Origin of the sequence: Desulfallas sp. Bu1-1 (assembly GCF_015594625.1) — a bacterium.
Classification (GTDB): domain Bacteria; phylum Bacillota; class Desulfotomaculia; order Desulfotomaculales; family Desulfallaceae; genus JADNRQ01.
Map to the genome: position 1 here is coordinate 115,344 of NZ_JADNRQ010000005.1, position 57,671 is coordinate 173,014.

55 protein-coding genes and 1 pseudogene (2 of these 56 cut by a window edge) are annotated in these 57,671 nt (G+C 46.1%); 42 read left to right on the forward strand and 14 right to left on the reverse strand.

Features of this window, described 5'->3' with window-relative positions:
* Nucleotides 1–25, forward strand: partial view of a long-chain fatty acid--CoA ligase gene (locus IT084_RS07165; protein WP_195712174.1) — the end only. Its footprint begins 1,664 nt before the window's first position; the window shows 25 of its 1,689 coding nt (coding positions 1,665–1,689); its start codon lies off the left edge, out of view; its stop codon occupies nucleotides 23–25.
* Nucleotides 26–188: 163 nt separating this feature from the next.
* Here IT084_RS07165 and IT084_RS07170 read toward each other — a convergent pair whose 3' ends face one another.
* Nucleotides 189–1,631: an amidase gene (locus IT084_RS07170; RefSeq protein ID WP_195712175.1), complete on the reverse strand. Its 1,443-nt coding sequence runs from the start codon at nucleotides 1,629–1,631 to the stop codon at nucleotides 189–191.
* 486 nt (nucleotides 1,632–2,117) lie between these two features.
* Between IT084_RS07170 and IT084_RS07175 the strand changes: the two genes are divergently transcribed.
* The 5 genes from IT084_RS07175 (at nucleotide 2,118) to IT084_RS07195 (ending at nucleotide 5,849) form a co-directional block, all read left to right on the forward strand.
* Nucleotides 2,118–2,654 carry an HD domain-containing protein gene (locus tag IT084_RS07175; protein ID WP_395879548.1) on the forward strand — a complete coding sequence of 179 codons (537 nt, stop codon included), beginning with the start codon at nucleotides 2,118–2,120 and terminating at the stop codon, nucleotides 2,652–2,654.
* A gap of 59 nt (nucleotides 2,655–2,713) precedes the next feature.
* Complete coding sequence (gene folP / locus IT084_RS07180) at nucleotides 2,714–3,898, forward strand: dihydropteroate synthase (RefSeq protein WP_313885441.1); 1,185 nt, start codon at nucleotides 2,714–2,716, stop codon at nucleotides 3,896–3,898.
* Between the two features lie 14 nt (nucleotides 3,899–3,912).
* Nucleotides 3,913–4,296, forward strand: a complete 384-nt coding sequence (gene folB / locus IT084_RS07185) for a dihydroneopterin aldolase (RefSeq protein WP_395879550.1) — start codon at nucleotides 3,913–3,915, stop codon at nucleotides 4,294–4,296.
* Entirely contained in the window at nucleotides 4,293–4,784 is a 492-nt protein-coding gene (gene folK, locus IT084_RS07190; protein WP_313885442.1) for a 2-amino-4-hydroxy-6-hydroxymethyldihydropteridine diphosphokinase, read from the forward strand. Before folB ends, folK begins: the two co-directional genes overlap by 4 nt.
* 345 nt (nucleotides 4,785–5,129) lie before the next feature.
* Nucleotides 5,130–5,849, forward strand: coding sequence for an SIMPL domain-containing protein (locus IT084_RS07195; RefSeq protein WP_195712177.1), 720 nt, complete (start codon nucleotides 5,130–5,132; stop codon nucleotides 5,847–5,849).
* A 141-nt stretch (nucleotides 5,850–5,990) separates the two neighbouring features.
* Here the strand turns inward: IT084_RS07195 and IT084_RS18550 are convergent, their stop codons facing one another.
* The gene (locus IT084_RS18550; RefSeq protein WP_279327836.1) at nucleotides 5,991–6,113 is read right to left on the reverse strand and encodes a hypothetical protein; all 123 of its coding nucleotides are present in this window, start codon (nucleotides 6,111–6,113) and stop codon (nucleotides 5,991–5,993) included.
* Between the two features lie 206 nt (nucleotides 6,114–6,319).
* Between IT084_RS18550 and panB (IT084_RS07200) the strand changes: the two genes are divergently transcribed.
* The 12 genes from panB (IT084_RS07200) (at nucleotide 6,320) to IT084_RS07255 (ending at nucleotide 20,686) form a co-directional block, all read left to right on the forward strand.
* Nucleotides 6,320–7,156 (forward strand): 3-methyl-2-oxobutanoate hydroxymethyltransferase, encoded by an 837-nt coding sequence (panB, locus tag IT084_RS07200; RefSeq protein WP_195712178.1) that lies wholly within the window; start codon nucleotides 6,320–6,322, stop codon nucleotides 7,154–7,156.
* 187 nt (nucleotides 7,157–7,343) lie between these two features.
* A complete protein-coding gene (locus IT084_RS07205) occupies nucleotides 7,344–8,348 on the forward strand; it encodes a TRAP transporter substrate-binding protein (protein WP_195712179.1) in 1,005 nt (334 codons plus the stop codon).
* A gap of 77 nt (nucleotides 8,349–8,425) precedes the next feature.
* Nucleotides 8,426–8,908 (forward strand): TRAP transporter small permease, encoded by a 483-nt coding sequence (locus IT084_RS07210; RefSeq protein ID WP_195712180.1) that lies wholly within the window; start codon nucleotides 8,426–8,428, stop codon nucleotides 8,906–8,908.
* 16 nt (nucleotides 8,909–8,924) lie between these two features.
* On the forward strand, nucleotides 8,925–10,205 hold the full coding sequence (locus IT084_RS07215; protein WP_195712181.1) for a TRAP transporter large permease: 1,281 nt from the start codon (nucleotides 8,925–8,927) through the stop codon (nucleotides 10,203–10,205).
* A gap of 15 nt (nucleotides 10,206–10,220) precedes the next feature.
* A complete protein-coding gene (locus tag IT084_RS07220; RefSeq protein ID WP_195712182.1) occupies nucleotides 10,221–11,834 on the forward strand; it encodes a histidine kinase in 1,614 nt (537 codons plus the stop codon).
* 14 nt (nucleotides 11,835–11,848) lie between these two features.
* A complete protein-coding gene (locus tag IT084_RS07225) occupies nucleotides 11,849–13,447 on the forward strand; it encodes a response regulator (protein ID WP_195712183.1) in 1,599 nt (532 codons plus the stop codon).
* Between the two features lie 100 nt (nucleotides 13,448–13,547).
* The gene (gene ilvD, locus IT084_RS07230; protein ID WP_195712184.1) at nucleotides 13,548–15,206 is read left to right on the forward strand and encodes a dihydroxy-acid dehydratase; all 1,659 of its coding nucleotides are present in this window, start codon (nucleotides 13,548–13,550) and stop codon (nucleotides 15,204–15,206) included.
* Between the two features lie 39 nt (nucleotides 15,207–15,245).
* Entirely contained in the window at nucleotides 15,246–16,094 is an 849-nt protein-coding gene (panB, locus tag IT084_RS07235) for a 3-methyl-2-oxobutanoate hydroxymethyltransferase (RefSeq protein ID WP_195712185.1), read from the forward strand.
* A gap of 130 nt (nucleotides 16,095–16,224) precedes the next feature.
* Nucleotides 16,225–17,595 carry an FAD-binding oxidoreductase gene (locus IT084_RS07240; RefSeq protein WP_195712186.1) on the forward strand — a complete coding sequence of 457 codons (1,371 nt, stop codon included), beginning with the start codon at nucleotides 16,225–16,227 and terminating at the stop codon, nucleotides 17,593–17,595.
* Nucleotides 17,596–17,609: 14 nt separating this feature from the next.
* Nucleotides 17,610–18,854, forward strand: coding sequence for a (Fe-S)-binding protein (locus IT084_RS07245; protein ID WP_195712187.1), 1,245 nt, complete (start codon nucleotides 17,610–17,612; stop codon nucleotides 18,852–18,854).
* A 44-nt stretch (nucleotides 18,855–18,898) separates the two neighbouring features.
* On the forward strand, nucleotides 18,899–19,570 hold the full coding sequence (locus tag IT084_RS07250) for a cyclase family protein (protein ID WP_195712188.1): 672 nt from the start codon (nucleotides 18,899–18,901) through the stop codon (nucleotides 19,568–19,570).
* 297 nt (nucleotides 19,571–19,867) lie between these two features.
* The gene (locus IT084_RS07255) at nucleotides 19,868–20,686 is read left to right on the forward strand and encodes a DUF1524 domain-containing protein (protein ID WP_195712189.1); all 819 of its coding nucleotides are present in this window, start codon (nucleotides 19,868–19,870) and stop codon (nucleotides 20,684–20,686) included.
* Here IT084_RS07255 and IT084_RS07260 read toward each other — a convergent pair.
* Nucleotides 20,683–20,922 carry a hypothetical protein gene (locus IT084_RS07260; RefSeq protein ID WP_195712257.1) on the reverse strand — a complete coding sequence of 80 codons (240 nt, stop codon included), beginning with the start codon at nucleotides 20,920–20,922 and terminating at the stop codon, nucleotides 20,683–20,685. The two genes, IT084_RS07255 and IT084_RS07260, sit on opposite strands and share 4 nt — an antisense overlap.
* A 146-nt stretch (nucleotides 20,923–21,068) precedes the next feature.
* A pseudogene (xerA, locus tag IT084_RS07265) lies at nucleotides 21,069–21,845 on the reverse strand (site-specific tyrosine recombinase/integron integrase); the annotation flags it as partial.
* Between the two features lie 178 nt (nucleotides 21,846–22,023).
* Here xerA and IT084_RS07270 point away from each other — a divergent pair.
* The 10 genes from IT084_RS07270 to IT084_RS18985 all read left to right on the forward strand — a co-directional run bounded on the left by IT084_RS07270 (nucleotide 22,024) and on the right by IT084_RS18985 (nucleotide 36,473).
* On the forward strand, nucleotides 22,024–22,626 hold the full coding sequence (locus IT084_RS07270) for a DUF1819 family protein (protein WP_195712190.1): 603 nt from the start codon (nucleotides 22,024–22,026) through the stop codon (nucleotides 22,624–22,626).
* Between the two features lie 3 nt (nucleotides 22,627–22,629).
* Nucleotides 22,630–23,208 (forward strand): DUF1788 domain-containing protein, encoded by a 579-nt coding sequence (locus IT084_RS07275; protein ID WP_195712191.1) that lies wholly within the window; start codon nucleotides 22,630–22,632, stop codon nucleotides 23,206–23,208.
* Nucleotides 23,209–23,238: 30 nt separating this feature from the next.
* Entirely contained in the window at nucleotides 23,239–26,796 is a 3,558-nt protein-coding gene (gene brxC, locus IT084_RS07280; protein ID WP_195712192.1) for a BREX system P-loop protein BrxC, read from the forward strand.
* Nucleotides 26,797–26,814: 18 nt separating this feature from the next.
* Nucleotides 26,815–30,372, forward strand: coding sequence for a BREX-1 system adenine-specific DNA-methyltransferase PglX (gene pglX / locus IT084_RS07285; protein ID WP_195712193.1), 3,558 nt, complete (start codon nucleotides 26,815–26,817; stop codon nucleotides 30,370–30,372).
* 16 nt (nucleotides 30,373–30,388) lie between these two features.
* The gene (locus tag IT084_RS07290; RefSeq protein WP_195712194.1) at nucleotides 30,389–30,736 is read left to right on the forward strand and encodes a nucleotidyltransferase domain-containing protein; all 348 of its coding nucleotides are present in this window, start codon (nucleotides 30,389–30,391) and stop codon (nucleotides 30,734–30,736) included.
* Between the two features lie 61 nt (nucleotides 30,737–30,797).
* Nucleotides 30,798–33,359: a BREX-1 system phosphatase PglZ type A gene (pglZ, locus tag IT084_RS07295; RefSeq protein WP_195712195.1), complete on the forward strand. Its 2,562-nt coding sequence runs from the start codon at nucleotides 30,798–30,800 to the stop codon at nucleotides 33,357–33,359.
* A 41-nt stretch (nucleotides 33,360–33,400) separates the two neighbouring features.
* Entirely contained in the window at nucleotides 33,401–35,461 is a 2,061-nt protein-coding gene (brxL, locus tag IT084_RS07300; RefSeq protein WP_195712196.1) for a protease Lon-related BREX system protein BrxL, read from the forward strand.
* A 6-nt stretch (nucleotides 35,462–35,467) separates the two neighbouring features.
* Nucleotides 35,468–35,902, forward strand: a complete 435-nt coding sequence (locus IT084_RS07305) for a hypothetical protein (RefSeq protein ID WP_195712197.1) — start codon at nucleotides 35,468–35,470, stop codon at nucleotides 35,900–35,902.
* Between the two features lie 7 nt (nucleotides 35,903–35,909).
* Nucleotides 35,910–36,068, forward strand: a complete 159-nt coding sequence (locus IT084_RS07310; protein ID WP_195712198.1) for a hypothetical protein — start codon at nucleotides 35,910–35,912, stop codon at nucleotides 36,066–36,068.
* 168 nt (nucleotides 36,069–36,236) lie between these two features.
* Nucleotides 36,237–36,473: an ATP-binding protein gene (locus tag IT084_RS18985; protein ID WP_195712259.1), complete on the forward strand. Its 237-nt coding sequence runs from the start codon at nucleotides 36,237–36,239 to the stop codon at nucleotides 36,471–36,473.
* A gap of 43 nt (nucleotides 36,474–36,516) precedes the next feature.
* Here IT084_RS18985 and IT084_RS07320 read toward each other — a convergent pair whose 3' ends face one another.
* The 9 genes from IT084_RS07320 to IT084_RS07360 form a co-directional block, all read right to left on the reverse strand.
* Nucleotides 36,517–36,981, reverse strand: a complete 465-nt coding sequence (locus IT084_RS07320) for a Mov34/MPN/PAD-1 family protein (protein WP_195712199.1) — start codon at nucleotides 36,979–36,981, stop codon at nucleotides 36,517–36,519.
* Nucleotides 36,971–38,740, reverse strand: coding sequence for a ThiF family adenylyltransferase (locus tag IT084_RS07325; protein ID WP_195712200.1), 1,770 nt, complete (start codon nucleotides 38,738–38,740; stop codon nucleotides 36,971–36,973). Before IT084_RS07325 ends, IT084_RS07320 begins: the two co-directional genes overlap by 11 nt.
* Before the next feature lies 1 nt (nucleotide 38,741).
* A complete protein-coding gene (locus tag IT084_RS07330; RefSeq protein ID WP_195712201.1) occupies nucleotides 38,742–39,719 on the reverse strand; it encodes a CBASS cGAMP synthase in 978 nt (325 codons plus the stop codon).
* 15 nt (nucleotides 39,720–39,734) lie between these two features.
* Nucleotides 39,735–40,703 carry a CBASS cGAMP-activated phospholipase gene (locus IT084_RS07335; protein WP_195712202.1) on the reverse strand — a complete coding sequence of 323 codons (969 nt, stop codon included), beginning with the start codon at nucleotides 40,701–40,703 and terminating at the stop codon, nucleotides 39,735–39,737.
* Between the two features lie 592 nt (nucleotides 40,704–41,295).
* Nucleotides 41,296–42,315 carry a spore photoproduct lyase gene (splB, locus tag IT084_RS07340; RefSeq protein ID WP_243276823.1) on the reverse strand — a complete coding sequence of 340 codons (1,020 nt, stop codon included), beginning with the start codon at nucleotides 42,313–42,315 and terminating at the stop codon, nucleotides 41,296–41,298.
* A gap of 115 nt (nucleotides 42,316–42,430) precedes the next feature.
* A complete protein-coding gene (locus tag IT084_RS07345) occupies nucleotides 42,431–42,574 on the reverse strand; it encodes a hypothetical protein (protein ID WP_313885443.1) in 144 nt (47 codons plus the stop codon).
* Between the two features lie 173 nt (nucleotides 42,575–42,747).
* Nucleotides 42,748–43,257 (reverse strand): hypothetical protein, encoded by a 510-nt coding sequence (locus tag IT084_RS07350; protein WP_195712204.1) that lies wholly within the window; start codon nucleotides 43,255–43,257, stop codon nucleotides 42,748–42,750.
* Nucleotides 43,254–43,634: a nucleotidyltransferase family protein gene (locus tag IT084_RS07355; RefSeq protein ID WP_195712205.1), complete on the reverse strand. Its 381-nt coding sequence runs from the start codon at nucleotides 43,632–43,634 to the stop codon at nucleotides 43,254–43,256. Before IT084_RS07355 ends, IT084_RS07350 begins: the two co-directional genes overlap by 4 nt.
* 156 nt (nucleotides 43,635–43,790) lie before the next feature.
* Nucleotides 43,791–43,946, reverse strand: a complete 156-nt coding sequence (locus IT084_RS07360) for a hypothetical protein (protein ID WP_195712206.1) — start codon at nucleotides 43,944–43,946, stop codon at nucleotides 43,791–43,793.
* Nucleotides 43,947–44,106: 160 nt separating this feature from the next.
* Here IT084_RS07360 and IT084_RS07365 point away from each other — a divergent pair, with 160 nt between their 5' ends.
* Nucleotides 44,107–44,400 (forward strand): hypothetical protein, encoded by a 294-nt coding sequence (locus IT084_RS07365; protein ID WP_195712207.1) that lies wholly within the window; start codon nucleotides 44,107–44,109, stop codon nucleotides 44,398–44,400.
* A 42-nt stretch (nucleotides 44,401–44,442) separates the two neighbouring features.
* Nucleotides 44,443–44,961, forward strand: a complete 519-nt coding sequence (locus tag IT084_RS07370; protein WP_195712208.1) for a hypothetical protein — start codon at nucleotides 44,443–44,445, stop codon at nucleotides 44,959–44,961.
* Here IT084_RS07370 and IT084_RS07375 read toward each other — a convergent pair.
* Entirely contained in the window at nucleotides 44,958–46,160 is a 1,203-nt protein-coding gene (locus tag IT084_RS07375) for an amidohydrolase family protein (RefSeq protein ID WP_195712209.1), read from the reverse strand. The two genes, IT084_RS07370 and IT084_RS07375, sit on opposite strands and share 4 nt — an antisense overlap.
* A 420-nt stretch (nucleotides 46,161–46,580) precedes the next feature.
* Between IT084_RS07375 and IT084_RS07380 the strand changes: the two genes are divergently transcribed.
* From IT084_RS07380 to dusB, 12 genes are all read left to right on the forward strand, one after another.
* The gene (locus tag IT084_RS07380; RefSeq protein ID WP_313885444.1) at nucleotides 46,581–47,546 is read left to right on the forward strand and encodes a DUF2520 domain-containing protein; all 966 of its coding nucleotides are present in this window, start codon (nucleotides 46,581–46,583) and stop codon (nucleotides 47,544–47,546) included.
* Nucleotides 47,539–48,375: a 3-methyl-2-oxobutanoate hydroxymethyltransferase gene (gene panB / locus IT084_RS07385; RefSeq protein WP_195712210.1), complete on the forward strand. Its 837-nt coding sequence runs from the start codon at nucleotides 47,539–47,541 to the stop codon at nucleotides 48,373–48,375. The genes IT084_RS07380 and panB (IT084_RS07385) overlap by 8 nt, the downstream gene beginning before the upstream one ends.
* A gap of 12 nt (nucleotides 48,376–48,387) precedes the next feature.
* A complete protein-coding gene (gene panC / locus IT084_RS07390; protein WP_195712211.1) occupies nucleotides 48,388–49,233 on the forward strand; it encodes a pantoate--beta-alanine ligase in 846 nt (281 codons plus the stop codon).
* A gap of 4 nt (nucleotides 49,234–49,237) precedes the next feature.
* Complete coding sequence (gene panD / locus IT084_RS07395) at nucleotides 49,238–49,618, forward strand: aspartate 1-decarboxylase (RefSeq protein WP_195712212.1); 381 nt, start codon at nucleotides 49,238–49,240, stop codon at nucleotides 49,616–49,618.
* 213 nt (nucleotides 49,619–49,831) lie between these two features.
* A complete protein-coding gene (gene nadA, locus IT084_RS07400; protein WP_195712213.1) occupies nucleotides 49,832–50,752 on the forward strand; it encodes a quinolinate synthase NadA in 921 nt (306 codons plus the stop codon).
* Between the two features lie 14 nt (nucleotides 50,753–50,766).
* Entirely contained in the window at nucleotides 50,767–52,350 is a 1,584-nt protein-coding gene (gene nadB / locus IT084_RS07405) for an L-aspartate oxidase (RefSeq protein ID WP_195712214.1), read from the forward strand.
* Nucleotides 52,351–52,477: 127 nt separating this feature from the next.
* Nucleotides 52,478–53,347, forward strand: a complete 870-nt coding sequence (nadC, locus tag IT084_RS07410; protein WP_195712215.1) for a carboxylating nicotinate-nucleotide diphosphorylase — start codon at nucleotides 52,478–52,480, stop codon at nucleotides 53,345–53,347.
* Between the two features lie 74 nt (nucleotides 53,348–53,421).
* On the forward strand, nucleotides 53,422–54,396 hold the full coding sequence (locus IT084_RS07415; protein ID WP_195712216.1) for a biotin--[acetyl-CoA-carboxylase] ligase: 975 nt from the start codon (nucleotides 53,422–53,424) through the stop codon (nucleotides 54,394–54,396).
* A 253-nt stretch (nucleotides 54,397–54,649) separates the two neighbouring features.
* Nucleotides 54,650–55,231, forward strand: a complete 582-nt coding sequence (locus IT084_RS07420) for a biotin transporter BioY (protein ID WP_195712217.1) — start codon at nucleotides 54,650–54,652, stop codon at nucleotides 55,229–55,231.
* Nucleotides 55,232–55,244: 13 nt separating this feature from the next.
* Nucleotides 55,245–56,216: a biotin synthase BioB gene (gene bioB, locus IT084_RS07425; RefSeq protein ID WP_243276825.1), complete on the forward strand. Its 972-nt coding sequence runs from the start codon at nucleotides 55,245–55,247 to the stop codon at nucleotides 56,214–56,216.
* 148 nt (nucleotides 56,217–56,364) lie between these two features.
* Nucleotides 56,365–57,129 carry a type III pantothenate kinase gene (locus tag IT084_RS07430; RefSeq protein ID WP_195712218.1) on the forward strand — a complete coding sequence of 255 codons (765 nt, stop codon included), beginning with the start codon at nucleotides 56,365–56,367 and terminating at the stop codon, nucleotides 57,127–57,129.
* A 75-nt stretch (nucleotides 57,130–57,204) separates the two neighbouring features.
* Nucleotides 57,205–57,671, forward strand: the 5' portion of a protein-coding gene (dusB, locus tag IT084_RS07435) for a tRNA dihydrouridine synthase DusB (protein ID WP_195712219.1). Its footprint extends 568 nt past the window's final position; only the first 467 of its 1,035 coding nucleotides appear in the window; it begins with the start codon at nucleotides 57,205–57,207; its stop codon lies off the right edge, out of view.

Genomic DNA, 57,671 nt, shown 5'->3' on the forward strand with positions numbered 1-57,671 from the left:
AGGTTATTACTGGTTGAAAAAGTAACCTGCTGAACTTTGGACATTGATGCAAGAAGGCCGCCTTGACCGGCGGCCTTCTTTACTGGGCAGAGTAAAGGAAAACCATCGTAAAAAGCTTGCTGGTGTTAAATTCTGATAATCTTTCCCGGGCTGTGCACCTCCCGCCGCCGGGATGACCTGCCTACCAATTACTCAAGTGCCGGCTTCTTATCGGCCCAGGGTCTGATGCGCTCAAATGCAGCGGAAACTTTCAATATTGTACTTTCAGCAAAGCGCCTCCCGATTATCTGTAAACCAACAGGTAAGTTGTCTGCGGTGAAACCGCAGGGAATAGATGCCGCCGGGTGCCCGGTCATGTTGAATGGATAGGTTAGCATCCAGCCGCTATATGGATCAACGGGTTTGCCGTTGATTGCAGACGGGCCGGGGATTCCCTGCCGGAAGGCGGTTACGGCCAGGGTGGGTGTAACCATTAAATCATATTTGTCAAATATGCCTTGTATTTTGTTCCATAACGCTGTCCTGTGCAGATCCAGTCTTTTATAATCCACTGCCGTTACCTTTTCCCCGGCCTTGATCATGGCCACTACGCCCGGCGACATGCGTTCTCCCCATTTGGGCAGGAAATCCTTGTAAAAAGATGCGAAATAAACGCACCACATCAAGTTAAAGGCATCCTGGATGGTTTCGATGGGGTTTTCAAAACCGGGGTCCACCACATCAACATGACAGCCCATTTGGGAGAAGACCTTGACCGCGTCTTCCACAACCTTTTTGACGCCTGAATCGATTTCAAAGAAACCCAGGTCTGGACTATATGCAACTTTTAGCCCGTTAATGTCACCGTCGAAATCATTTAAGTAATCGTCACCGGTATCAGGCAACGAAAATGGATCACGGTCATCCGGCCCGGCTACAACGGATAAGAACAGCGCCGCGTCAGCCACCGTCCTGGTAATTACTCCGTAATGCAGAAAAGGAGTATGGTGGGAAAATTTCGAGATCGAATTATCCATGGGAATCCTGCCGTAAGTTGGCTTTAAACCGTAAACTCCGCAGATACTGGCGGGTATGCGCACCGAACCGCCGCCGTCACTGCCCTCGGCCAGGGGCGCCATTCCCGCGGCAACCGCGGCGGCCGATCCCCCGCTTGATCCCCCGGCGACAAGGTTAATGTTCCAAGGGTTACGGGTTGCGCCGAAAAGAAAATTGTCAGTTGTGCCCTTGTGCCCGAATTCGGGTGTATTGGTTTTACCCAGCAATATCGCCCCGGCATTTTTAACCCGCTCCACAAAAACGGAATCTTTAACGGGAATGTTATCCTTCAAGATCACGGAGCCGAAAGTAGTTTTGATCCCGGCAGTGGGCGTAAGGTCTTTAATCGCTACTGGGACGCCATGCAGCGGGCCCAACTCATCGCCCTTCATTAAAGCATCTTCGGCATCTTTGGCCCATTGCCGGGCCATGTCGTGCACTACGGTACAGTAAGCATTGATAACGGGATTAATGCGGTCAATGCGGTTAAGAAAAGCATCCACCAGTTCAACTGGCGACAATTTTTTATTCCGTATCAGCCGGGCAAGTTCAACAGCAGGAGTATAACAAAGCTCGTTTATTGATAAATCCATCATCTATTCCCCCCCCGGGTAATTTTTATTAGTTTTTCAGCTGAACTTTGACTTAAGCATAAAACGTACCACATGTTAATTTGATATTATCTAAAAAACGCCGGTGGGATTATACCGTTTTATTTTAAAATCGGAGGAATAGCAGTTGTTAAAAATATAAACATGGTTGTTAATATAATAGACCACATTTCAAATAATTTAAAATATTTTGAAAGTCAACCTTTCCCAAGTCCGCTGTTGGTAAACTGCTTAGACGTCCGCCCGGCATGGGCGATAACTAGGGGGTGGTTATGCGAATATTTAAATGAAGCCGTACAATATATCCAGAATAATTACTGAGCGCCAAACGGCGATATTTATTCGGTGCTCGTTATGGAAGCTTTTGACCGGGCCTGTAGTGGTTTATACCAGCTTGTCCCCCGGTGAAACCCGTGATATTATCAAGATGTTTATATACTTCGTTTTACGGTACGTTAAAAACCGGAAAGGATGGTATTTTTGCGCCGGGTGGACAGAATTTTAAATGATCCCTGCTACAGGAAATGCCTTGAGCGCAACGCCGCCTGTGAAGCAACCAGGCGTTTTTGCCGTCACGACCTGCAGCACATGCTGGACGTGTCCCGGATAACATATATGCTTGTCCTGGAAGACGGCGGCCTTGGCGAAGGGGCGGCGGCGCAAGGGGTCGCCGGTAATTCGCCGGCGGCCGTCAAGGAAATAATTTACGCCGCAGGGTTATTGCACGACATGGGGCGCTGGCGGGAATACGAGACCGGGGAAGATCACGCAGCTGCAGGGGCCCGGCTGGCCGGGCCGGTGCTGGACCGGGCCGGGTTTGACGCCGTGGAAAGAAAGATCATTACTACAGCCATCCGGGAGCATCGCACCAAAGGCGGGGAGGCGAGCCGGCTGGGGCAATACCTTCGCAGGGCGGACGACCTGTCCCGCCCGTGCAGTTTTTGCCCGGCCCGCGCGGATTGTTACAAGCTTGATCGCATGGAAACCGCCGGTATGCTTCTATACTAAATTTGGGGTTGTAATATATGCATCTAATATAACGACCAACTCGGGGAGGGAATGGAAAAGTGCCCTTTAAACTGCACAACGTAGTGGCAACCGGCCGGACCGGAGTACTGGAGGAATTTCAAAAGATCGGGGTGGACAGTGCCGGTAGCGCAATGATGACGCCCAAGGCGCGGCATTATTTATTTAAAGTATATGACCTGGTGCCCAGGCAGGCCAACATCATCAAGCAGGAAATGCTCAGCAAAGGCGGTGACGCGGCCGTTGCCCGGGGTACCGTTGACGCCTCGGTGAAAAAAACCGATGTGTTGATGATGGGCACCGAGAAGCAGTACCGGGCGGTGATTAAAAAGTTGCGCATGCAACCTTTCGGACTGGCCCGCCTGGCGGACCAGCTGGAAGAAGCCCTGGCCAATCTGCAGGGCCGCAAACCACGCGAGCTTGACTGCCGGGGCAAAAGGCTGGTCCTTGGTGAGCGGACCCTGGTCATGGGCGTTTTGAACGTAACGCCGGATTCATTTTCCGACGGGGGCCGTTATAACGACGTGGAAAGCGCCCTTGCGCACGCCCGGCGCATGGAGGCCGAGGGGGCGGACATTATCGACCTGGGCGGCGAGTCCACCCGCCCCGGCCATATCCCGGTGAGCGTGGAGGAAGAGCTTGACCGGGTAATTCCTGTGTTGCGGGCCCTGGTGCGCGAAATCAAACTGCCCGTCAGCGTGGATACCACCAAGGCACAGGTGGCGCGCCGCGCCCTGGAAGAGGGTGCCCATATCATCAACGACCAGTGGGCGCTCCGGGCCGATCCCGATATGGCCGCCCTGGCGGCCGAATACAATGTGCCGCTGGTACTGATGCACAACCAGCATGGTACCGATTACCGCGATTTAATGGGCGACATGGTGCAATTTTTCCGGGAAAGCATCGACATGGCGATACGGGCTGGAGTTGCCCGGGAAAATATCATTATTGATCCCGGAATCGGATTCGGCAAAACGGTGGAACAAAACCTCGAAGCCCTGCGCCGCCTGCGGGAACTGGATTGCCTGGGCCTGCCCGTGCTGCTGGGCACTTCTCGCAAGTCCCTGATCGGCAAAACTCTGGACCTGCCTCCCGACCAGCGTGTGGAAGGCACCGGTGCCACAGTGGCCCTGGGGATAGCCAATGGTGTGGATATAGTGCGGGTGCATGACGTGAAGGAAATGGTGCGGGTGGCCAGGATGACCGATGCGGTGGTAAGGCGCTAGCACTTTAAGGCGGGGTGGATCAATTGGATAAAATCATCATGAGTTCGATGGCCTTCTACGGGTATCACGGGGTGTTGCCCCAGGAAAGGGAACTGGGGCAGACATTTCTGGTGGATGTGGAACTTTACTTGGACCTGCGGGCCGCCGGGGAAAGCGATGATCCCGCCATGACCGCAAGTTATGCCGAAGCTTACGAGGTGGTGCGCCAAGTGGTTACCGGTGAGCCCTGCAACCTGATTGAGGCGGTGGCCGAGCGCATTGCCGCCCGCCTGCTGGAAGAATTTCCCCTGCGGGAAGTGCTGGTGCGGGTAAAAAAGCCCTCCGCGCCGGTGCCGGGTCAATTCAATTACATGGGCGTGGAAATAACCAGGTCCAGGGAACGGGTGGGGATGCGGTGACGGAACGTAAAACGGTTTGCTGTTATCTCGGCCTGGGTTCCAACATGGGGGACCCCAGGGCTAATTTAGAAAAGGCCATTGAACTTCTGAACGATACGGAGGGGATAGAGGTTACGGCCGTGGCCCCCTTTTACCGTACCGCGCCGGTGGGCTATACCGAACAGGACTATTTCATCAACACCGTGGCTGAAATTAACACGTCGCTTTCCCCCTTGCAACTGCTGGAAAAGATGCAGCAAATTGAAAACAAGCTGGGCAGGGTGCGGGTAATCCGCTGGGGACCGCGCACGGTGGACCTGGACCTTTTACTTTACGGGGACGAAAAAATCGCCGGGCCAGATTTAGAGGTGCCGCACCCCCGGATGCACCAGCGCGCCTTTGTCATGGTGCCCCTGGCCGACTTGAATCCCCAACTGGTAATCCAGGGTGAACAGGCGGCGGATTTGGCCCGGCGGCTGGCGGGGGAGCAGGAAATTATCCGGGTTTAGACAAAAACCCCCGCTTGCGACATGGGGCTTGCGACATGGGGACGATTCTCCGTTGTCGCAATATTTTACCATGTTATAACGTCATCCGGTCTATGTAAAAATGGCCTTTTATTATGCCTAATAGTAGCGCCCCTGGTATTGCTGTTGCTACGGCAGCACATCAAAAAGGGGTGTCTTTCTTTTGTATAATTGGTCATTATTTATGGCATATTTTGGACAGGCAACTATGGAACAAACTACTTTTTTTACCGTCTATATAGTACAGATGAGCAAACGTAAAAAAAGGGGGGGGGCCCAAGTTCAGTATGTACGCAAAGGAAATTTTTATAATAGGAGGCGTATCGATTGAATAGGTTTAAACTTTTATTAATTGTGTTGCTAACTACAGTTGGATTGTTTGTTTTTAGCTCTGGCGGCTTTGCAAGCGAAGATTTAACTAATGTAATTACCGTAAATGGAAACGGAATAGTAAAGGTGTCACCGAATATGGCAGACCTTAGTTTTGCAGTAGTTACTGAGGCTGCGGATGCTGGAACCGCAACAACTCAAAACGCGAATTTAGTTAATAAAGTTATTAATGCTTTAAAAAATAGTGGTATTCCGCAAGCTGATATAACTACCGCAGGCTATAACCTGCACCCTAAATACATTTACGAAGAAAATAAGTCCCCAAAGATTAGTGGTTATGAGGTTCGTAATGAGATATTAGTTACAGTGCGAGACCTCTCAAAAGTAGGAAACACCATTGATATAGCTGTGAAAAACGGTATAAACCAAGTACAAAACATTAGATTTTATGTAGAAGGGAATATGGACCAAAAAATTAAAGCTTTACGTCAAGCAATTGAAGAAGCCCGGTCAAAAGCAGAAGTAATTGCAGCAGCGATTGGTAAGAAAATCGTTGGAGTGAAGTCTGCAACCGGAGATTGGTACAATGATAGCCCGCCACCAATTATACTGGAAAAAAGAATGGCTGCAGGAGCAGGGAGTGCAATGGATACACCAATTAATCCCGGCATGGTGGAAATAAGAGCAAGTGCACAAATTGTATACATTATTCAGTAGTGCATTAAATCCTTTGGGACCCCGTCCGACAGACCTTGTCCTTTGAATACGGGGTCGCTTACCTCTTCCGGGCCGGCAATGACCGCCGGGGTTATGGTCCGCTGCCACCAAAACCCTGGCAAGCCAAGCCGGCGAACCCAACTACTCAATCAGTGAACTGGCAGGGGAGGCTGTTACCGGCCTCCCCTGCTGCTGTTTACCCGGCATTTCTACCGAACCGGTGGGTTGAAAGAAGATCACAATACCATCCAGCAATCTTTCCATCCAGCAATCTTTCCTTGATCCTGAGTCCCTCCAGTTTTTTGCCAGTGCTACGAAATTGTAAAGCCATATTGTGCACAAGAATACCATGGTTCATTGCAAAAAATACACGAGGAGAACATCGATATTGCTAGAAAATTAGCACCATAAAAATTGATTTGTTCAGGTATTAATGGCTCTATCCAAAAATTTAGAAAGGAGATAAAAGAATGTCCAAAGTCAAAATCACAATTCCGCAATTAAAAGAATACAAACAAAACGGTCGAAAGTTCGCAATGATCACTGTGTACGATTACCCAATGGCTTTATTGGTTGACAGGTCACAGGCGGAAATGATTTTAGTAGGCGATTCACTTGGGATGGTTGTTCTTGGTTATGAAGGTACAGTTCCGGTTGAACTGGATGATGTAATATACCATCTTAAGGCAGTCACAAGAGCGGCCAAGAATACCTTGGTGGTTGGTGATATGCCGTTTATGAGTTATAACGTCAGCAAGGAAGAGGCTATTAGAAACGCTGGGCGACTAATGAAGGAAGGGGGTGCAGATTGTGTAAAAATTGAAGGAGGATTGAATGTAGTGGATACGGTTAAGGCCGTGGTTGATGCAGGTATTCCAGTGATTGCGCACATAGGACTTACACCTCAAACGGCTTCTATGTTGGGCGGCTTCAAAGTACAAGGGAAGGACCCGGAAACAGCCAAACGTTTAATTAATGAAGCACAGGCGCTTGAAAGTGCCGGAGCATGCGCTATTGTAATAGAATGTGTCCCCACTGAAATTTCAAGAATAATTACAGAAAAATTAAGTATCCCAACAATTGGCGTTGGAGCCGGGCCTTTCTGCGACGGGCAAAATCTTAACGGATATGATTTAATTGGTTTATTTGATAAGTTTGTTCCCAAGTTTGTTAAGCAGTATGCTAATATTGCTCCAATGATTTTAGATGCTTATAATAGTTTCGCTCGCGAAGTAACTGAAGGCACATTTCCTACCGAAAAACATAGCTTTACCATCGACGAGCAAATAATTAAAGAATTGGATTAAGTTTCAACTATCTCTATATCGACCATAAAATATTATGGCACATTTTAATTCTACAAAACATTGTAACTATATTAATAAAATTAATTAAATGGTTTAAATTATATAAAGGTTAACTATTAATTAAAGAAAAAATAGATATCTTAATAAAAACTTTAATTTAGCGAGTTCTTCCAGGGGGGAACATTAGATGAAAAAATTTCATGTATTGGCTTTGATAATGGCACTAATTTTTTTGGTTGCGGGTTGTGGAGATAAGGATGCATCAAAAGAATCCGCAGACAATGCGTCAAAACGCGTAGTTTTAAGAGTTGGAAATACTACGGCACCTGATAGCCACTATAACAAAGGCTTGGAACAATTTAAGAAAAAGGTAGAAGAGTATAGTAATGGAGAAATTGAGGTTCAAATATTCCCCAGTAGCCAGCTTGGTGATGAAAGGGATTTAGTTGAAGGCGTTGCCATGGGAACAGTGGAAATGGCATTGGTTTCAACAGGTCCTTTGCCAAACTATTCAAAGGACTTTATGGTTTTTGATTTACCCTTTATAATTACAGATCGTGAAAAGGCTTACCAGGTCATGGACGGTGAAATAGGCCAGGAAATACTTGATACGCTAAAGCCAAAGGGAATTAAAGCCCTCGGTTTCTGGGAAAATGGTTTCAGAAATATAACCAATAATGAAAAGCCCATAGTTCATCCGGAAGACGTAAAAGGGATGAAAATTAGAACGATGGAGAACCCAATTCACCAGGCAACATTTAAAACCTTAGGTGCCATTCCGACTCCCATGGCTTGGAGCGAAGTATTTACGGCATTACAGCAGGGTACGATAGACGGGCAGGAGAACCCGTTACCGATTATTGGTACGGCCAAGGTTTATGAAGTACAAAAATATATCTCCTTGACGGGGCATTTTTATTCACCTTGCGTGCTTATGATAAACAATAATTTATTTGAAAGTCTGTCACAAACACAAAAGGATGCCATTCTTAAAGCAGAAAAAGAAGCCAGGGCCTGGCAAAGAAACTACAGCAAAGAATTGGATGAAAAACTCACTAAGGAATTAAAGGAAAAAGGAATAACTATTACGGAAGTTGATAAAACAGAGTGGCAGAACGCCGTAAAGCCGGTTTATGACCAATTTAAGGATCAAATAAACCCCAAATATGTTGAGGCCTTGACGGGTAAGTAAAGGTGAATTGAATAGGGTATGGTTTTCTATCATACCCTATTCAATTTTAAACTGTTCTAAATGCGGTGGGTGATTATATGAAAAAACTAATTTATTATATGGATAACCTGGAAGAAATTATAATTACTATTTTACTTCCTTTAATGTGTATAGTAGTTTTTTTGTCCACTTTTTTTAGATTTGCAAAAATGCCATTAATGCCTTGGGGAGAAGAGTTGGCCAGATATCTTATGATTTGGATTGTATTTTTGGGGCTGGGTACGGGAGCAAAAAAGAATGCACATTTTTTTGTTCAGTTAATAATTAATTTGGTACCTAAAACCTTTCATAAGTATGTAAATATATTTAGGATTATGATTGTGGTTATTTTTTGCTCCATTATACTTTTCTTATCATTAAGTATAGTGAAATCACAAATGGTAATGGGGCAAATTTCCCCGTCCTTGCATATTCCAATGTGGATTGTTTATTTAGCTATACCAGTTGGTTGCGCTTCAATGGCTTTGAGATCCATACAATATTTAATTAAAGAATTAAAAGAAGAAACCAAGTTGACTTGACAGGTGGTGAATGGATTTGGCTTTAACATTGTTTGGTGTATTATTCATAGCGCTTTTTTTGGGTATTCCCATTGCGGTGTCCCTTGGAGTAGCAGTTTTAGCGGCCCTGTTTACTCAAGATACCAACACATCTTATGTGATGATCGCACAAAGGATGTTTACATCTGTAGATAGCTTTCCGCTTATGGCGGTGCCTTTCTTTATTCTTGCCGGCAACCTGATGGAAAAAGGTGGCATATCAAGGAGAATAATCAACTTTGCTACGGTTTTATTAAATAAACTGCCAGCAAGTTTGTCCGTTATAACAACGGCTGCCTCGGGATTTTTTGGAGCGATTTCGGGTTCCAACCCCGCAACAGTGGCCGCAATTGGCGGGCTGATGATACCAGGGATGATAAAAAAGGGTTACCCTAATGATAATGCGGCTGCAGTGGCTGCAGCGTCAGGGACATTGGGAGTTATTATTCCACCCAGCATATCTATGGTTACTTATGGTGTTGTGGCATCAGTATCAATAGGTGCCCTATTCATTGCAGGCATTATCCCCGGCTTGCTTTTAGCAATTGGGATAATGTTAACAGGTATTTTTTTAAATAGTAAATATGAAAATAAGAGTTCCAGTAACGTTAGCGCAAAGCAAGTTTATACCGTCTTCAAAGATGCTATTTGGGCTTTACTTATGCCTGTATTAATTCTTGGTGGTATATATGGAGGTATATTTACACCGACTGAATCTTCAGCGGTTGCATGTTTATATGCATTTATTGTTAGTAAATATATTTACCGGGAATTGAAATTTTCAGATTTAAAAAGCATATTTTCTCAATCGGCTACAAGTACGGCATTAATAATGTTTGTTATAACACTTTCGGCACCTTTTTCCTGGTTAATGACAAGCGCAAATGTACCCACTACCTTGGCAGAATCCATATTAGCCACACTCAATAATAAATATGTAATATTGCTTTTGATTAACTTTATCTTGCTGTTCTTGGGATGTTTTTTGGAAACGCAATCAATAATACTTTTGATGACCCCAATGTTGCTTCCTTTGGCAATTCAATTGGGGATCGATCCTGTTGCACTGGGTTTGATAATTATTGTAAATACTTCCATTGGCATGATTACACCTCCAATGGCGGTCAACTTGTTTGTCGCCAGCACTATTTCTAAAGTAAGCATTGAACAGGTAAGCAAAAAGATTATCCCATACTTTGTTGTGGAATTAATTATCCTTCTTGTATTAACATATTTTTCCGGTATTTTAACTTGGTTGCCTAATTTGCTTAAGCTCTAATTAGTGGTGATAAATATGGCTGAAATTAATATGCAAAAAATAATGGAACAATATAATACCTGTAGACTTCAATTTATTGATGAACAAAGTTTTCCGTGGGGTAAAGCACAATGGATTAATTTAGCGACCGATGGGCAGAAGCCCATTATGAGAGCCTCGATTGTAACAATTTATCCTAAAAAGGAACAACAGCTGCATTACCATTTTGGCTATGAGGAATTGTTGTATGGAATAAGAGGTGAAACATACCAACGCTTAAACGGGAATGATACAAAGTTAACGGTAGGAAACATTATTCATATTCCGGCAGAGGGCAGTCACTGGATGTATAATCCGGGAGACGAAGATGCCTGTTTTTTAAGTATAGTTAATCCTGTACAGAAAAAGGAAATTGCTATAAATGTAAATTCGATTGGGGAACATGTGCTTCAGGAAATAAATATACAAGATGTTTTAAATGTAATAAATTTTGGGGACATTTTGCAAAAATTCGCCCAAGGAATGCAACTGGGTATTATTCTATTTGACAAGGAAGGAAATTTAATTTCTGATCCCCAAAACCTGCCTCATTTTTGCCGGCTGTGTTTAAACAATAACCAGGGTGAATGCTTAAAAAAATTGCAAAATAACTTAGAAATATTTAGGTGTAAGTATGGTGTATGTTCGATCCAACAACCGGTTATTGTAAACCAGATGCTTTTGGGGTACCTGGGCTGTGGTTACCGCAGGCTTGACTATGCTTTGCCAGAGGAAGAGCAGATGTTAAATGAAAATTTTCCTAAAAAATATATTCCTTTGGCCAAGCAAAAGTTTGTAGATTTGGAAATGATCAATAAAAACCGTTTATCAGCAGCAGCAGAGGCACTTTCTCTAATAAGCAACGATTTGGTTGAGGTTGTAGTACAAACTATCATCGAAAAGGAGTTGAACTTATATAAATTAAAGCTGGCGGAAGAGGAACAAAGAAAATCGCAGTTGATAAATTTTTTAAATGAATCCCGGCTAAGATTGCTAGAATCACAAGTTAATCCTCACTTTTTATTTAATACGCTTAATACAATTGCCCAGAGTTCATTAATTGAAGGCGCACAAAAAGCTTCCCGTTTAACGTATGCTTTAGCAAACTTATTACGGTGTAGTTTGGGCAAGGTTAATTCTTTAATTACTATAAAAGAAGAATTGAATTACGTAAATGATTATATATTTATTCAAAAAAATAGATTTCCCGACCAGTTTAATTTTATAACAGATATTGATGAACATGTTGAGGGTTACAAGATTCCTTTTATGACCATCCTGGTTTTTGTTGAAAATGCCATTATTCATGGTTTTAGAGAGATGGATATACCCGGAACTATAGTTGTAAAGGGTTGGAGGGAGTCGCAGTTTTCTATTTGTATTCAAGTGACTGACGATGGAATTGGCATACCGGTTGAGGTAATTAAAGACATCGAGAAGTTTGGAGATTTGGATCCAGGCTCACGGGATATTGACGGGTTGGGTATTTATAATGTTTTTAAGCGTTTAGAATATTTTTTTAAAGGTAATTTTAAGTTAAGGTTTAATCGTCTACCTGCTGGAGGAACGGAGGTTACTTTGTTTCTGCCCATAAAATCCAGCAATTATTGAATGGGGGGATAATCTTGTACAAGCTGATGGCTGCAGATGATGAGGTAATGGAGCTTGAATTTATTAAGTTTTGCCTGTCCAATTCCAAGCTACCTGTTCAATTGGTTGGTACCGCAACTGATGGGGAAAAGGCTATTAGCTTAGTGGAAGATTTGCGCCCCGAAATAATCCTTTTGGATATTAAAATGCCCAAAATCAGTGGTATTGAAGTTGGCAAGTATGTTGCAGAAAAGTACCCGCGGGCTAAAGTAATCATGTTGACGGCGTATGACAAATTTGATTTTGCCCGTGAGGCAATTCGGTTTAATGCCTTTGATTACCTGTTAAAACCCGTGAAACCCGAACATTTTATAGAAGTTGTAGAAAAGGCCATTGAAAAAATAAATCAGGAAAGATTCCATGAGGAAGCTGGTAAGCGGCGTGACTCCTTGCTACGAGCATTAAAACCGGCCATACTTCAAAAAGCTATTACATCCTTAATAACGGTTGGAAAATTTGAACCGGCCATTTTGCTTGATGAAGGATATTTATCGGGTAACCACCGGCATGAACAAAAAGAATGTGTGCTTGTTGGTTGTATGTCATTGTGGGAGAAAGCCAGCGGCAAGTCTTTAACCGATTATGCTCTGCTGGAATCGATAATTAAAGATTTAAATAATAAATTTAAAGATGGTTTGTTTGTTATTGCGGATGGCCTCGGTAAAATTGTATTTTATTCGGAAAGATACAATTTAAGCTACTCTAAGTTGAAAAGTATTGAATCATTGGTTGAGGAAAATGGGTATAACTGTGCATTGTTTTTATGTAAAATAAAACAATTGTCCAATGCACCTGAAGCTTTTCAATATGCAAGTTCGTATTGTGAGTACAATGCGTTTTGGGGAAACGCCGGCATATTTTTTGTTGAAAATTATTTAAAAAAATCTACTTGCAATTTTAACTCTGTTAGGGAAATTGAAGGTAAACTTTTAAAAAATTATTTTTCCTCCAATAGTTATACTTTAAGGAATGATATTGATCAAATATTAACAGCAATATTTGAAGCTGTCAAAGTAATGAAGCCAGACCCCGATCAATGTAAAAGCTACTTTGAAGAATTGGTTACTTTAATTGCGTGGGCATTTATAGAAAAAAAGGTAGAAATCGAAGCGTTGGAAATATTAAAGACTCAGGCGAATAATAAAATCCGCCATGCGAATAATTATCGAGAGGTTTTTGCAGCATTACATGCTTTTAATGAATCAATATTAGATATTTTATTGCAACCGGAAGTTAAAAATGCCAATCAGGTTGTATTTTGGATAAAGAGTTATTTGCAAACAAACTATCAAGAAAATATTACCCTTGAACATCTTGCCGAAAAAGTATACTTGAGTCCCTGTTATATCAGCCGTATATTTAGGCAGATAACGGGATTAAATTTTATGCAATATCTAACTGGAATCAGAATGGAAAGGGCAATAGAACTACTGAAAACAGGGAAATATTGTGTATCTGAAGTAGCCGAAGCGGTAGGCTACAAGGATTCCAGTTATTTTAGCCAGGTGTTTAAAAAGAGATACGGGTTTAATCCTAATGAGTTGATTAAAAAGCCTGCTAAAATGACAATATAACTATGCTTATGAACAAAAATCTTACCAGGGAATTATACGTATCTGCTTAATATTTGAATATAAATCTTCATGTCTATTATTTTTAAAGGAGTGTATAGAAATGAGAAGTCACATTGTGACGAAGGGCTTAGAGAGATCCACCCACAGAGCTTTATATTACTCCATGGGTTTTCGACCTAAGGACTTGGACAAGCCTTTGGTTGCTATTGTAAATTCGCATAATGAAACCATGCCAGGGCACGTTCACTTGGATATAATAGCCAAGGCAGTTCGCGAAGGTATCTTGGCGGCAGGTGGTACACCTGTTGAATTTCCGGTAATTGGTGTCTGCGACGGGCTTGCGCAGGGCCACTCTGGCATGAAATATCCATTGGCTAGCCGGGAATTAATATGTGATTCCATTGAAATAATGATGAATGCGCACGCGTATGATGCCATGGTGCTGATTAGCTCATGTGATAAGATTACTCCGGGTATGTTAATGGCCGCTGCAAGGTTAAACGTACCCTCCATATTTATCACAGCTGGGCCAATGGCCACAGGTTTTTATAAAGGTAAAAAAGTGGGTTATACAGATTTGATGGAAGCTCCTGGTTTGGTGGCCAGAGGTATTATGACCGAAGAGGAACTTGCTGAGTTTGAACAATATGCCCTACCTGGTTGTGGTAACTGCAACATTATGGGAACTGCCAACTCTATGAATTTTTTAACGGAAAGTCTCGGTATGGCTTTACCGGGTACGGCTATTCCCGCAATGGCTGGTAAGCGGCTAGCATTGGCCCGGGAAACCGGGGAAAAAATCATGGAGCTTTATCGAAAAAATATTTGCCCCAGAGACATTCTCGTACAGGAAGCTTTTGAAAATGCTATAACGGTGGATATGGCCATCGGCGGATCTACAAATACCATCTTACACTTAACCGCGATAGCCCACGCAGCCGGGTTGAAACTGGAAATGGATACTTTTGAAAAAGTATGCGCGAGAACACCTCACCTGGTTAAAATAAAACCGGCAGGAGATCATTTCCCGGAAGATTTTTATAGAGCTGGCGGAGTTACTGCTTTGATGAAACAACTTGCGGATAATAACCTTATTCACAAGGATATTATTACAGTTACTGGTGCAACAGTCGGAGAAAATCTTAAAGATGTAAATGTAGCGGATAATGAGGTAATCCGCCCTATGGATAACCCATATTCGTATGCAGGCGGGATTACTATTCTCTACGGAAACTTGGCTCCCGAAGGATCAGTTTGCAAAAGCGCCGCTGTATTACCAGAAATGAGAAGGCATGAGGGGCCGGCAAGGGTTTTTAATCAAGAAGAGGAAGCGGTAAAGGCTATTTATGGTGGAAAGATAAAGCCGGGAGATGTAGTGGTAATTCGATATGAAGGACCCAAAGGTGGACCGGGGATGCGTGAGCAACTTACCCCAACCTCCGCAATCATTGGTATGGGGCTGGGAGATAAAGTGGCGCTGGTTACGGATGGGCGTTTTTCCGGTGCAACCAGGGGTGCGGCTATAGGGCATGTATCTCCGGAGGCGGCGGATGGTGGTCCTATTGCTTTAGTTGAAGAAGGGGATATAATCAGCATTGATATTGATAACGGTAAACTGGAGTTAAAAGTGTCTGATGAGGAATTAAAACGGCGTAAAGAAAAGTGGACCAGATATCAAAAGGAAATACAGCCGGGTTCTTACCTGGAAAGGTACTCAAAATTAGTTGGTTCTGCAATGTCGGGAGCAATTTTTAAATAAAAGGGTTTTTGAAAAATTAAAGTTGGGAGTGATATGTTAATGGCTAAAAAATCTGTATTTGACTTTACCAATATGGTGGAGAATGGGGAAAAAATTGTTTATTTAACGGCTTATGATTATTTAACTGCAAAAATGCAGGAAAAAGCCGGCATTGATATGATCTTGGTAGGCGACTCCCTTGGTATGGTAACTCTTGGTTATGATACTACATTTCCCGTTACACTAGATGATATGGTAAGACACTGCCAAGCAGTGCGCCGGGGGGCACCAAACACGTTTATTGTTGGTGATATGCCGTATATGTCTTATCAGGCTTCTGATGAAGATGCCGTGCGGAGTGCTGGAAGATTGGTTAAGGAAGGTTATGTTGATGCCGTTAAACTTGAAGGCGGCGGCCCTCGCATACTTAGCAGAATTAAAGCCATTAATGAGTCCGGTATTTTGGTAATGGGGCACATTGGTCTGACCCCACAATTTGCCGGTCAAATAGGTGGATATAAGGCACAAGGGCGAAGTGCCAAGGCCGCCATCGAACTGGTCAAGCAAGCAAAACTTATTGAAGAAGCCGGTGCTTTTTCAATTTTAGTAGAAGGGGTTCCATCGGCAGTTGGAAAAGCTATTACGGAGCGTGCCAGTATTCCCGTACTGGGGATCGGGGCAGGTCCATATACTCACGGTCAGTTGCTGATATATGCTGACATGGTGGGTTTATATGATAATTTTACACCTAAATTTGTTAAAAAATATGCTAATATAGGTGAAATACTAGTTAATGCTTTCAAAGAATATGCCAAGGATGTGCGGGAAAACAGATTCCCCGTTGACGGAGAGCATACTTATAAGATGAAGCAAGAGGAAGAAAAAGAACTGCTTTCTTTACTAGATTAATCAAAAAGAAATGTGTACGGGGGGGCATTATTGCCCCCTTTTCTATACCATGTATTTCTATGAGCACATTAACTCTAGCCCTTCCGCGAACCACAAGATTCCCTGAAGCCTTATTAAATGGGGTGAAATAATGATAGATAATTTAGCCAAGGAGATTGCTGCAAGAATTGGAAAGAGTAAAGTTACTACAGCACCGGAGGATCTTGTTTGTTATTCATATGATTGTTCCATGTATTCCGGTAAACCGGATATAGTGGTGAGGGTGGAAAGCAAAACGGACGTTATTCATGTATTAAAAATTGCGAGCCAAAAACAAGTTCCGGTAATTGCCAGGGGAGCGGCAACAAGCAATTGTGGAGCGGTAATTCCCACCAATGGCGGGATTATCCTGGATATGCTTGGTATGAGCAAAATCATTGAAATTGACATGGATAACTTCATCGCTGTATGTGAACCCGGGGTAATTACTGCTCATTTACAAGCTGAAGTAGAAAAAAGGGGTCTTTTTTATCCGCCTGATCCCCAAGGGTTAAGTATGTCAACTATCGGGGGCAATGTTGCCACGGGTGCGGGGGGTCCCCGGGCCATAAAATACGGGACAACAAGGGATTACATCTTAGGACTGGAAACGGTTTTAGCTGACGGTGAAGTATTGAAGACAGGCGGCAAAGTCGTCAAGGATGTAAGCGGATATAATCTTACCCAGTTACTAATAGGCTCTGAAGGCACTCTTGGGGTGTTTACGGAAATTATTCTAAAATTAATTCCACTTCCTGAAACAAAACGAACCTTGCTTTGCATATTTAACACACTTGAGGATGCATCGGTGGCTGTGACTGAAATTCTCCATCACAAGGTAATCCCATCAATGATGGAATTATTGGATAAAACAAGTACGCAGCTTATTCAGATGTACATGGATGCCGGATATCCAACTGATGCGGAAGCAATTCTATTAATCGAAGTTGATGGTAGTAATGAAGATGTTGAAGATCAAGTTGTTATCGTAAAAAAAGTTTGTGAATCTTGTAAAGCCAGAAGTATAAAAATAGCCCGTACAAAGGAAGAGGAAGAAGCAATATGGGCGGGTAGAAAAGCCGGTTTTGCGGCTCTTTCGGCTTATAAACCAGTAGTAATACCGGAAGACGCCACTGTTCCCCGCAACCTGCTGCCGGAAATGATGCGTAAGGTGCAAGATATTGCAAAAAAATATGATGTATTGCTACCTACTTTTGGGCATGCGGGTGACGGAAATGTCCACCCGCACATTTGCATTAATCCCCGGCATGCAGATGAGTTGGACAAAGTTAACAAAATTAAAGAAGAGATTTACCGTGAAGCATTGAACCTGGGAGGCACTATCACCGGTGAACATGGTGTGGGTATTGTAAAAAAAGAATTAGCCAAAAAGCAACATAGTAAGCGGTCGCTAACGATTATGACTGCAATAAAAAAGGCGTTTGATCCCAACAATATCTTAAACCCGGGGAAAGCTTTTTAGGAGAAGGGGCCGGAATGGAAGAAATTCAAAAAAAGCTGAAAGAGTTATATTATCAATCCGATAACTGCATACGTTGTGGGCGTTGTACTACTGTTTGTCCCACCTTTGCTGTAACCGGGAAGGAGTCTATGGTTGCCAGAGGTAGGGTTCGCCTGGCCAGGGAATATGTTGAGGGAAACTTGGAACTCAGCAATAGACTTAAGCTATATTTTGATTTATGTTTAGGCTGTAATGCATGTTTGGATATATGTCCCCCGCGGATAAAAACCGCGGAACTGCTAAATTTGATCAAAACTGAAATTATCCAAAAAAATGGTTCACCTTTTTTAGATTCGATGCTGTTAAACATGATTATAAGCAGACCGGAAAATTTCAGAAGGGCGATGGTTTTACTAGATATAAGCCGAAAATTAGGTATCAACAAGTTGTTTCCTGCTACTTTAAAGGATAAAGAGAAGATACTACCGGTTGTTCCCCAAAAGTCTTTTAAGGAACTTTATCGTCACCAATCCCAAAGGCGTACAGGTAAGAAGCACCGGGTAGGATATTTCACCGGATGCCTTACCAATACGTTCTATCCGGAAATTGCTTTTGATACTATCAAAGTATTGGAATACCATAATTGTGAAGTTATTATTCCCATGGATACAGTTTGTTGTGGTTTACCACACAGGACTATGGGTTATTGGCATGATAGCCAAAGACTTGCGAGGAAAAATATTGAACTTTTCTTAAAATCTCAAGTGGACTATATTGTAACAGATTGTGGTACCTGTGGATACGCTTTAAAAAATTATACTGAGCACTTTACGGAACCCGGGGACATTAAATATGCGCGATTCTTTTCCGAACGGGTTTTTGATATTAACGAATTTTTGGTTAATGTTACGGGTCTGAAGGTAGGCAATAAATTGTTAAACGGGTGCACCGCAACCTATCATGAATCGTGTCATTTAAACAGAGGACAAAAAATTTCCCTCCAGCCCAGGGAGATCCTGAAGGCAATACCCGGGCTAAAATATATAGAATTGCCTGAAGCCAACTGGTGTTGCGGTGCTGCGGGATCATTTTCCTTTAAGCACCAGGACATAGCGCGTAAAATTTTGGAGAAAAAAATAAGTAATATAGGTTTAACAGAGGCGCAGTATGTTACCGCCGGGTGTCCCGCTTGCTTGATACAACTTGATTTTGGACGAAGGATATTTGCATTGGAATTTCAGGTTAAACATCCTGTTCAGCTTTTAGCGGAAAGTATTTAACCAGGTACTTATGTTTAGGCATTTAAAAAAGATGAGGTGATAAAATGTATAAATTATTGTCATATCCAATGAGCAAACGTATGCCCTTATTCGCCAATAATCCGCAAATGAAAATATGGCCCGAGTCTTCTATGGAAAATGGAGACCCTTATGAACAATTTTTTATTGAAACAGTTAATCATAATGGTACACATATAGACGCACCACGTCATTTTAACCCCCGGGGTGCTCGAATCGCTGAACTTCCAATCGAAAATTTTGTTTTTCATCATCCTGTCGTTATAGACCTGCCCAAGGGCAAAGGAGAGCTTATTAAAGCTGCTGATTTGGAACCACTGGCAGATTCTATTGCAAATGCAGACCTGCTGTTAATCCGTACAGGGTTTGGAAAAATCCGCGATTACGACCCGCATGTGTATGGGAATGAAAACCCGGGGTTTCATCCTTCCGCCGCTGAATTTTTTTTGGAAAATTTACCCGTGCTAAAAGCTATTGGCATGGATTTTCCATCAGCCACATCTGCTCTGCATATATCTGAAGGAATCGCATTTCACCAGATTATTTTAGGAAAAAACGCTACAGATGGCCGGGCTATTTTGCTTATAGAGGATGTCAATTTAAATCAGGATTTATCCGGACTACGTAGAGTTTACGCGTTGCCCTTGCTAATTGAAGGTATCGATAGTGCTCCCTGTACAATCTTAGGAGAATTCTAGTTTCAATCCCTTATTGTATTAAAAAACATAGCAGGCACACCCCGGCTTTTTTACTGTTATTCTTGACCGTGTTTTCGGTTATGTCATAACCGGAGGGCTGAACTATCCTGCCGGGCGGCCTGCTGGTAATGTCAAAAAGTGAAATTTTCCGAGACCTTATTGAGAAAAATATGCTTTTGTGGAAGGAACAAGCATAGATATATAGAAATGGCTAATATTAGCACTGGGTGCAAGCATGATCAGCCCGGTGATTTTTTTAGTCTGGATGATTAATTGATAGGAGGAACCAAAACAAAAATGCTCGTATTGGACGGCCAGAAGCGCCTCCAGAGCCTCTTTATCGGTCTGAAAGGCAGTTATGAAAAGAAGGAATTATATTTCGATATTTTAAGCGGAGAACTGGTTGCCCCGGAGGATATCAGGTTCCGGTTCAAATTCATTGAGAGCGAAAAAGCAAAACTGCCCTGGGTGAAATTCAAAGACCTGGTATTTAGCACAGATGAGTATGACGAGATAAGCGAAAATATTATCACCAGCTTTGACCGGGAATTAACTATTGACGAAAAGAAAACCATAAGAAAGAATGTGGCAAGGATTGTCAGGGTTTTTCAGACGGAAGAAAATATTGTCTACCAGGAACTGGACAGCGTTGATAAACCCAACCTATACATTGCCAGGGAAACAATTTTTGATCAATACTACGGGTCAAAGAACGTCCATTTAATTTTCAACATTTGGTATAAGGACTTTAACTATCACCCATCATTTCAAAACAACAGCCCGCAGGTTGATCACATTTTTCCACAAAGCCTGCTGAAATCCGTAAAAATACAAAATCCCAACACCGGTCGAAGAGATGTTCTCAAGTATAAATGGTGGGACAGGGATCAGATTGCCAATCTGATGCTGCTGACCCAACAGGAAAACGGGGCAGGCGGTAAGAGCGACACTTCTCCGGAGGAATGGTTCAAAGATAAATCTGACGATTACCTGGATTTGCACCTTATACCAAAGGATAAAGAATTGTGGAAACTGGAGAATTATGAAAAGTTTATTGAGGAAAGAAAAAAATTAATTGAAAAGAAATTCAGTTATTTAATAATAAAGGAAAATTAATGTTTTTGTGGGGGGTAGGGGTAGAGCTTAAATTTTGCAGGGGGAAAATGCACAAAACATTCGTAGAAATAAGGTACTACGAATGGCAGTCGCCCAAGAGACCGAAATTTTAGAGGCGGCCTTTTTTGGCCCTTGCCCGTCACCCATGCTGTTCTATTTACAAGATCAACGTCCGTTACATTCAAGGCCACCAGTTCACAGCGCCGGCAGCCCGAGGAAAGTAAAAATTCAACGATGGCCCGGTCCCGTAGTCAGAGATTGTTAGGGGCCTTTTGTTGGCCAATTTCAGGCTCATTAAAAATTCATTTATAATGGCTTTTGTTGTAGCATCGATTTCGATATCTTCCAGTACCCAGTACTTTGGTTTCAAATGATCATCTTCCTATTGATAACTGTCGTACTGCTTCTTCCTGGCCTTGGCGCTGAGCCGGGTGTAAATTCTGGTACTGTTAATATTGGCATGTCCCAATAGCTCTTGGATATAGCTTTGGGGCATGTCTTTTTCGGCCAGGTGGGCGGCATAAGTGTGCCTTAAAGTATGGGGGGTAACTTTAAACCCCAAGTCAAGATTTGCCGTATAATGCTTTAAGATTAACTCAACCCAAGCCGGGCTCAAAGGTTTACCCCTTTTGTTGGTAAAAAGATACGGGCTTTTTACCTTTCTTGCTGCCAGGTATGCTTTAAGTCTTTCAGCACACTCCGCCGTAAACAGTACAAACCGCTCTTTATCCCCTTTTCCCTTGCGAATCCAAATTTGCCTGGTATCCCACTTGATGTCTTCCAGCCGGATATTGAGTAGCTCACTGATCCGAACCCCGGTGGCATACAGGGTTTCAATTATGGCCCTCTCCCGGGGGTGCTCTTTGGCCTCTTCCATAAGCTGCGCCAGGGCGGCCTTGTCTAAATAAACCGGTGGGGAATCTTTTACCCTTGGCAAGTCGATATTCAAGGTTGGGTCCTTGGAAAGCAAATCCTCTTCCATGCAGTACCGGTAAAAAAACTTCAAAGCGGCCAGTTTTAACCGGATCGAACGGGGCATCAGCCCGTCAAGTTGCATCAGCCAGGCCCTAATATCCATGGCTTTAACCTCGTCATATTCCTTTGAGCAGCAGTTAAAGAACTGGCGCAATGCGATTTGGTAACTTTTTACCGTTTCCCGGGAGAACCTGGCTTGGTTGTCTTTAAAAAAAGTGTTATAACATCATTTGTTTTTTGCATGAAATATTACTCCTTAATCTTCCTGTACCAGGATATGGTATCTTCTGATAACAAAAGTTTATATTACAGTATAAAATGTTATAATGATATAAAAAGTGGCCCGGAGGATTAGACATAATATGGAAAATAACCCAAATTACTCAACAACAATCAAATCAATGCCTTTTCTATTTTTAGAGGTAAAAAAGGCTGCAAGCCTTAAAATACAAGGGCTAAGCTATCCCGAAATTTTAAGCCGTTCAATAAACGATAACATTTTTCAGGTCAACACAGAGAGCAGAAAAAAAGAAATTGCTGCGGCAGTTATCAAAAGGCTTAAAGTTTTAGATGATTATCTAATAAAAAAAATTGTTAATGGTAGTATTGATACCGGCAAACAAGTGGCACTTTATGCCCTCATGAAAACCGACAGGCTTTTCTATGAGTTTATGCAGGAAGTTTACAGGGAAAAATGCCTGCTGCACGATTTTACTATCAACGATGCTGACTTTAATATTTTTTTTCAGAAAAAATCCGAGCAGTCAGAAGTAATAGCTTCCTGGAGCGATTACACGTACTACAAAATGAAGCAGGTGTACAAAAGAGTACTCCGCGAAGCCGGGCTGGCTAAGAAACAAAAAAAGGCAATTATGATAACCCGCCCTGTGGTTGAGAAAGATTTGACGGAGCATCTCCGGGAAATAGGGGACAACCATTACTTAAAGGCCATGCTGGGGGAATAGGATATGACCATTTACGAAAGATTAGACAAAATTATGCCCAGGATACTCGAAAAAAGATTCCGTGAGAACAAGGGACTGGGTAATGAAATTGGCTACTACATATTTGACTACGACCCAAAGGATGAGCTGCTTGTTAGGGAACATATATCGTTTATCAAGCAAAAGGTCAACAGTGAACATTCAGAGGTTAAAATAAAAGAATTTGACCTTTATGACATCATGATCGAAATATTGGAGCAAAAAGGATACCTGACCAAGGTAATGGAAATGGAAGCCACCAAAGGGAGTGATAAAGTAATCAACCCCATTAAGAGGACCCTGCGGCTTACTCAAAAGAATGACCTGATCGTTGACTATATAAAAAATAATGTCACCCCAAACGACATCGTGTTTCTTACAGGGGTGGGCAAAGCCTGGCCCATCATTCGCTCCCATACAGTTTTGAACAACCTGCATAGCGCCATAGATAATGTGCCTGTTGTAATGTTCTTTCCCGGCCGGTACGACGGCCAGGAACTTCGTTTATTCGAGGAATTCAAGGACGATAATTATTACCGTGCTTTTAAACTGGTAGAAAGGTAAAATACATACCCTAAAAAGGGAGGGTGCCTCATGCAAGTTGGCAAAATGTTTGAAAAAAATATTTTTAGAGACATCAAAGGGGTAATTAAAATTGGCCAGAATGATGAAGATAATATTCATCAAGAACTGGAAGAATATGTAGTCACCAGGGAATTGACCCGCCATTTCAGCGACTTTTTTGAGGCTTACAAAAAAAGCATTCACGATTACACAGACAAAATGGGCGTATGGATATCGGGCTTCTTTGGCAGTGGTAAATCTCACTTTTTAAAGATTTTGTCTTACCTGCTGGATAATCCGGAAGTTAAGGGCAAAAAAGCGGTTGAATACTTTAATGAGAAAATTGCAGACCCGGTGGTTCTAGCTGATATCAATACCGCGGCGGGAGTAAGCTCCGATGTTATACTTTTCAACATCGATTCCAAGTCCGACTCGGATTCCAAGGTTTACAAAGACGCTATCGTAAAAGTGTTCATGAAAGTGTTTAACGAGAAACTGGGTTTTTGCGGTTCCATGCCCTGGGTGGCGGAACTGGAAAGACAACTGTGCAAAGACGGCACTTACCAGGCCTTTAAAGATAAGTTTCAAGAACTTTCCGGCAACACCTGGGAAGAGGCCAGAGAAGATTTTTATTTTGAGGAAGACAACATCGTGCAAGCCCTGGCGGCAACCACCAGGATGAGCGAAGAAGCTGCCAGGAACTGGTACCTCAAAGCAGAAGAAAATTATACATTGAGCATTGAAAAATTTGCCCGTCTGGTTAAGGAGTACATCGAGTCCAGGGGTAACAACCACCATGTTGTTTTTTTGGTGGATGAAATGGGCCAGTATATCGGTGATAACACCAAGCTGATGTTAAACCTGCAAACCCTGGTTGAAGACCTGGGTACCCAGTGCGGGGGCAAAGCCTGGGTTATTGTTACCAGTCAACAGGACATAGATTCCATTACCAAAGTCAAGGGCAATGATTTTTCCAAAATACAGGGGCGTTTTAGCACCCGCCTGAGCCTATCCAGCGCCAACGTGGATGAGGTGATAAAAAAACGCATTCTCTTGAAAAACCAAGTAGCAAGAGATACCTTAAAGCTGTTATACGAAGAAAAAAGCGCCATATTAAAGAATTTATTTACCTTCTCCGCGGACACCGCCGAGATGAAGACTTACCGGGATGCGGAAGAATTTGTCCAGGTCTACCCCTTTGTTCCCTACCAGTTTAAACTTCTTCAATCTGTATTTACGGCCATCAGGCTGCACGGGGCATCCGGCAAACACCTGGCCGAAGGCGAAAGGTCTCTCCTGAGCGCGTTCCAGGAGGCAGCCATGCAGTATGCTGACCGGGAAACCGGCACCCTGGTGCCTTTTTCCGCTTTTTATAAACCCATTGAATCTTTTTTGGACCATAATATCAGCACCGTGATTATTCAGGCCGGGGATAACGACCGCCTTGTAGAAGAAGACGTGGAAATCCTTCAACTATTATTCATGATTAAATATGTCAAGGAAATGCCGGCGAACCTGGAAAACCTGGCCACTTTGATGGTCAGTCATATAGACGATGACAAGGTAGAGTTGAAGAAGAGGATTGAGGCCTCTCTGAAGCGCCTGCTCAAGGAGACCTTAATTCAGAAAAATGGTAACGAATACGATTTTCTCACCCACGCGGAACAGGATGTCAACAGGGAGATTAAAAATATCCCCGTTGATATGGGTGAGGTTATCCTTAAAGTCGGTGAAATTATTTTTGAGCAGATTTATCAAGACAAAAAATACCGTTACAGTGCCCGGTACAATTTCGGTTTTAATCAAATTATTGATGACCGGCCCAGGGGTAACCAGAACAATGAAATCGGTATCAAGATTATAACCCCTTACTATGCAACGGGACCGGATATATCGGAGCAAGCCCTGAGGCTTATGTCAGCCCGGGACAACCACTTGATTGTGAAGCTACCGGCGGACACGTCTTTCCTGGAAGAAATGGAAGAAGTCATCCGCATTGAAACATTTTTACAGCAAAAAAGCGGCGCTTCTTTGACTCCAGAGTGGGAGGAAATAAAAGCGAGAAAGTACAGGGAAGTTTCGGAACGAAAAAAGCGCGTTCAGGAATTACTTAACGACGCTTTGGCTGAAGCCGAAGTTTATGTGAATATGCAAAAGCTCGATATCAAAGAAAAGAACCCTGTTTTAAAAATAAACACCGGGTTCAAGGCACTTATTGAAAGCATTTATACCAAACTGGACTATATAGTCGATTTTGTTGAAAGCCCCAAAGAGCTTAATGATATCTTGGCCGGTGGCGGTTTGCAAATAACATTAACCGGTGATAAACCAAACCAGCTGGCCCTGGACGAAATACACAGCCATATTGAAAGAAACACCCAGAGAAACATACCGGTTACCATGAAGGGGTTAATCGATATGTACACTAGGGCCCCTTATGGTTGGAAGGATCTGGACGTGGCGGGCTGCGTGGCGGAGCTTTTCAAAGCCGGTGAAATCAAGTTGCAGATGGGCCACGAATACCTGGGACCGGATGATCAAGATCTGGTTAAATACCTGACCAAAAGGGATTATACCGACAGGCTATTAGTGAAAAAGAGAATTAAAACGCCCCCGCATCTTATACAAAATGCCAGGAAGTTGGCCAAAGAATTATTTAGTCATATAGCTTCGAGTGATGAAGACGGTTTGATGAAAAAAATCCAAGACAAGGTCCGTGATGAACTGGCAGAAATTCAACGGCTGCTGGTTCACTATGAAAGGGAAAATTATCCGGGCCGTGATGTGCTGGAAAACGGCCAAAGATTATTGAGCGCGATAGTTAAAATCAAGGATACCAGGGATTTTTACGAACAGTTGAACCAGTACAAGGATGACTTGCTCAATTACGCCGATTACGTAACGGATGTCAAGAAGTTTTTTAACAACCAGCGGGAACACTTTGACAATGCACTTGAAAAGCTGAGAATCTACGAGAAAAACAAATCTTACGTGCTGGATACCGAAACCATAAAGGTTGTTGAAGCAATTGAAAAAATAGTCAAAGCTCAGGAACCTTATTCCCAAATCCACAAATTGCCCAGCCTGGTTCAGGAATTTGAAGAAAGGTTCGCCATGCTATTGGAAATCGAATGCCGGCCGGTACGCCAGGTTATAGAAAGAGATTACCGGAAGGTCAAAGACGAGCTGGTTCAGTATGCGTTTAAGGATGAGTTGGGGCCCAAATTCCGGGCTAGTTTTGAGGAATTAAAAAATAGACTGGACCGGGCCAATAACTTTTTTGAGGCTATTGCCATGAAGGAAGAAAGCGACCGGCTAAAAATGCGTTGCCTGCAGGAAATAACCGAGAAAAAAGCACGGGAACAGGCCACCGGGCTTCCGGGTAATGGCGAACGTGCCGGACGGGAACATGTAGTTGAGGAAAAAGAAAAATACCGCCACAAAAGAACAGTCCATGTCAGCGTGACCAATATTTTGCATGGCGCATCAACTATTGAAACTCGTGAGGATATAGACAAAGTGTTGCAACTGATTCGCGGGAAATTGGAAAGCGAGCTGAAAGAGGATATTATTATAAAGCTGGTTTAACAAGCAGGAGGAGCGGAAATGAACAAGTCGGCCATAAAAAAATTTGCCACTGCGGCTCGCAGAAAATTGATGGATGCCGTTACCCAAAAAGCATACGAAGTTGGCATTACCAGGAATGAAATTAAGGAAGTTGAAGTTTTTCAGGGCGGATTCCGGGTTAACGGCAGGGTTTTCAAAGAACACGAATTAAAACAGCGGGAGGAATTGATCAACCGCATCCGGGCCAAGGGTTTTGACCAGGTGGTGGAGGAAGTGGCTTATACCTGGTTCAACCGTTTTATCGCCCTGCGCTTCATGGAAGTAAATGATTACCTGCCCACGGGGGTCAGGGTGCTGTCTTCCCTGGATAAAAACCGGTTCGAGCCGGACATTGTCAGGGAAGCTTTAAACCTGGACCTGGATATTGACCATGACCTCGTCTATCAATACCAGGACAATAACGATACCGAAGGTTTATATAAATATTTGCTCATAAAGCAGTGCAATGAACTGGCCCGCATCATGCCGGGCATATTTGAACAAATTGCGGATTACACCGAGCTGCTGCTGCCGGATTATCTGCTCACCGAGGGGTCGGTAATCAGGGACCTGGTGGAAACCATCGACGAAGACGACTTCAAAGAGCAGGTGGAAATTATCGGCTGGCTTTACCAGTACTATATCGCCGAGAAAAAAGACCAGGTTTTCGCCAACCTGAAAAAAAACATCAAAATAACCAAGGAAAACATTCCCGCCGCCACTCAGCTGTTTACCCCGGAATGGATCGTCAAGTACATGGTGGAAAACTCCCTGGGCCGCCTGTGGCTTGAATCCCACCCCAACGATGAGTTGAAAGCCAAGTGGAAGTATTACCTGGAAGAAGCGGAGCAGGAGCCCGAGGTGCAAAAGCAGCTTGAAGCCCTCCGCAACCCGGATATGAGCCCGGAAGACATCAAGGTGCTGGACCCGGCAATGGGCAGCGGGCACATACTGGTCTATGCTTTTGATGTGCTGTATGACATCTACCTGTCGGCGGGGTATTCCGAAAGGGATATCCCCAGGCTGATCCTGGAAAAGAACTTGTACGGGCTGGACATCTGCGACCGGGCCGGGCAACTGGCTTACTTTGCCCTGATGATGCGGGCCAGGGGCAAGAACCGCAGGATTTTCAGGGAAAAGCTGGATTTAAACGTTTGCTCCATACAGGAAAGCAATGGCATCCCCGGGGAAGCGGCGGACTACTTTGCCGGCGGGGATAAAGGTTTAAAGAAAGACTTTCAGTATTTGATTGACGTGTTCCATGACGCCAAGGAATACGGTTCCATCTTGAACGTCGAGCCGGTTGATTTTGACGCCTTGGAGAAAAGGCTGGAGGAAATAAGGGAGCAGGGTGCGGGTGATTTGTTTACCGCAGCGTATAGGAAGGCTATTTTGGAGAAAGTGCCTGCGCTAATAAAGCAAGCAAGGATAATGAGTGGGAAGTATGATGTTGTAGTAACTAATCCTCCTTATATGGGGAGAAAAGGTATGAATGCTATATTAGTTGATTACGTGGACAAATATTATACTAAAACCAAAAGTGATTTATGTACTGTTTTTATTGAAAAGTGCTTAGATTTATCTAATAGGAATGGATTTGCAACTTTAGTTACTATGCATTCATGGATGTTTTTGGGTTCATTTGAAAAATTCAGAAAGGAAATCATCAAGGCTGTTAGTATATATTCAATACTACACTTGGGCATGGAAGCATTTGAAAATATTATTGGAAAAGTTGTTCAAACGACGGCATTTGTTTTAAGAAAAATCAAAACTAATATTTATATACCACATAGTATTAGGTTAGTGGATTATTATGATTCAAATAAATATGAAAAAGAGAGGCAATTTTTTAATTTAAATAACAGGTATTCATCTATTATGCAAAGCGATTTTTTAAAAATTGATGGAGCACCTATTGCATATTGGGCTAGTAAAAATATTATGGACATTTTTTCCAAAAGCGTTACGTTAAATAAGATTGCTGACCCCAAGCAAGGATTGGCAACTGGAAAAAACGATAGATTTCTAAAAATATGGTTTGAAGTAGGTATAAATAATACAGTCTTAAATTGTACAGATAGAAAAGAAGCATTATTAACAAATAAAAAATGGTTTCCTTGTAATAAAGGTGGCGCCATGCGTAAATGGTATGGCAATAACCTTTATGTTGTAAACTGGAAAAATGATGGCCTAGATATAAAAAATTTCAAAGGATCCGTAATAAGAAATGAAAAATATTATTTCAAAAAAGGTTTAACTTGGTCATCTTTGACTTCTGCTTCATTAACAGTGAGATATAGCCCGGTAGGTTTTTTATTTGAAACAAAAGGATCTGTATGTTTTCCTCATAATGAAGAAAATTTTCTGTATTTATTAGCTTATCTAAATTCAAAACTTGTAAATTATATAATAAAGATGATTTCTCCTAATTTAGATTATCATGAGGGGCCATTGGGTAAACTACCCATCATTATTAGAAATAATAAAATTATTGATAGTCTGGTTAAACATAATATTAGTATATCTAAATTTGACTGGGATTCTTTTGAAACATCCTGGGACTTTAAACAACACCCATTAATAGAATACTCTGCACTTAAAAATAATTTAGTTTCAACTAAAATTGAAACAGCGTTTAATAGGTGGCAAGATTTTACCACTAAACAATTCACCCAACTTAAACACAACGAAGAAGAACTAAACCGCATTTTCATAGAAATCTACGGCCTGCAGGACGAACTGACTCCCGAAGTAGATGACAAAGACATCACCATTAGCAAAGCAGACAGAGAACGCGACATAAAATCCTTTATCTCCTATGCCGTGGGCTGCATGTTCGGCCGTTACTCCCTGGACGAGGAGGGGTTGGTTTACGCCGGGGGCGAGTTTGACCCCGGTAGGTACAAAACCTTCAAAGCGGATGAAGATAATGTCATACCCATACTGGATGATGTTTATTTTGAGGAAGGCGAGGATATCGTTGGCCGCTTTGTGGAATTTGTCAAGGTGACCTTCGGTGAAGAAACCCTGGAGGAAAACCTGGACTATATTGCGGAAACCCTGAAGAAAAAAACCGGGGAAACTTCCCGGCAGACCATTAGAAGGTATTTCTTGAATGATTTTTACAAAGACCACGTGAAAACATACAAGAAAAGGCCTATTTACTGGTTGTTTGATTCAGGCAAGCATAATGGTTTTAAGGCCCTGATTTACATGCACCGCTACGACCCTTACACCGTGGCCCGGGTAAGGACCGACTACCTGCACAAGGTGCAGAAAAAATATGAAGCAGAAATGGAACGGCTGGAAATGATAATTCAATCAGACGTCTCCCAGGCGGAAAAAAACAAGGCCCGGAAAAAGAAAGAGCATATTGCCAGGCAAATGAAGGAGTGCATGGAGTATGACCAGGTCATCGCCCACGTGGCCAACCAAAAAATCGAGATCGACCTGGATGACGGTGTAAAAGTAAATTACGCCAAGTTCCAGGGTGTGAAAATCCCCCGGGGTGAGGGCAAAAAACCATTAAAGGCCGATTTGCTGGCCAAAATATAAATAGAGGTGTTTTCAAATGAAACGAAAATCGTTATCTGAAACGGAAAATAGAGTATTAAAGGGGTTCATAGAGTATTTAACAAATTTATATCCTGAACAGGTGGTTTCAATTGAGTTATTCGGTTCCAAGGCCCGCGGAAACGCGGAACCCGATTCGGATATAGATTTATTGATTATTGTTCAAGACCGGAATAACATTGACCGCAGTAAGATATACGATTACGTGCTTGATGCCGAATTAAATCATGGAATAAACATCTCTTTAAAAATATACAACAAGGATGACTATAATAAACTGGTTAAAATGAATGTTCCCTTTGCCACCAACGTTCAAAAAGAGGGAGTTACTTTATGGACGATGTAAATTATAAAGATTTGGCACTCTATCGCATTGAAATGAGCTATTACTCAAAGCGGGTGAAACAATGAACCTGGGTGAAGTTAAAAAGGTGCTGGACGGTATGTTGAATCAAGAGCCTTCCGACGGTAGGAGGCGCAACATTGTTTTTTGGTATGACGATAACGCTGAGTTTGAAGAAGAAATAAAAGAATTACAGCTGGATAATGCCAAGATAATAAAACTAACTGCCAGTAACTGTTTTGCCGTCAAATACCGGCTGGAAAAAGCGGATCCGGAATCCAATTATCTTATTTATTGCCCCGCACCCAAACCGGTGCCCCGGGAAAACTGGTTGCTGGATACTTTAAAGTACAGCCGTGAGTTTTCCACCGATAAAACCACCGTTATTATGCGGGACTTGGGTGTGAGGGACGCTTCGCTGCGAAACGTTTTTAAAAAGTATGCCAAGTTCTTTAATAATAAAGAAAGGTATAATAAATTCGCTTCTTATAATATTCAAGATTACACCGAAAAAAAAGTGGATATTGCTGTTTTGTCAGTCCTGTGCCGGCTGCCGGTGCCGGACCTGGGAACAGTGGTTAAAACAATACTTATGGCTGAAACAAATGGGGAAAACAAGTACATGGAAGCCGTGGAGAAGTTCGGTGACCCGGACACCTTCTGGCGGCTTATGAAAGATGCCTATGGGTATGACCTGGCGGAAAGAAATATTGAGAAGTTGCTGGTAATGTTTTTAGTTACTCACCTGAGTTATGATTTGTCCGTGGAAATACCCGAAACCTGGCGTAAATATATTTCAAAACGCCAGGCGGAAGTCGTTGTTTTTGTTAATCATTTCATGCACCATGCGACACACGGCCAGGTATTCAACCGGCTGGCTAACTGGGTGGAGAATCTTTTAAACCTCCAGGAGTACATCTCCAACTGGGATATAGAACATTTTATTAAATGCGATACTTTTAAGGTTTTTGACGAGGTGATTATTACAAGATTAATCAACAACTTGATAATGGACGTGGGTGAATTTGAGAAGTATAGAAAAATTATCAATAATCGCAAGCCCACCCACTGGTTTGAACTGTTTAAGGACGAGTATGACCTCCTATACAATGCAATGGAAATTTTACGCCTGGAAAAGGAACTGAATAAAACCATCAAGGGCCAAAGGGCATACGAATTATTGGATTCCTATACCAGAGAGTATTATTTACTGGACTATTTTTACAGGAAATTTTACACTGCTTATGACCGGATAGAAAATAAGGAGCCTTTTGGGCAACTGTGTGAAAAGGTGGAAAACACTTATACTCATTGGTTCTTAAACGAGTTGTCGGTCAAATGGGCTGCGGCTTTGCAACAAGAACCCCCGGGTGAGTGGAGACTGCAAGGAGCTTCTCCACAGGATGGTTTTTATTTGGAATACATAGCCAGGCATTTAAGAAAAGGTGAAAGGGTTTTTGTGATTATCTCCGATGCTTTGCGATACGAGGCGGCCAGGGAGTTCAGCAATATATTGAATACTGAAAGAAAAGGGGCCACTAGAATATTTCACCTGCTGGGCGTTTTGCCGTCATGTACCAAACTGGGCATGGCCGCCTTGCTGCCGCATAAAAGCATAGAGTATAACGATAAGGCGGAAGTTTTGGTTGATGGCACAAATGTCCAGGGCATCGAGGGACGCCGCAGGGTATTGCTGAACTACAATGAGGATGCGGTGGCGGTAGCATATAATGAAATCAAGGATATCAAAAGGCAGGAATTCAAGGACTATTTTGAAGGCAAAAAATTAATTTATATCTATCATAATGGTATTGACGCCGTTGGCGATCACGCAGCTACCGAGCGGGAAGTTTTTAATGCCGTGGAAAAGTCAATTACCGATTTGCGCCAGCTGATCAAAAACCTGGTCAACAATTTAAGCGCCACGCACATATATATCACGGCTGACCATGGGTTCATCTACCGGAGATCGGCATTACAGGAGTGCGATAAAATACCCCGGCCTGCAGGCGAGGCTTTGGAGGTTGGCAAAAGATTTATGCTGACCGATGAAAATAAAGATTTCGAAGGGACCCTGGCTTTTTCCATGCGCTACATACTTGGCAAAGATATCAATCTTAAAGTGGTTGTTCCCCGGGGGGTCAATATCTTCAAGATACAGGGCGCGGGGGTGAACTACCTACATGGTGGAGCCTCATTGCAGGAAATCGTCATCCCGGTTATTAAATTCAAGAACGACCGGAGCAAGTCCGACGCCCTAGCGGTAAAAAAGGTGGAAGTCAAGCTCACCAATATATCTCGCAAAATTACCAACCGTATTACCTACCTGGAATTTTTTCAGGTCCAAAAGGTGGAAGACAAGTATGTTCCCATCCGCTTAAAAATTTACTTTACGGATGAAGAGGGCCGCAGGATATCCAATGAAAATATTATTATTGCCGAAAGCAGGTCCGCCAGGCCTGAAGAACGCACTTTCCGGGAAAAGTTTACTTTAAGGGACATGCCCTATGACAAGGGGAAAAAATACTACCTTGTCCTGGAAGATGAAGACGAACCGGTGGAGAGGATTTATCAAAAAATCCCCTTTGTTATAGATCTGGCCATTGTTAGTGGTTTTGATTTTTAAAATATTATTTTTTTAATTAGAAAACAGGCGAGGGTGTTAGCATGGATAGTTTGGACAGGGATGGGGCCGGTAGTGCCGGTCTGAACGAGAAGCTAAATAAATTTTTTGCCGGCCGGGTGGTAAGAAAAGACCTGACCAAAAAGATTAAAGAAGGGGCCAATGTACCCGTATACGTGCTGGAATACCTGCTGGGCATGTATTGCGCTACAGATGATGAAGACAGTATTAACGAGGGTGTGGAACGGGTCAAGCAGATTTTGGCCAGCAATTTTGTGCGACCCGACGAAGCGGAAAAAATAAAATCTAAAATTCGGGAAACCGGTCAGTATACAGTAATAGATAAGGTGACTGTGCGGTTAAACGAAAAGAAAGATATTTATGAAGCTGAGTTTTCCAACCTGGGTCTAAAAGGCGTGGGCATTGCTCCCCATTATGTCAAAGAGTTTGAAAAACTTCTGGCCGGCGGGATTTGGTGCATTTTAAAAATGGGTTATTTATATGACGAGGAAGTTAAAGACACCAGCCCTTTTATCATTAACAATCTAACTCCCATTCAAATGCCTAATTTAGACTTGGATGAAATATTGCATAACAGAAGCTATTTCACCAAAGAAGAGTGGATTGATATACTTTTAAGGTCCGTGGGCATGGAGCCAACCCGGTTGGAGTACAGCGTAAAATGGCACCTGCTGGCCCGAATGATTCCCCTGGTGGAGAATAACTACAATTTATGTGAACTGGGGCCGCGGGGAACGGGAAAATCCCATATCTACAAAGAAATATCCCCCAACTCCATTTTAATTTCCGGTGGTCAGACCACTGTGGCCAATCTTTTTTATAACATGGCCAGTAGAAAAATCGGCCTTGTGGGTTTGTGGGATACAGTGGCTTTTGATGAAGTGGCCGGCATTACTTTTAAAGATAAAGACGGCATTCAAATTATGAAAGATTACATGGCTTCAGGGTCATTTGCCCGGGGAAAAGAAGAGAAAAACGCTTCGGCTTCCATGGTCTTCGTGGGCAATATCAACCAGAGCGTGGATGTATTGCTCAAAACATCCCACCTGTTTGAACCTTTTCCTGCCGCTATGGCTTATGATGCCGCCTTTTTTGACCGGATGCATTTTTATATCCCCGGCTGGGAGATTCCCAAAATGAGGCCGGAATTTTTCACCGATGAGTACGGCTTTATTACTGATTATATAGCGGAATTCTTCCGGGAAATGAGGAAGAGATCTTTTACCGATGCCTTTGACAGGTACTTCAGGCTGGGCAATAACCTAAACCAAAGAGATGTGATAGCTGTAAGGAAAACCGTATCGGGACTGGTAAAGTTAATTTACCCCAATGGCGAATTTACCAGGGACGACATAGAAGAGATATTGCGATACGCCCTGGTGGGTAGGAGAAGGGTCAAAGAACAGCTTAAAAAAATTGGCGGCATGGAGTTTTATGATGTTCATTTCTCTTATATTGATAACGATACCTTAATTGAGGAATTTGTGTCAGTGCCGGAGCAGGGTGGCGGCAAGCTCATCCCCGAAGGCATGTACAAGCCCGGCCATATTTACACGGTGGCCCACGGGGATTCCGGCATGATAGGTGTTTATAAAATAGAAACAGAAGTTGTTCCCGGCTCCGGTAGATTTGACAGAACCGGCCTCGGCTCGTGTCGTGAGGCCAAAGAAAGCATTGCCACTGCTTTTAATTATTTCAAAGCCAACAAAAAGAATATTAGCGGTACTATATCCGTACAAAACAATGATTTTTTGATGCATGTTCAGGACCTGCAAGGCATTGGATTAACTTCGGAGCTTTCGCTGGTTGCATTTATCGCCCTTTGTTCCGGCGCTCTTAGGAAGCCGGTTCAAAGCCAGCTGGTGGTGTTGGGGTCCATGAGCATAGGTGGAACAATCAATAAAGTGGAGGAATTGGCCAATATTATGCAAGTGTGTTTTGACGCGGGAGCTAAAAAGATATTGCTGCCTATGGCTTCCGCTGTTGATATACCAACGGTTCCTCCGGAGTTGTTTGCCAAATTCCAAATTTCTTTTTATCAAAGTCCCGAGGATGCGGTTTTTAAGGCGCTTGGGGTTGAGTGATATTTTATGAATAAAAAACCCGAGGAAGCTAAAAAACAACAGCTCACCCGGCAGGTGATAATTCAAAAACTGGAACAGACCCTTAAAACAGCCGGCCCTAAGGCCCTGTTGGGCAACCGCGGGTACCAGCGCTACCTGAAGATGGACAAAAAAGCAGTCACCATAAACGAGGAAGCTGTTAAAGAAGATGCCAAATATGACGGTAAATACATCCTGCGCACCAACTGCGACCTGCCACCGGATGAAATAGCCCTGGGTTACAAAGGCCTGTGGCAGGTGGAAAGGGCGTTTCGTTCCCTGAAGAGAGCACCTTCTGGACTTAAGGCCCATCTACCACTGGAAAGAAGAACGGGTGCGCGGTCACATATTTGTCTGTTTTCTGGCTTTTGTACTGTAGGTGATGCTGGCCAAGCGGCTCAAAGACAGCAAACTCTGTTTTAAAGATGTAATGCAGGATCTGCGTACATTACAAGCCGTCAAGCTTAACGTGGGCGAAGAGCAGTTTATTCTCCGCACCGAACTCAAAGGGCACGCTTACGATGTGTTCAAGGCAATCGGTTGCAGGTCGCCGAACAGGATTATGGAGCACAATGTTTCTGGCAAATAAAGGGGAGCGTAGTGGTACGTCTATTTGGTGTGCCCGCAAAGCGTTGATTTTACTGGATTCTATTGTGGTTGGGTGTCAAAGTTGAGTCTAACTAAATGGAGCTTTTGGTGTTGGACGACTAGGACTGACTACGTTAGTGAAACTGTCGGCCGTGATTTTCTGTAAGTTATTAAGGATCGCTATCAACTTCGTTCTATCATCATAGCCAGTCAGTTGCCACTGGAGAATTGGCATGGTGTGTTACCGGATCCCATGGTGACTGACGTCATACTGGACTGGAAGAGCACTGAACGATTAATTGTGGACCAGCTGGGTGATTTAAATCGTAATCGTTGGTCGTTTAGACTGGAGTATATAACCATTTCTGGCAACGGATCGGCAACGGTAGCAACGATACAAAAATAAAAAATCAATAGATGTATGTTTGGTCCGGCGTAATTAGGTGTTACTATAGCCTGCTTAACTTATTTAAAACATGTCCCTTTTTTTGATAACCCACATAAAGATCATTTTCTCCCAAGCCTACAATAACCAAAAACAAAAAATCAATCTCCATCCTTGAATACTTTAACATATTTTGAATAAGCTTCTTATCCTCATTGGAAGGAAACGGGTTTAGAACCGGATGTGTATGCCACTCCCCGAGATATATACGTGTCCCATTACTTTTAGCCCAAGCAGCGTCTACCACCATTTGAGCCCTTTTTACATTTCTAATAAAAAAGAATTGGCCAGCCTTGTCACATAGAGAAGGTGTAGTAATTTCATCAATTACAATTTTTGTATCGAAGACCTGCCCAAGTAAAATTCCGCCAGATTCTTTACGTTTTCCTGTTTGACGATATTTATTAAACTGTTCAAGAACTTTATCGGTAAATTCTAATACTAACTTATTGCTTACTTTATATTTCACTCCTACAATCCTCGCAAAAATACTTATCCGGTATTGCTGTTTCATAAACAGAGTAACTACTTTTGCTAATCCATTTTGACTCCATTGGACGATTAAGTTTTCTGAACTTTCTTAAATCCCCCAGCCAAGTGAAAACAGTATTCTCAGTTAATCGGTTACTATTTGCTTTTATTATAAACTTGGATAGCTCGAATAAATAACCGTCAATCTCCAAAGCTCCATACGGCACAAACGAAGTCTGGCACCCAGCTTCTCGCTTTGTATACTGCCCCGGGTTTTTAAGAACACTTTCCCGGAATATAAGTTTTTCATTAAATAAGCACCTTAGGCATCCTCTATTATCAGGGTGAATGTATACCGCATGTCCTGCTGCCAAGTATGGTTCCACCCAAATAAAAAGTAACGGGCTTTTAATTATTGATTCATTAATAAGACGATTAAGCCTGAACTCTATGGCTATATTTCCAATAGCCACAATATTCAAGTCGAAACTATTTAAAAATTCCTGGTTTTCAACTAATATTTCAGTTATATCCTTCTCTAAAGTAGATATTTTTAGGTGTGGGTAATGTTTTTGAAGCAAATCTTGGATTGCTTTTGTTTTATACCTGTCTACATAGGAGGCCCCGCAAAGGTGCCTTGCTATATTATCAAAACTTAACTTTTCATGGTCTATTAAGCATAGGTGGTTAACCCCCATTTTGACAAGCTTGTCTGTAAGATTACTCCCAATCGAACCGCACCCTATTACTGATACTTTTACATCTTTGAGTGGGGACATACCGTCTCCACCTCGGTAAAACAATCTTTCTTTATCAGCTCTTATTACATGTAAAAGGGATACAGGATTCTTAGCGAAGTCTCTTATAAGTTCCAACTCCACTGGGGCCTTACCAGGTCTAAATCCTTTAGAATGTTTTATTATTTTCTTTCTTTTTCCGATGCTCTCTTCTTTGTATGGCTTGTTGTGTTTCCATGCTCCGAAGAAATATCCGTGCTGCAGTGGGATTGAAAAGAGGATATATGACGGCCTATCATTGTTACGCAAGAATTTCAACAGCTCTTTTAAACTGTCAGGGTCGTTTTCCTTTAACGTCGAATAAATCTCTTTATTCATCTTTGGAAAAGGAGGATACCCAAGCCCTTTTAAAGGTAAATACAACGCTGTTTTTGTTATGTCTTCAATACAGTTATCACGAAATTTATCCAGCCAATTCTTTGCGTGAAGGCGAGATTTTGCAAAAATTCCACCAACACAGTCACCATCATAATATTTATAGATGCAAATCATTTCCGGTTTTTCAGCCGGAGGTACAATAGAATAATAAACCTCTTGTATGTCCTGGTCCCAGTATGCTGAGTACTCATCTATAAAATCTTCCCGATTAGACCCTTTAATGCCTTTTTGGAGATTGTCACGGGCTCTATTAAGTATTTCTATAATAATCCCCTCGGGGTTGTCTGCATTCGGTATCACTTCATGTTCATCAAAGGTGCAAAGGACCTTTTCGGAGTTAAGGTGTGGAATAGGGTAGATTTTATTAAAAAGTTCCTCTTCAACTAATACCTTAGGTATACTATCCGGAAAATTAAAGGGCAGTTGTAAAATAATACCAACATTCTTTATATGACAGTCTAATTCGAGAATTATTTTATATGCTCTGTCACCGGATATATTATCATCCAGTGGCAAAGCATTGTATTTCTCTTTTAGGAAGACCTCTGCACGTTTTTGGGCGCTTTCATAAAACTCTTTCAAGCTAAGCTGACCTGCCATCATATTTCCACAGACCAGCAGGCTCGGTAGTGACCTTGGCTGAATCATTTTCTTTTTTGGGTGGGTCATATTTTGGATACCTGTCTCCGAGGAGTTCCTGCCATTTTAACGATGCCTGTTCTTTTTCGTCATCTTCAAGTTCAAGAGCCTCGTTTCCTTTATTACAGAGGTTTTTCAGTTTATTAAGGAAATTGTTTTTCCTTGTTTCCGACCATCCATCAAGTAAATCGTCATAGGGCACCACAGGGGTTTTGATGCTAAAGCTATCTTCCAAGTTGTCTAGTATGTTTTTGGCTGTACCTACTAGAGCCTCATCGTCCCTGTTATCTGATCCATAGAAATGATCTGCAACGAGAACAGTAAAGATCATCCCGCTGGGCATTTTTGTACTGGCCCCTTGATTTTGGTAATCAGCCCACGCCTTAAAGTATTTAATCAACCTTCTAAACTGCTCTCCTTTATTAGTTAACTGCCCTCTAAACCAGTCAATAAATGCCCTGGGGTCACTTGCACTCCACCCTTTGCTTTTGTGTGCATGTTGGGGCACATCGTTTTTCATTGCGTATATGGGAAGATCAACATGGTAATTATTTTTATAAATGACCCTGACACACGTATTCTTATCTACCGGAGGTGTAGATGTATGATCTTTAACTGCCTCCATTACCCAATTGTGCATCGTCGCTGGTGTCGGCCAATTACTGTCATCATTTTCATCAAGGTGTTGTAGATATATTCCATCATCTATATCATATTCCCCATCAAGAGGGTTGACTGTGGTACCCATCATATAGGATCCCTGGCCGTGAAATTTAGGAGCCTTCACCTTTTTTGTATCTTTGAAATATTTTCGTATTTTATCCCTAATAGCATCTCTTGACGTCCTCAGGTATTCTTTTTTATCGGAATTAAGGGTTATTTCTTCGTGGAATTTATTAAAAAGATCGTGACAATTAGCCATAATTAATATTCCTCCTTAATCAAAAAATTGTCTAATTTCCGGCTTTGAACACCATTTATCAGATTCAGATTTCGCTAAGCTTTTAAGGATTTTAATAGCATTTGGGTCAGCCCTATCCAGTTCTATATACCGAGCATGTTCAGCTGATAAGCTTTGGCATTCAATGCGTAAATAATCCCCATCTAAGCTTTTTATAAGGTGAGTGATGTAATTATGTACTGCCTGACTCTGTGTGTCCATAGTGGTTTCAATTAGCCTTAAAGCGCATTGCCTGACAGATTGTCTCCTTTGCTTTTTTATTGACCAACCAATGTTATGACGAACATTACCCACTGAAAGGAGCTTGAATCTCTTATATTCCTTGTCGGGTCCAACATAATATGTTAATGATTCAATTATTCCAAGAAGAGAAGGATTATTTGCCCATATACCACCATCAATAAGTTGGGCACCTTCGAAGGTATCCATCAGAGCTATTGGGAAATAGGTTGGAGCGGCAGAAGTAGACAGGGCTACGTCAACAAGAAGATGTTCGGGATCCCTGGTAAATTCAGGTTGATGAGGAGTTTTAAACACTATATTATCACCGTTAGTTAGGTTTACTGCTGGAATAAGCACTATCGGGCGGTCGATATCTTTCATTCTTTTTGTACTAAATACTTCTGTAAGGGATTTCTTTAGCTCATTATCAGAGTATTTTGACCTAATTAAAAACTGTTTGCCCATTGCCAGTTTTCTGGATAGAGAGTTGGTGTATGGAAATATGCTGGGCCCTTTTGTCTCATAGAAGTTTGCAATTTCACGGGCCGTCATTCCAATAGCCAACCCCAGTGCAATTATTCCACCAGTAGACGTCCCGCATATCATGTCAAAATTTTTAACTATAGGACCGTTATGCTCCTCGATATTCGCCAGGAAAGATGCGGAGTATAAACCTTTTATACCGCCTCCATCAATAGATAGAATTTTAAATGCTTTATCCAAAAATACCACCTTCGCAAACTTTTCGAATTTTAGGTAGAATTAAATGAGACATTTTCTGCCTGAAGCTTGACCTTAAAAAAGTCAAAAAATTGGCAATTCAAAACTCAAGGTTTTGTAATCAGTTGACATCAAGTGAAAGGAAATAATTTACTATGCTATAGTCCGGCCATACAAATTTATCACACTGGAAACCTAACCCTCTTTCCATATTCAACTTTAATATGTATTTTTAGCCATAAACTTCTATATTCCTGCTTAGCGAAATGTTTTTTGCTCTGAAATAGGAAGCCCAATCCTTAAAAAACTATATGCTCCCTCCGGCTTCTTCTAGGCCTGCTGAGCGGACTGTTCCGCTTTCCGGTCAATATTTTAGGTGCGAGCAAAGCCAGGTGAATACCCTGCCGTCCATGGTCAAGCACGAGCCGACAGGCCTTACCTCTCAAGCGCAGATCCTCTCCCAAACCAACCGATAGGTAAGCCGAAACAACTTTGGCAAAAAATAAGACAACTGAACAATTAAGTTTGAATTCACGATACAGATTACCATTTTCAAAATAGTTTGCATATTCCTTAGATAAATATGAAAAATTTCTTACACCAAATACTCCACTTTTGCCCCCGGGAAATACCTGTCCAGCTCCCTCCGGAACAGCTCGTCCATCTCCTGCAGCGTTTCCTTTGGATAAACGTACTTGCCGTACCCGAATTGCCCGAATTTAAACTGGCGTTCCGATTCCTCCATGGGCAGTGTGGTTTCGGGGAACACCTCCAGGATGCGTTTTTTGGCGGATAAGGTGAACCGGTGGGAGATCAGTTCAAAGGTTAGATTCGCCCGGTCTATGTCTTTCAACTCTTCCGCCAGCGAGCGGATTAGTTGGGCATATTCTTCCCGCCACCCCGGGTAAATGAATACCGGGGCAATTAGAAAACCCACGGGATAGCCCGCCCCGGCCACCTTTCCGGCGGCGGCGATCCGGGCCCCGGCCGCCGGGGTGCCCTGTTCGTAGGATTTGATGATTCGTTCCGTGTTGATGCTGAAGCGAAAGCGGGTGTGCCCGTTGTGTTCCACGCCGAGCAGCGTATCCACACCGGTGAACTTGGTAACGAACCGGAACCGGCCCAGGGGTTGCCTGCCGAAAAACTCTATGGTTCTGGCCAGGGAGCCGGTATAGGGTTCTACGGGAACGGGATCGGAGGTGGCCGCCCCCTCGAAAACGGTTATTTCCGGGGCCCGATTTTTTATATAGTTTTCCGCCTGTTGTAGGATTTCTTCAATATTTACATATACCCGCACGTAAGGTTTTTTGCCCAGGGTAGTGTTTAAATAACAATACTGGCAGCGGCCGGTGCAACTGGTGCTCAGGGGCAGCTGGTAATGGGCCGAGGGCTTGCACGGGGAAAACTGCATGGTGCGGCGCACGCCAACCACCAGGGTGCTTTTGGCTTCCAGGTAGGCTTCCCGGGGGGTTTTGCCGGGGATGCCCGTGACCCGGTTGTGGCTGCCGGTCACGGTTACCGGAATCTTGTCCGCTTTGAATTTTTGGTAGAGCCGTTGCCCCAGGGGGTAATCCAGTGCCTCCCGTTCAAAGAACACTCGCTTGGGAATAAACAAATCAACCACCTCGGGGTTAGATTCCCCGGAGGTGGTGTTATCCATACGGTTTCATGGTAACAGGGCAAATTGTATTAATCAAGCATGTTTCAGCATAGAGGCACCCCATTCACTGTCACTCAAGGCAAGGGTACAGGGTTTGCCGGGGGTTTGCCCGGCCTGATGACCACCGGAAGAATGCGCAGATAGGAAAGGACGAGAAGCCTGTTCCAAAGTCATCCAATGCCAAAAGACATCCAAGACTTTTAATCCTGCGCACCCATCGCTCAGCCCGAAATATGTCTGTTACGGCAGCGGTTTCGGTTATCTCAAATCCTGTCAATCAAGAGGAGAGCACTCTTTTGTCCTCGTTTTGCTTTTGCCACCGCGCGTTGAATAGTTGTTTCCAGGAAAAACAGAACCTCTCTTAATGTGAGAAATAGCGGTGATACCCTATCCTTCGGGCATTATTTTTTTCATTGTCTGTATAAAGGAATAAACTTCCTTTTCAACGCAGTTGGTGATTTGGGGAAACTTGTTCAGTAAATCAACAATTCTTTCCGAGGATAGGTTGAATCCATATACATTTCTAAATACATGCCGGAATGCCCTGAATTCGTCCAGCATAGCTGCTGTTTCTTTGGAAAGAAGTGGCGGTCTTACTTCCGGTATGTCCATTGTCATTCTTATCAATAATTCGCGATGCCATTGTTCTCCAACAGGCAACTTTTCATCTATTTCCCTGGCAACGGTTTTAAATATATTCTCAACCGCTACATAAAAATCGTGAAGAATAGAACCAACGGCCCTTAAAACAAAAGTATCTCCCGGAGGAAGGGCGGATTTTATCCTTTTTTTTGTGCCAGTCAGGCCTTTGCCCGAAAGCTCTTTATGAAGACCTTCGATGTTATCAATTTCTTGTTTGATACGGCTGGCAACAACTGCGAATTGTTTGCGAGTCATAGAAGAATTCCCTCTTTTCTGGCTTCTTCGCGCAGGCCGGGTGTGGCATCCTCGCTTAAGACAACATTAACCACCAGTGGTGCGGTTATTTCCTCCAGTTCAATTAACATCTTCCAGTAACTGATTTCTGCAGGAAAGCCCTCAACAAAAAGATCAATATCGGACCTCTCGGAAAAATGTCTTCCCCGGGCCAAAGAGCCATAAAGGTATACAGCACTGACATTGTATTTTTTCTTTAAGTGACCGGCGGCGGCTACTGCTTTATCATAAGCGATTTGGCGCAGCTTTTCCATGGCTTCTTTTTTTTGTTTCGTCCTTTGCTGCCAGGCTCGGCGCAAGTTTTCAAGATATTCTTGATTAACTGGTTCACTTTTCATGATCATTTCGCCCCTTGAACATTTATATGGCGAGCTCATTTGCTAATTACAGGTGAACATCTCCACCGGTCGCACATTGGCTTGTTTACAACTTTACACCCGCGATTTATTATTTATGGTACCATTTTCTGTTTACGGCAGTCAAGAAAAGGAAAACTACGGGTATAATACCGGCCCGCCAGGACGGATTTTCCTCCCATGCTTTTCACCAGCTTCCTTCCCTATCTGTGCCGCGGTGCCTGATCCAAAAACAATCCTTTCTGGAGCATTAACCGAAAATGCTTTACCATAATTACCAAAACTAAAAGACATTTAAATAACCTCCCTTGTAAAAAGCTCTTTTTCTGTTTGTTGTATTGCAAATTTCTTTCCAACCAATATATGGGTATACAGGTAGATAAATTAAGGGGAAGGATTTGATTGGCGAAAAAAGAATACATGAAACAACATTATTTTTCGGAGAGGACAACATATGAAAGCCGGGGAAATAATGATTCAGCCATCCTTAATACTACCTTCCGGGATCGCCGTCGACGAAGCTTTTTCAGCCATCGCCGGTTCAACCGGCGATTTTGCCGTGATACTGGAAAGCGGCGGCATTTATAAAGGGGTTGTAACATTAAAAAGCCTGGCGCCCGGCATGCTGTCCGCGCGTGACCGCAAAAAACTCGCCTTGGAATACGAAGAACCAAATATCACCTGCCTATCACCCGCCGATATGGTGGAGAGCCTCACCGGGGGATGTTGGACCGTGGCCCGTGCTTGAACACGGGCGTTTTGTAGGAATCCTTTCTCGCTTGCTTTTGAAATGGTGCTGGGGTTATGGTGTATATTACTGGGCTTCACCGGGCTGGCGAACAAGGTTATTGCCTCCATCCCCCGGGCTATAAAGGCCGGTGTGATAATCGGCGCGGGTATTGCCGCCATCAATATGATTTTCCAAAAGGGCGGCCGTTTCGAGAGTTTTCCCATTACCATCACTCTGGCCGTGGGTCTTGCATTTTTCATGATGTATTCGTCAACGTTTAAAGAGCTGGCCAGGCGCAATAAAATCGCCAAGACCTTGAACAACCTGGGCATTTTGCCATCCATTCTGGCCGCCCTTGTTATCGCGGCACTGGCTGGCGAAGCTGGCTGGCCGAAGCTGGAGTGGGGATTCTCACGTCCGGATTTCGCCACCCTGTGGACCGGCTGGGTTCCTTGGGGTACCCTGGGCTGGCCGCCACTGGAAATGTTTCTTGCTTCAATCTCGATTACTTATGCTGAAGCCCGACTTCAATATGTGGCAACCAATTTATTTCAGGGGGGCGATCCAAGTTATTTTTAAGCTTTGAAAGGTAAAAAAGCATACTTTACGCGGCCCAGGGCGCCGGTGTCCGCCAGGGGGTCCCCCTCCACCGCGATCAGGGCGGCGGGACGGCCGGGTTCGAGCCGTCCCCAGTCCAGGCCCAAAATGCGCGCGCCGTTTTTGGTGGCGCATTTGATTATTTTCGCCGGTGTCAAACCGGCCTGCCGGTAAAGATCCAGTTCTTGAAGATATCCGTAGCCGTGCCGCACCCCGGCGGCCCCGGCGTCGGTTCCCACCCCCAGGGTAACGCCCAAAGCAGCAGCTTTATTGATCATGGCCAGCTGCCGGTCCACGGTTTTTTCAATCACGTACCTGACCTGCCGGTCCGGGTTTTGTAGCTGGGCGGCCACCGGCACCACGGTGGGGATCCAGGCGATCCCTCTTTCGGCCAGCAATTCCAGCGCGCCGGGGCTCAAAAAATACCCGTGCTCAATCGTATCCACGCCGGCCCGTGCCGCCAGCAACACGGCCTCGTCCGAACTGGCGTGGGCCATTACCCGCATCCCCCGGCTGTGCGCCAGGTTCACTATGACCGCCAGGTCACCGGCGGAGTATTGCACGGGGCCCACCTTTCCGTATTCTTTAAAACTTACCACCCCGGAAACAATTACTTTGACCTGGTCGGCCCCGCGCCAGACCAGGTCGTTCAGTGTGTCCTCCAGTGATATCATGGGTGTGCCCCGTCCCAAAAAGGAGCCATAGGTATTGGGTTTGCGCAGGGCGTATACCGACGCTTTTACCAGGGGGCCTTCCAGCCGGCCCTCGTAAACCATGTTCCGGAATTGCAGGGCTATGCCCCGTCGGTCACCTCCGTCCCGAACGGCCAAAATGCCGTGGCGGGTGGTGTCCCGCAGTTCGTGGGCAACCTGTTTGGCCAGTTCCTCCGGATTGTCCCAGCGGCGGCGGGCTGCCGCGAAATCAACGCCGTCCAGGGCCAGGTGCACGTGACAGTCCACCAGCGGCGGAAGGACGGACAAGTGGCCGAGGTCCAGGTGTACTTTCTCCCGTCCGGGGTATTTGAAGTTGAAACCGGCTTCGCCTTGCCGGGTTATTGCCGCAATGCGGCCTTCTTCAATATACAGGGTGCCCTTGGGGAGGTGCTTGCCCGCAACGGCATCGATAACCGGTCCTGTTGTTAAGATGTAATTTTTGTTTTGATCCAGTTTAACCAGTTTCATAACTGTGAACCTCCTCCGGGATAAGCCCGAAGGCTTTTCCGCGAAGGTTCTCATGTATTGGAATATCCCCATACTGACTGTCCAAGAGCGCAGGAATATTATACTATGGGAACTGGTGTTTATGAAGTATTTATCAGCCTGTGGGAGATGCCTCTTTCGCTCTACGACACAAGGCCGCGGGTTTTCAGAGGCGGTGTCCTATAAAATTCTATCAAATAATTTTAACAAGCAATAAAATTGTTAAAAACAATTGCCCAACCGGTTGATCTGTGTTAGAATTTTGACTAAACAGGGCGGTATCCTTGTGAGCCGCACCAGTTGCTTGTTTTTGTGATTTATCTACCGCTTGGAGCCGGCAGGACCGAGACGGGTTTGGACGAGGGAAAGTATTATGCCCTCCGGACTTGTCCGGGGGGTTTTTTGTTTGCCGGCATAAAAAACGGTCGCCGCGGCTGTTTTGATGCAAGGGCCGGGCGGCCGGTGAAAAAGGAGCGCGCGAAAATGCAGAAACCTTCCATTGCCATCATCGGGGCCGGCAAAGTCGGTTCCGCGCTCGCCATTTTGCTGCAGCGGGAGGGGTATGAAGTGGCGGCGGTGGCCAGCCGCACTGCGGCCTCGGCGGAAGCACTGGCCGCCCGGCTTAATTGCCCGGCGCTGGATAGCCGGGATGCCGCGGCCCGGGCCGGGCTGGTGTTCATTACCACACCCGACCGGGAAATAGCGCCCGTTTCCGCTCAAATTGCCGCCGGAGGGGGTTTTAAACCGGGGCAGATCGTGGCCCACACCAGCGGGGCCCATGCCGCGGGTGAACTGCGGGGTGTCCGGGAGGCCGGCGCCCTGGCGTTGAGTATTCATCCACTGCAGTCCTTTGCCGAGTTGCGGGCGGCCATGGAAAACCTGCCGGGTTCGTACTTTGCCCTGGAGGGCGATGAAGCGGCCATGCCCGTGGCCCGGCAGGTTGTGGACGATCTCAAGGGCAAGTGTTTCACCATTTCCGCCGCCGATAAGCCCTTGTACCACGCGGCGGCGTGTATTGCTTCCAACTATTTGGTGTCGCTGATGCATTTCGCAACATTCCTGTACGCCGGGTTCGGGTTGGGGCCGCGGGAGGCGTTTGATGCCTTGTATCCTCTGGTGCGGGGCACCGTGGCCAATATCAGCAAGGTCGGCCCCACTGCTGCGTTGACCGGACCGGTGGCCCGGGGTGACGGGAACACCATTGCCGGGCACATCAGGGCTTTTAAACAATTAGACCCCGAATTGCGGGAACTGTATGGCAGGCTGGGCCGGTATACGGTTAGGGTGGCCCGGGAAAAGGGAAGTATTACTGAAGAGCAGGGCCGGGAATTAATTAATATTTTCAGGGAGGTTGACGATAATGAGTAAAGACCGCGTAACCACGGCAACATTCAGGAAATATCACGCCGAAGGCAAAAAGATTACCATGCTGACCGCCTATGACTATCCCATGGCCAAACTGGTGGACGCCGCCGGCATCGACGCCATCCTGGTGGGGGATTCACTGGGTAATGTGGTCCTGGGATACGGGTCCACCATTCCCGTGACCATGGACGACATGGTGCACCACGTTAAAGCCGTGGCCCGCGGCGTGCAGCGCGCCATGGTGGTGGCCGATATGCCTTTCCTTTCTTACCACGTCTCCCGGGAGGAAAGCTTGCGCAACGCCGGGCGATTACTGCAGGAAACGGGCGCCCAGGCCGTTAAAATGGAAGGCGGCAGGGAAATTGCCGAAACGGTGCGGGCCATCACCGGGGCCGGAATCCCCGTGATGGGCCACCTGGGATTGACCCCGCAGTCCATCTACCAGATGGGCGGGTATAAAGTGCAGGGCAAGGATGAGGAAGCGGCCCGGAAACTGCTGGAGGATGCCAGGGCACTGGAGAAAGCGGGGGCCTTCTCGGTGGTGCTGGAATGCGTGCCCACCCCGCTGGCCAAATTGATCACCGAAAGCATAGGTATCCCCACCATCGGCATCGGCGCCGGGCCGTACTGCAGCGGGCAGGTGCTGGTCACCCAGGACATGCTGGGCTTTTACGGCCAGTTTTCGCCCAAGTTTGTCAAGCGTTACGCCAACCTGCACGAAACCATCATGCAGGGGCTGCAGAGCTACCGCAAGGAAGTGGAGAGCGGCGCTTTCCCCGGCCCCGAACACGGCTTCGGCATGGACGAGGAAGTGCTGAAAAAACTTTATTAGGAGAAGGTTCATATGCGTGTTTGCCGCACTATAGCGGAAATCAGGAATTTTGTACGCGAATGCCGGGCCGCGGGCCAAACCGTGGGCCTGGTGCCCACCATGGGCTATTTTCACGAAGGTCACCTCACCCTGATGCGGGAAGCCAAAAAATCATGTGACGCGGTGGTGGTTTCCCTGTACATTAACCCGCTTCAATTCGGCCCCAAGGAGGATTTCGCCGAGTATCCCAGGGATTTTGACCGCGACGCCGCCATGGCCCGGGAAGTGGGGGTGGACGCTATTTTTGCGCCCCCGGATGAAGAGATGTACCCGGAGGGGTTTTGCACTTATGTGGAAGTGACCGGCATCACCGGCAGGCTTTGTGGTCTGTCCAGGCCCGGCCATTTCCGGGGCGTGACCACCGTGGTGTCCAAGTTGTTCAATATCGTCCGGCCGGACCGGGCCTTTTTCGGGCAAAAGGACGCCCAGCAGGCCATGGTGATCCAGCGGATGGTGCAAGATTTGAACATGGACCTGGAAGTGGTCGTTTTGCCCACCGTGCGGGAGGAAGACGGGCTGGCCATGAGCTCCCGCAATGTTTACTTGAGCGTCGAACAGCGCCGGAACGCAACGGTCCTGTACCGGAGCCTGTGCGCCTTCCGGGAGGCGGTGGAAAGGGGCGAAAGGGATGCGGGTAAATTGCGCCGCCTGATGGTGGAGATGATATCTTCCACTCCCGGCGCGGAGGTGGATTACGTGGAGATACTGTCGGTTCCCTTCCTGGAACCGCTGGAAAAACTGCGGGGCAGGTGTATCGCGGCCCTGGCGGTAAGGTTCGGTAAAACCAGGTTGATCGACAACACCATTGTGGAGGTATGATTTGATGTTGTTGACCATGTTCAAGTCCAAAATCCACCGGGCCGTGGTCACTCAGGCCGACCTGAATTACGTGGGCAGCATCACCATTGACGAGGCGTTGATGGAAGCCGCGGACATACTGCCCAACGAGAAGGTCCAGGTGGTAAACAACAATAACGGTGCCAGGTTTGAAACTTACGTCATTCCCGGGCCCCGTGACTCCGGGGTAATCTGCCTCAATGGCGCCGCAGCCAGGCTGGTGCAGCCCGGGGATGTCGTCATTATCATTACCTACGCTATGATGAACCGCGATGAAGCGCGCAATTTCAAACCAACCGTGGTGCTGGTTGACGAAAACAACAAGATAACCAAAATTATTGAAGAAAAGCACGGCGCGAGGGCCTAAAAGATCACTTGCAGGAGAAATTTGCCGGCTGGAAAAAATGTTTGTTGAGACGGAACAAATTTTGCGTGTATAATAATTGGGTAATCAGTAACCGGGTGTCACGGCAGGAACAATCGCCAGCGGGTACCGGGGAGGAAGCGTGCCCGGTTGAACCCCGCACAGAACCGTGCCCCGCCGGCAAGGATCCCTTAATCCGGGTTAAGGAGTGATCTAGTGGCCAACGTTGATCTGAAACAATTAGCTGGCGAAATAATCAAGCTCAAAAAAGAGCGCAATGCGGTGATATTGAGCCATGTCTACCAGCGGCCCGAGGTGCAGGAGATCGCCGACTTTGTGGGCGATTCCCTGGAACTGTCCCGCAAGGCCGCCGGAACCGACGCCGATGTGATTGTGTTCTGCGGCGTGCACTTCATGGCCGAAAGCGCGGCCATTCTGTCGCCTCAGAAAACGGTATTGCTGCCCGAGGAAGATGCCGGGTGTCCCATGGCGGACATGGTTACGGCAGAAGCACTGCGTGCCCGGAAGGCCGAAGTGCCGGATGCGGTGGTTGTTTGCTATGTCAACACATCCGCGGAGGTTAAAGCCGAGTGCGACATAGCATGTACATCGGCCAATGCCGTCAAGGTTGTAGCCTCCCTGCCGCCCGGCCGCCCCATCATCTTTGTGCCCGACAAAAACCTTGGCCGGTATATTATCAGCCAAACCGGACGGGAAATGATGCTGTGGGAGGGTTATTGCAATACCCACCACCGGCTGACGCTGGATGATGTAAAAAAAGTCAAGTCCGAGCACCCTGATGCTTTGCTTCTGGTCCACCCCGAATGCCGGCCCGAGGTGGTGGCGCTGGCGGACCACGTGGCCAGCACCACCGGGATGCTGCGGTTTGCCCGGGAATGCCCGGCGAAGGAGTATATTGTGGCGACGGAAAAAGGGATTTTACACCAGTTTAAAAAGCAATGCCCGGGCAAAATGTTTTACCCGGCTTCGGACAAGCTAGTCTGCCCCAACATGAAGGCCACCACTCTGGAAAAGGTGCTCAGGTCTCTACAAACGATGGAACCAAGGATAACCGTTCCCGGTGATATCAGGGAGCGCGCTTTGCAGTGCCTGGAGAGAATGCTGGCCGTGCAATAACGGAGGGTTCGCCAGTGGCTGACCATTACATTATGAATTTTAATACCCGGGATCTGCCCAGGTACGAGTCCGATTACGTTATCCTGGGCAGCGGCATCGCCGGGTTTTTCTCCGCCCTCCTGGCCGGCAGGCTGGGGGCCAGCGTTACAGTATTAACCAAGCAAACCATTTTGGATAGTAATACCGACAAAGCCCAGGGCGGGATCGCCGCCGCCATGGACACCGAGGATTCCCCGGAACTCCATTATCAGGATACGCTGCGGGCCGGTGCCGGGCTGTGCGACCGGGGTGCTGTGCGCATCCTGGTTAATGAGGGCCCGCGCCGGGTGTTGCAGTTGATGGACCTGGGGGCGCGCTTCGACGTGGAAGGCGGGCGCCTGGCCCTGACCCGGGAGGGGGCGCACAGCTGCCGCCGCATTTTGCACGCCTGCGGCGACGCCACCGGCGCGGAGATCCAGCGCGTGCTTAATGAACAGGCCCTGGCCGAAAAAAACATCGAGGTGCTGGAGCGGCACTTTGCGGTGGACCTGCTGGTGCGGGATAATGTTTGCTACGGGGTGCTGGCATATGATTACAGCAAGGGGGAGCTCAAGGTTTTCCGGAGCCGGGCCGTAATCCTGGCCACCGGCGGCCTTGGACAGCTTTATGCCCACAGCACCAATCCCGAGGTGGCCACCGGGGACGGCATCGCCATGGCTTACCGGGCCGGGGCGGAAGTGATGGACATGGAGTTCCTCCAGTTTCACCCCACTGTTCTGGATTTGCCCGGCGCACCGCGTTTCCTTATTTCCGAGGCGGCCCGGGGAGAGGGGGCTATCTTGCGCAACGGGAGGGAGGAGCGTTTTATGCCCCGCTACCACGAGCTGGCGGAGCTGGCCCCCCGCGACGTTGTTGTGCGGGCGATCCTGGAGGAAATGCAAAAGGACCCCCGGGGCGGGGTGTACCTGGACTTGCGCCACCTGGACCCCGAATTGGTACTGCACCGCTTCCCCAACATCAACCGCACCTGTTTGGGTTACGGCCTGGATATCACCCGGGATATGATCCCGGTGGCACCGGCTGCCCACTACATGATGGGCGGTGTAAAAACCAATTATTTTGGGGAAACCAATATCGAGCGGCTTTACGCCTGTGGTGAGGTGGCCTGCCAGGGGGTGCATGGAGCCAACCGCCTGGCCAGCAATTCACTGCTGGACGGCTTGGTTTTCGGCGGTAGAATCGTAGAGCGCACTGCCGGGATCTGGCGGGAGCAAATGCCCGCCTGGACCGACTTTGCCTCCGAACTGCCCGAACCCGGGGAATCTGTGGATAATTTGGCAATCCAGGAACAACTGCAGTCGCTGATGAGCATTTATGTCGGGCCGTTGCGGGACCGGCAGGGGCTGGAAAAGGTATTGGAATTTATCGACGGGTATGCGTACCTGGAAAACACCGCCGCTGGAACCCCACAGGGCGCCGAGCTGCGCAACCGGCTGCTGGTCTCCCGCCTGGTGGCCGAAACGGCACTGATGCGCACCGAAAGCAGGGGCGGCCATTATCGCAAGGATTACCCCCGGCCAAGGAACAGCTGGCTGAAGCACATTATCCTGCGCAAGTAAACGGCACTGTCAGAAGAATGAAAAATCACCAAAAGGGCGTGGAGTATTGCCTTGGCATTGTTGACACTATAATGCTATCTTGATGGTTCCGTTTAAAATACTAGCCCGACGCTGGATGTGAATTGGAATGAATTTAAATGAACAGGCCTTAAATCAATTGATTGACCGCTGCCTGGCGGAAGATACCGGAACCGGCGACCTGACCACGGACAGTATCGTTCCCCCGGACTTGAATGCTGTGGGCTACATCAAGGCCAAGCAGAACGGGGTGGTGGCCGGCCTGCCCGTGGCCCGGGCGGTTTTCCGCCGGCTGGACCCGGAACTTGAATTTTTGCCCCGGGTGGCGGAAGGGGCGCGGGTAAAGACCGGTGAGGTGCTGGTGCAACTGAACGGGCGCGCCAGAACTATTCTTACCGGGGAGCGGCTGGCCCTCAACTTTCTCCAGCGCCTGTCCGGGATAGCCACTTTAACCTCCAGGCTGGTCGAACTGGTGCGCGATTACCCGGTGCGCATTGTGGATACCCGTAAAACTACCCCCGGGTTGCGCTTACTGGAAAAATACGCCGTCCGGGTGGGGGGCGGTCATAACCATCGCCTGGGCCTGTTTGACGCCGTGCTGATCAAGGACAATCACATCCGGGTGGCCGGCGGTATCAGGACCGCGGTGGAGCGGGCCAGAAAAGCGGTGCCCCATACGGCCAAAATCGAGGTGGAAGTGGAGGACCTGGACGGGGTGGCCGAGGCCCTGGAAGCGGGGGCCGACATCATCATGCTGGACAACATGGATCCCAAAACCATGTCAGCCGCCGTGCAAATGGTCAACGGCCGGGCACTGGTGGAGGCTTCCGGCGGGATCAGTACCGCGAACATTCAGGCGGTGGCGGCTTCGGGCGTGGACATCATCTCCGTGGGGGCCCTAACCCATTCAGTCACCGCGCTGGATATCAGCCTTGACGTGGGCGAGTTAAAACCCATGCGGAACGTGATTGAAGCGTGAACCATCTTGGGTATACTGGTTGACAGTAGGACTGGTAAAAATTAAAATTAAACTGACCACGGGAAAATGGCTTTATGAAAAACAAAATTATTGACATTTTAAAAAGGCAAAATGGTAACTGGATATCCGGCGAAGCGCTGTGCCGGGAACTGGGGGTATCCCGTACCGCGGTATGGAAGCATATTCGCGGCTTGCGGGAGGGCGGCTATGATATAGAAGCCAGGGCCAATCTGGGGTACCGTTTGCTGGGTTCCCCCGATGTTCCTTTTCCCGCGGAGGTGGCATCCGGGCTGTCCACCGTTTTCACAGGCCGGAGGATTGAATATTTCCGTGATTTGCCTTCTACCAACGCCGAGGCCAAAAACCTTGCCCGGGAAGGATGCGCCGAGGGTACTGTGGTGATTGCCGAGTGCCAGAACGGCGGCAGGGGCAGGATGGGGCGCAGCTGGTTTTCACCCGGGAATAAGGGCCTCTGGTTTTCCATTGTGCTCCGCCCGCCTGTCAACCCGGTGGAAACGCCGCAGGTCACCATGGTGGCGGCGGTGGCCGTGGCTACGGCCCTGCGGGAACATGCAGGGGTTCCGGCCGGCATCAAGTGGCCCAATGATATCCTGCTGGAAGGTAAAAAAGTTTGCGGCATTTTGGTGGAACTTAACGCCGAAGCGGACAGGGTTGACTTTATGGTGGCGGGTATCGGTTTAAACGTGAATATTTCCCGGGACGAATTTCCACCTGAGATCAGGGATATTGCCACATCGCTACAAATTGAATCCGGGCGGCCGGTATCCAGGGTACCACTGCTCAGGGCTCTTTTGGAGTCCTTTGAGAAATGGTACGGGTGCTGGCTTGAACAAGGGTTTGCCCCCGTGCTGAAAAAATGGCGGGAATTGTGCATCACTCTGGATTGCCCGGTTACGGTGCATACCATGAAGGAAAGCTTTTCCGGGCACGCCCTGGACGTTGATGATACCGGCGCGCTGCTGGTGCGCACGGAGGATGGCGCAATTCAGCGGTTGATTGCGGGGGAGGTGTCGCTGCGCAAAAAATAGCTTTTTTATGACCGAATTGTTAACCTTGCTCAAATGATAAGTTAACAATTAGTTTCTAGTGACGCGTGCATCATCAATGACGGGAGCTTTTAGCCTGACGGCTCCGTTTGCCGGCTAACCACATGTCAGTATTTTATGATATGCTTTGGCTGTCGGAGCTATGGTCTTAAATTCGCCGGCAATTTATAAATTAGTATTTCGTTTGATTAATTGTTTACTTATTAAGTTCAATTTAGTTAAAGGAGGTTTACAGATGAGTAAATTAACGCCCGGGGATATGGTACTGGTGGCGTTGTTTGCCGCTCTGTCCGTGGTGGCGGCATTGTTGTTCCGCTTTTTCGGCGGCATGATTGTGCCCTTCAGCCTGCTGCCCTTTGTAGTGTTACTGGCGGGAGGACTGCTGGGCGCAAGGTTGGGCGCTTTGAGCATGGGCGTTTACGTTTTAATGGGGCTTTTGGGCATACCGGTTTTTGAAAAGCCGCCTTTTGGGGGGCCGGCCTATGTTTTTTCGCCGACTTTTGGTTTTTTGCTCGGGTTTATCGCCGCCGCCTTCGTAACCGGCTTGATTTTGCAGGGGCAAAGGGCTGCCGGGCCCGTGCGCCTCACTCTGGCCATGCTGGCGGGAGTGGCGGTGATTTACGCCGTGGGGCTGCCATATCTATACGTGATTCTGAACTTTTACATGGGTAAATCCCTGGATATCCCCGCGGTACTGGCCACCGGGTTTATCCCGTTTATTGGCTTTGACTTGCTGAAAGCTGCCGTTGCCGGGGTTTTGGTGCGCATGGTTGGCGCCCGGCTTCCCCGCCGCTCCAATGGCGGCACTACGTTTTAGGAGTTGAAATATCATGACCATGCTGGCCGAATTGGAAAAACGGATCATTAATGGTGAGGAAGTAACAAGGCAGGAATCTTTTAAGTTGGGGGAATTGCGGAGCAGTGACATTTTCGATTTACTGGCGCTAAGCGGCAGGGTAACCAGGCATTTCGGGGGGAGTCGCGTCGAGCTATGCTCGATTATCAATGCCAGGTCGGGCCGTTGCAGCGAGGATTGCGCCTTTTGCGCCCAGTCGGCCCGCCACCGGACAAATGCAACGGTTTACCCTTTGCTCCCGGCGGATGATATTTTACGCCAGGCCGTTAAAATGGAACAAGCAGGGGTACATAAATTCGCCCTTGTTACCAGCGGCAGGGGAATTTCCGGCCGCGACCTGGAAAAAGTGCTGGAAACGGTTCGCCTGCTGCGCAGGGAAACAGGTTTGCAAATTTGCGCTTCCCTGGGCATTATCGGTGAGCCCGAGGCCAGAATGTTAAAAGATGCGGGGTTGACAACATACCATCACAACCTGGAGTCCGCCGCAAGTTTTTATCCCCGCATCTGTACCACCCATGCTTTCGAGGACAGGGTGGCGACCATTAAAGCCGTTGCCAGGGCCGGTTTACGCGTGTGTGCCGGAGGCATTGTCGGCATGGGAGAATCCATGGCCCAACGGGTGGAACTGGCCCTGGCTCTCCGGGAACTGGGTGTTGATTCCGTGCCGTTGAATTTTTTAAACCCCATTCCCGGCACCCCGCTGGAGGGGGTTAAAACACCTCAGCCGCTTGAACTACTGCACGTCGTTGCTATTTTCCGCCTGGTTCTGCCCCGGGCTGTGATCCGTCTCTGCGGCGGTAGAAGGGAAGCTCTGCGCGGGACTCAGGCGCTGGCCTTTACAGCGGGCATAAACGGCCTGATGGTAGGGGATTATTTAACCACGCGCGGCGGGGCGCTGGCGGAAGACTTGAACCTGCTGCACGATTTGGGGCTCGAGGCTTGCTGAGAAAAAACGGCTTATTGCGCGGTACTGCCCGTTCTGGTAAAATTGGCGTAGCGTACAGTCGTTGGAGCATGCGGCTTAAGCGCCGGCAAACGGGCCGGTTGCGTAAATAACTGTTTGACAATATTGCTGGAAAAGAGGAGAACGGCCGGTGATACTGGTATTTGACGTGGGTAATACTAATATAGTGCTGGGTGTGTTTCAAGGCAGGGAACTGGTGGAAAACTGGCGGTTGTCCACCGCCCGCCACCGAACCGCGGACGAATACGGCATGCTGCTCAGGGATTTGTTTGCAGCCTCAAATCTATCCATGACCGGTATTAAAGCGGTGGTGCTGTCTTCGGTTGTGCCGCCCATTAATACGACATTGGAGACGACCTGCCGGAAGTATTTCGGTGTTACGCCGCTGACGGTGGGTCCCGGCATTAAAACCGGCATCTCCATTAAATACGAAAACCCGCGTGAGGTGGGGGCCGACCGCATCGTCAACGCGGTGGCGGGTTACGAGCAATACGGGGGGCCGTTGATCATTGTGGATTTTGGTACGGCCACCACATTTTGCGCCATTTCGGAAAAGGGGGAGTATCTCGGGGGAGCCATCGCCCCGGGGATCGGCATCTCCACCGAGGCCTTGTTTGCCCGCGCGGCCAAGCTGCCCAGGGTGGAACTGGTCAAGCCCCCCACCGTAATCGGCAAAAATACCATCAACAGCATGCAGTCCGGGATTGTTTACGGTTTTGTCGGCCAGGTCAACGAAATTGTGCGCCGCATCAAGCGGGAAATGGCGGGAGACCCCATGGTTGTGGCCACCGGCGGGTTGGCGGAACTGATCGCCGGGGAGACGCCGGTTATTGACAAGGTGGACAAGTACTTGACATTGCACGGCCTGCGCATTATCTACGAGCGCAACAGTTGATCCGGTTCCCATAAAATGGTGGAATGTTCAACTACCCCCGGAAAACGCAAGTCAAGTAATTTTGAGACGGGTGTTATGGCAGACGTGGTTTTTTCAACCAACCAAAAAAGTTATTACAGTTACGACAGGCCTGACCCCTTTAAAATCGGCAACGTGACCATTGCCAACCCGGTGATCGCGGCGCCCATGGCCGGGGTTACCGACCGCGCTTACCGCATTTTGGCCCGGGAACACGGCTGCGGCCTGGTGTACACGGAAATGATCAGCGACCAGGCCCTGATTTACGGCAATCCCAAAACCAACATCCTGCTGGATTGCCGCGGGGAGCGGGGGCCCATTGCGGTGCAGATATTCGGCAGCAATGTGGAATACATGGCCCGCGCGGCGGAGATCGTGGCCGGCCGGGGCGCCGACATCATCGACATTAACATGGGCTGCCCCACTCCCAAAATAGTTAGGAACGGCGAAGGCTCGGCGTTGATGAAAAACCCCGAACTGGCGGCCCGTATCGTGGAAGCCGTGGTTTCCCGGGTTAACTGCCC

Bases quoted from the DNA above. Each gene is read 5' to 3' on its own strand.
- IT084_RS07170 (WP_195712175.1), bottom strand. From the start codon at position 1,631: ATGATGGATTTATCAATAAACGAGCTTTGTTATACTCCTGCTGTTGAA.
- IT084_RS07175 (WP_395879548.1), top strand. From the start codon at position 2,118: ATGGTATTTTTGCGCCGGGTGGACAGAATTTTAAATGATCCCTGCTAC.
- IT084_RS18550 (WP_279327836.1), bottom strand. From the start codon at position 6,113: ATGGAAAGATTGCTGGATGGTATTGTGATCTTCTTTCAACCCACCGGT.
- panB (WP_195712178.1), top strand. From the start codon at position 6,320: ATGTCCAAAGTCAAAATCACAATTCCGCAATTAAAAGAATACAAACAA.
- IT084_RS07205 (WP_195712179.1), top strand. From the start codon at position 7,344: ATGAAAAAATTTCATGTATTGGCTTTGATAATGGCACTAATTTTTTTG.
- IT084_RS07210 (WP_195712180.1), top strand. From the start codon at position 8,426: ATGAAAAAACTAATTTATTATATGGATAACCTGGAAGAAATTATAATT.
- IT084_RS07220 (WP_195712182.1), top strand. From the start codon at position 10,221: ATGGCTGAAATTAATATGCAAAAAATAATGGAACAATATAATACCTGT.
- ilvD (WP_195712184.1), top strand. From the start codon at position 13,548: ATGAGAAGTCACATTGTGACGAAGGGCTTAGAGAGATCCACCCACAGA.
- panB (WP_195712185.1), top strand. From the start codon at position 15,246: ATGGCTAAAAAATCTGTATTTGACTTTACCAATATGGTGGAGAATGGG.
- IT084_RS07240 (WP_195712186.1), top strand. From the start codon at position 16,225: ATGATAGATAATTTAGCCAAGGAGATTGCTGCAAGAATTGGAAAGAGT.
- IT084_RS07245 (WP_195712187.1), top strand. From the start codon at position 17,610: ATGGAAGAAATTCAAAAAAAGCTGAAAGAGTTATATTATCAATCCGAT.
- IT084_RS07250 (WP_195712188.1), top strand. From the start codon at position 18,899: ATGTATAAATTATTGTCATATCCAATGAGCAAACGTATGCCCTTATTC.
- IT084_RS07255 (WP_195712189.1), top strand. From the start codon at position 19,868: ATGCTCGTATTGGACGGCCAGAAGCGCCTCCAGAGCCTCTTTATCGGT.
- IT084_RS07270 (WP_195712190.1), top strand. From the start codon at position 22,024: ATGGAAAATAACCCAAATTACTCAACAACAATCAAATCAATGCCTTTT.
- IT084_RS07275 (WP_195712191.1), top strand. From the start codon at position 22,630: ATGACCATTTACGAAAGATTAGACAAAATTATGCCCAGGATACTCGAA.
- brxC (WP_195712192.1), top strand. From the start codon at position 23,239: ATGCAAGTTGGCAAAATGTTTGAAAAAAATATTTTTAGAGACATCAAA.
- pglX (WP_195712193.1), top strand. From the start codon at position 26,815: ATGAACAAGTCGGCCATAAAAAAATTTGCCACTGCGGCTCGCAGAAAA.
- IT084_RS07290 (WP_195712194.1), top strand. From the start codon at position 30,389: ATGAAACGAAAATCGTTATCTGAAACGGAAAATAGAGTATTAAAGGGG.
- pglZ (WP_195712195.1), top strand. From the start codon at position 30,798: ATGAACCTGGGTGAAGTTAAAAAGGTGCTGGACGGTATGTTGAATCAA.
- brxL (WP_195712196.1), top strand. From the start codon at position 33,401: ATGGATAGTTTGGACAGGGATGGGGCCGGTAGTGCCGGTCTGAACGAG.
- IT084_RS07305 (WP_195712197.1), top strand. From the start codon at position 35,468: ATGAATAAAAAACCCGAGGAAGCTAAAAAACAACAGCTCACCCGGCAG.
- IT084_RS07310 (WP_195712198.1), top strand. From the start codon at position 35,910: ATGCAGGATCTGCGTACATTACAAGCCGTCAAGCTTAACGTGGGCGAA.
- IT084_RS07330 (WP_195712201.1), bottom strand. From the start codon at position 39,719: ATGGCTAATTGTCACGATCTTTTTAATAAATTCCACGAAGAAATAACC.
- IT084_RS07350 (WP_195712204.1), bottom strand. From the start codon at position 43,257: ATGACTCGCAAACAATTCGCAGTTGTTGCCAGCCGTATCAAACAAGAA.
- IT084_RS07355 (WP_195712205.1), bottom strand. From the start codon at position 43,634: ATGAAAAGTGAACCAGTTAATCAAGAATATCTTGAAAACTTGCGCCGA.
- IT084_RS07360 (WP_195712206.1), bottom strand. From the start codon at position 43,946: ATGTCTTTTAGTTTTGGTAATTATGGTAAAGCATTTTCGGTTAATGCT.
- IT084_RS07365 (WP_195712207.1), top strand. From the start codon at position 44,107: ATGAAAGCCGGGGAAATAATGATTCAGCCATCCTTAATACTACCTTCC.
- IT084_RS07370 (WP_195712208.1), top strand. From the start codon at position 44,443: ATGGTGCTGGGGTTATGGTGTATATTACTGGGCTTCACCGGGCTGGCG.
- IT084_RS07375 (WP_195712209.1), bottom strand. From the start codon at position 46,160: ATGAAACTGGTTAAACTGGATCAAAACAAAAATTACATCTTAACAACA.
- panB (WP_195712210.1), top strand. From the start codon at position 47,539: ATGAGTAAAGACCGCGTAACCACGGCAACATTCAGGAAATATCACGCC.
- panC (WP_195712211.1), top strand. From the start codon at position 48,388: ATGCGTGTTTGCCGCACTATAGCGGAAATCAGGAATTTTGTACGCGAA.
- panD (WP_195712212.1), top strand. From the start codon at position 49,238: ATGTTGTTGACCATGTTCAAGTCCAAAATCCACCGGGCCGTGGTCACT.
- nadC (WP_195712215.1), top strand. From the start codon at position 52,478: ATGAATTTAAATGAACAGGCCTTAAATCAATTGATTGACCGCTGCCTG.
- IT084_RS07415 (WP_195712216.1), top strand. From the start codon at position 53,422: ATGAAAAACAAAATTATTGACATTTTAAAAAGGCAAAATGGTAACTGG.
- IT084_RS07420 (WP_195712217.1), top strand. From the start codon at position 54,650: ATGAGTAAATTAACGCCCGGGGATATGGTACTGGTGGCGTTGTTTGCC.
- bioB (WP_243276825.1), top strand. From the start codon at position 55,245: ATGACCATGCTGGCCGAATTGGAAAAACGGATCATTAATGGTGAGGAA.